Source organism: Micromonospora craniellae (assembly GCF_014764405.1).
Classification (GTDB): Bacteria; Actinomycetota; Actinomycetes; order Mycobacteriales; family Micromonosporaceae; genus Micromonospora; species Micromonospora craniellae.
In genome coordinates, this window is record NZ_CP061725.1 from 4,820,540 (window position 1) to 4,876,538 (window position 55,999).

At 71.9% G+C, this 55,999-nt stretch carries 56 protein-coding genes, 11 pseudogenes and 1 riboswitch (2 of these 68 cut by a window edge); of the genes and pseudogenes, 45 read left to right on the plus strand and 22 right to left on the minus strand.

The genetic code is table 11. The features are described from left to right. From pepN to ID554_RS21935, 6 genes are all read left to right on the plus strand, one after another. A protein-coding gene (pepN, locus tag ID554_RS21910) for an aminopeptidase N (protein ID WP_117229525.1) crosses the window boundary here: on the plus strand, positions 1–540 show its 3' end. Its footprint begins 1,974 nt before the window's first position; the window shows 540 of its 2,514 coding nt (coding positions 1,975–2,514); the start codon falls outside the window, past its left edge; the stop codon is at positions 538–540. A 74-nt stretch (positions 541–614) separates the two neighbouring features. After that, a complete protein-coding gene (gene nadD / locus ID554_RS21915; protein WP_117229524.1) occupies positions 615–1,211 on the plus strand; it encodes a nicotinate-nucleotide adenylyltransferase in 597 nt (198 codons plus the stop codon). A 99-nt stretch (positions 1,212–1,310) separates the two neighbouring features. Further along, entirely contained in the window at positions 1,311–1,715 is a 405-nt protein-coding gene (gene rsfS / locus ID554_RS21920; RefSeq protein WP_117229523.1) for a ribosome silencing factor, read from the plus strand. After that, the gene (locus ID554_RS21925; protein WP_117229522.1) at positions 1,712–2,377 is read left to right on the plus strand and encodes a histidine phosphatase family protein; all 666 of its coding nucleotides are present in this window, start codon (positions 1,712–1,714) and stop codon (positions 2,375–2,377) included. Before rsfS ends, ID554_RS21925 begins: the two co-directional genes overlap by 4 nt. A gap of 34 nt (positions 2,378–2,411) precedes the next feature. Continuing rightward, on the plus strand, positions 2,412–3,260 hold the full coding sequence (locus ID554_RS21930) for a DegV family protein (RefSeq protein WP_117229521.1): 849 nt from the start codon (positions 2,412–2,414) through the stop codon (positions 3,258–3,260). A gap of 192 nt (positions 3,261–3,452) precedes the next feature. After that, complete coding sequence (locus ID554_RS21935; protein WP_117229520.1) at positions 3,453–4,220, plus strand: SDR family NAD(P)-dependent oxidoreductase; 768 nt, start codon at positions 3,453–3,455, stop codon at positions 4,218–4,220. Between the two features lie 333 nt (positions 4,221–4,553). On the opposite strand, the gene ID554_RS21940 is transcribed toward ID554_RS21935, so the two are convergent. The 3 genes and pseudogenes from ID554_RS21940 to ID554_RS21945 all read right to left on the minus strand — a co-directional run bounded on the left by ID554_RS21940 (position 4,554) and on the right by ID554_RS21945 (position 5,267). After that, entirely contained in the window at positions 4,554–4,748 is a 195-nt protein-coding gene (locus ID554_RS21940; protein ID WP_117229548.1) for a DUF397 domain-containing protein, read from the minus strand. After that, positions 4,745–4,855, minus strand: a pseudogene (locus ID554_RS32810) (XRE family transcriptional regulator); the annotation flags it as partial. The gene ID554_RS21940 and the pseudogene ID554_RS32810, both read right to left, overlap by 4 nt. Positions 4,856–5,024: 169 nt before the next feature. Beyond that, positions 5,025–5,267, minus strand: coding sequence for a hypothetical protein (locus ID554_RS21945; RefSeq protein WP_117229519.1), 243 nt, complete (start codon positions 5,265–5,267; stop codon positions 5,025–5,027). A gap of 454 nt (positions 5,268–5,721) precedes the next feature. On the opposite strand from ID554_RS21945, the pseudogene ID554_RS21950 reads away from it, so the two are divergent. The 6 genes and pseudogenes from ID554_RS21950 to ID554_RS32815 form a co-directional block, all read left to right on the plus strand. Next, positions 5,722–6,495: pseudogene (locus tag ID554_RS21950) on the plus strand (DUF5753 domain-containing protein). Beyond that, on the plus strand, positions 6,486–6,686 hold the full coding sequence (locus ID554_RS21955) for a DUF397 domain-containing protein (protein WP_117229518.1): 201 nt from the start codon (positions 6,486–6,488) through the stop codon (positions 6,684–6,686). Before ID554_RS21950 ends, ID554_RS21955 begins: the two are co-directional and overlap by 10 nt. Positions 6,687–7,041: 355 nt before the next feature. Then, positions 7,042–8,061 (plus strand): helix-hairpin-helix domain-containing protein, encoded by a 1,020-nt coding sequence (locus ID554_RS21960; protein ID WP_396888560.1) that lies wholly within the window; start codon positions 7,042–7,044, stop codon positions 8,059–8,061. Continuing rightward, positions 8,058–10,433 carry a ComEC/Rec2 family competence protein gene (locus tag ID554_RS21965; protein WP_117229517.1) on the plus strand — a complete coding sequence of 792 codons (2,376 nt, stop codon included), beginning with the start codon at positions 8,058–8,060 and terminating at the stop codon, positions 10,431–10,433. The genes ID554_RS21960 and ID554_RS21965 overlap by 4 nt, the downstream gene beginning before the upstream one ends. Before the next feature lie 120 nt (positions 10,434–10,553). Then, entirely contained in the window at positions 10,554–11,537 is a 984-nt protein-coding gene (holA, locus tag ID554_RS21970; RefSeq protein ID WP_117229516.1) for a DNA polymerase III subunit delta, read from the plus strand. Beyond that, positions 11,534–11,998, plus strand: a pseudogene (locus ID554_RS32815) (hypothetical protein); the annotation flags it as partial. The gene holA and the pseudogene ID554_RS32815, both read left to right, overlap by 4 nt. Positions 11,999–12,216: 218 nt before the next feature. Here the strand turns inward: ID554_RS32815 and rpsT are convergent. Then, complete coding sequence (rpsT, locus tag ID554_RS21980) at positions 12,217–12,483, minus strand: 30S ribosomal protein S20 (protein WP_117229515.1); 267 nt, start codon at positions 12,481–12,483, stop codon at positions 12,217–12,219. Between the two features lie 147 nt (positions 12,484–12,630). Next, complete coding sequence (locus ID554_RS21985) at positions 12,631–13,608, minus strand: phosphotransferase (protein WP_223884185.1); 978 nt, start codon at positions 13,606–13,608, stop codon at positions 12,631–12,633. Between the two features lie 96 nt (positions 13,609–13,704). On the opposite strand from ID554_RS21985, the gene ID554_RS21990 reads away from it, so the two are divergent. The 8 genes and pseudogenes from ID554_RS21990 (at position 13,705) to ID554_RS22025 (ending at position 20,053) form a co-directional block, all read left to right on the plus strand. Then, complete coding sequence (locus ID554_RS21990) at positions 13,705–14,238, plus strand: DUF4240 domain-containing protein (protein WP_117229514.1); 534 nt, start codon at positions 13,705–13,707, stop codon at positions 14,236–14,238. A 103-nt stretch (positions 14,239–14,341) separates the two neighbouring features. Next, positions 14,342–16,219, plus strand: coding sequence for a translation elongation factor 4 (gene lepA, locus ID554_RS21995; protein ID WP_117229513.1), 1,878 nt, complete (start codon positions 14,342–14,344; stop codon positions 16,217–16,219). A 192-nt stretch (positions 16,220–16,411) separates the two neighbouring features. Beyond that, positions 16,412–16,702, plus strand: a complete 291-nt coding sequence (locus ID554_RS22000) for a GlsB/YeaQ/YmgE family stress response membrane protein (protein WP_117229512.1) — start codon at positions 16,412–16,414, stop codon at positions 16,700–16,702. Positions 16,703–16,958: 256 nt separating this feature from the next. Continuing rightward, entirely contained in the window at positions 16,959–17,246 is a 288-nt protein-coding gene (locus ID554_RS22005) for a GlsB/YeaQ/YmgE family stress response membrane protein (protein WP_117229511.1), read from the plus strand. A 154-nt stretch (positions 17,247–17,400) separates the two neighbouring features. Further along, on the plus strand, positions 17,401–18,036 hold the full coding sequence (locus ID554_RS22010) for an extracellular solute-binding protein (RefSeq protein WP_223884186.1): 636 nt from the start codon (positions 17,401–17,403) through the stop codon (positions 18,034–18,036). Between the two features lie 46 nt (positions 18,037–18,082). Continuing rightward, complete coding sequence (locus ID554_RS22015) at positions 18,083–18,385, plus strand: sugar ABC transporter permease (RefSeq protein ID WP_191088600.1); 303 nt, start codon at positions 18,083–18,085, stop codon at positions 18,383–18,385. Between the two features lie 181 nt (positions 18,386–18,566). Continuing rightward, positions 18,567–19,387: pseudogene (locus ID554_RS22020) on the plus strand (carbohydrate ABC transporter permease). A 21-nt stretch (positions 19,388–19,408) separates the two neighbouring features. Next, positions 19,409–20,053, plus strand: a complete 645-nt coding sequence (locus tag ID554_RS22025; protein WP_117229510.1) for an MOSC domain-containing protein — start codon at positions 19,409–19,411, stop codon at positions 20,051–20,053. Between the two features lie 165 nt (positions 20,054–20,218). Here the strand turns inward: ID554_RS22025 and ID554_RS22030 are convergent, their stop codons facing one another. From ID554_RS22030 to ID554_RS22040, 3 genes are all read right to left on the minus strand, one after another. Then, on the minus strand, positions 20,219–21,124 hold the full coding sequence (locus ID554_RS22030; RefSeq protein ID WP_117229509.1) for a phytanoyl-CoA dioxygenase family protein: 906 nt from the start codon (positions 21,122–21,124) through the stop codon (positions 20,219–20,221). Positions 21,125–21,343: 219 nt separating this feature from the next. After that, a complete protein-coding gene (locus ID554_RS22035) occupies positions 21,344–22,300 on the minus strand; it encodes a hypothetical protein (protein ID WP_223884187.1) in 957 nt (318 codons plus the stop codon). Positions 22,301–22,410: 110 nt separating this feature from the next. Beyond that, entirely contained in the window at positions 22,411–23,199 is a 789-nt protein-coding gene (locus ID554_RS22040; RefSeq protein WP_117229508.1) for an enoyl-CoA hydratase-related protein, read from the minus strand. Positions 23,200–23,219: 20 nt separating this feature from the next. Here ID554_RS22040 and hemW point away from each other — a divergent pair, with 20 nt between their 5' ends. Then, complete coding sequence (hemW, locus tag ID554_RS22045; RefSeq protein ID WP_117229544.1) at positions 23,220–24,440, plus strand: radical SAM family heme chaperone HemW; 1,221 nt, start codon at positions 23,220–23,222, stop codon at positions 24,438–24,440. 15 nt (positions 24,441–24,455) lie between these two features. On the opposite strand, the gene ID554_RS22050 is transcribed toward hemW, so the two are convergent. Further along, complete coding sequence (locus tag ID554_RS22050) at positions 24,456–25,073, minus strand: DUF4870 domain-containing protein (RefSeq protein ID WP_117229507.1); 618 nt, start codon at positions 25,071–25,073, stop codon at positions 24,456–24,458. Between the two features lie 210 nt (positions 25,074–25,283). On the opposite strand from ID554_RS22050, the gene hrcA reads away from it, so the two are divergent. The 3 genes from hrcA to ID554_RS22065 all read left to right on the plus strand — a co-directional run bounded on the left by hrcA (position 25,284) and on the right by ID554_RS22065 (position 28,261). Continuing rightward, positions 25,284–26,306, plus strand: a complete 1,023-nt coding sequence (hrcA, locus tag ID554_RS22055) for a heat-inducible transcriptional repressor HrcA (RefSeq protein ID WP_117229506.1) — start codon at positions 25,284–25,286, stop codon at positions 26,304–26,306. Between the two features lie 73 nt (positions 26,307–26,379). Further along, positions 26,380–27,525, plus strand: coding sequence for a molecular chaperone DnaJ (dnaJ, locus tag ID554_RS22060; protein WP_117229505.1), 1,146 nt, complete (start codon positions 26,380–26,382; stop codon positions 27,523–27,525). Position 27,526: 1 nt separating this feature from the next. Next, a complete protein-coding gene (locus ID554_RS22065; protein WP_117229504.1) occupies positions 27,527–28,261 on the plus strand; it encodes a 16S rRNA (uracil(1498)-N(3))-methyltransferase in 735 nt (244 codons plus the stop codon). Positions 28,262–28,272: 11 nt separating this feature from the next. Here the strand turns inward: ID554_RS22065 and ID554_RS33175 are convergent. Beyond that, positions 28,273–28,518 (minus strand): annotated as a pseudogene (locus tag ID554_RS33175) (SDR family oxidoreductase); the annotation flags it as partial. Between the two features lie 296 nt (positions 28,519–28,814). Between ID554_RS33175 and ID554_RS22075 the strand changes: the two are divergent. The 10 genes and pseudogenes from ID554_RS22075 (at position 28,815) to ID554_RS22110 (ending at position 37,383) form a co-directional block, all read left to right on the plus strand. Beyond that, positions 28,815–29,177, plus strand: coding sequence for a histidine triad nucleotide-binding protein (locus ID554_RS22075; protein ID WP_117229503.1), 363 nt, complete (start codon positions 28,815–28,817; stop codon positions 29,175–29,177). Between the two features lie 29 nt (positions 29,178–29,206). After that, positions 29,207–30,553 (plus strand): serine hydrolase domain-containing protein, encoded by a 1,347-nt coding sequence (locus ID554_RS22080; RefSeq protein WP_117229543.1) that lies wholly within the window; start codon positions 29,207–29,209, stop codon positions 30,551–30,553. A 225-nt stretch (positions 30,554–30,778) separates the two neighbouring features. Further along, a pseudogene (locus ID554_RS31835) lies at positions 30,779–31,525 on the plus strand (PhoH family protein); the annotation flags it as partial. 207 nt (positions 31,526–31,732) lie between these two features. Beyond that, positions 31,733–32,251, plus strand: a pseudogene (locus ID554_RS31840) (LAGLIDADG family homing endonuclease); the annotation flags it as partial. A gap of 288 nt (positions 32,252–32,539) precedes the next feature. After that, positions 32,540–32,902, plus strand: a pseudogene (locus tag ID554_RS31845) (PhoH family protein); the annotation flags it as partial. Positions 32,903–32,917: 15 nt separating this feature from the next. After that, positions 32,918–33,391 carry an rRNA maturation RNase YbeY gene (gene ybeY, locus ID554_RS22090; RefSeq protein ID WP_117229501.1) on the plus strand — a complete coding sequence of 158 codons (474 nt, stop codon included), beginning with the start codon at positions 32,918–32,920 and terminating at the stop codon, positions 33,389–33,391. Then, positions 33,367–34,773, plus strand: coding sequence for a hemolysin family protein (locus tag ID554_RS22095; protein WP_191088601.1), 1,407 nt, complete (start codon positions 33,367–33,369; stop codon positions 34,771–34,773). Before ybeY ends, ID554_RS22095 begins: the two co-directional genes overlap by 25 nt. After that, complete coding sequence (locus ID554_RS22100; RefSeq protein ID WP_117229500.1) at positions 34,766–35,143, plus strand: cytidine deaminase; 378 nt, start codon at positions 34,766–34,768, stop codon at positions 35,141–35,143. The genes ID554_RS22095 and ID554_RS22100 overlap by 8 nt, the downstream gene beginning before the upstream one ends. Continuing rightward, complete coding sequence (gene era / locus ID554_RS22105; RefSeq protein WP_117229499.1) at positions 35,140–36,069, plus strand: GTPase Era; 930 nt, start codon at positions 35,140–35,142, stop codon at positions 36,067–36,069. Before ID554_RS22100 ends, era begins: the two co-directional genes overlap by 4 nt. 171 nt (positions 36,070–36,240) lie before the next feature. Next, positions 36,241–37,383 (plus strand): acyltransferase family protein, encoded by a 1,143-nt coding sequence (locus ID554_RS22110; RefSeq protein ID WP_117229498.1) that lies wholly within the window; start codon positions 36,241–36,243, stop codon positions 37,381–37,383. Here ID554_RS22110 and ID554_RS31850 read toward each other — a convergent pair. Continuing rightward, a pseudogene (locus ID554_RS31850) lies at positions 37,332–38,114 on the minus strand (DUF4097 family beta strand repeat-containing protein); the annotation flags it as partial. The gene ID554_RS22110 and the pseudogene ID554_RS31850 sit on opposite strands and share 52 nt — an antisense overlap. Between ID554_RS31850 and recO the strand changes: the two are divergent. The 3 genes from recO (at position 38,010) to ID554_RS22125 (ending at position 39,956) form a co-directional block, all read left to right on the plus strand. Then, entirely contained in the window at positions 38,010–38,852 is an 843-nt protein-coding gene (gene recO / locus ID554_RS22115; RefSeq protein WP_117229496.1) for a DNA repair protein RecO, read from the plus strand. The pseudogene ID554_RS31850 and the gene recO sit on opposite strands and share 105 nt — an antisense overlap. Positions 38,853–38,929: 77 nt before the next feature. Beyond that, positions 38,930–39,706: an isoprenyl transferase gene (locus ID554_RS22120; protein WP_191088916.1), complete on the plus strand. Its 777-nt coding sequence runs from the start codon at positions 38,930–38,932 to the stop codon at positions 39,704–39,706. Positions 39,707–39,770: 64 nt separating this feature from the next. Further along, the gene (locus ID554_RS22125) at positions 39,771–39,956 is read left to right on the plus strand and encodes a hypothetical protein (RefSeq protein ID WP_117229494.1); all 186 of its coding nucleotides are present in this window, start codon (positions 39,771–39,773) and stop codon (positions 39,954–39,956) included. A 120-nt stretch (positions 39,957–40,076) separates the two neighbouring features. Here the strand turns inward: ID554_RS22125 and gndA are convergent, their stop codons facing one another. After that, positions 40,077–41,522, minus strand: a complete 1,446-nt coding sequence (gene gndA / locus ID554_RS22130) for an NADP-dependent phosphogluconate dehydrogenase (RefSeq protein ID WP_117229493.1) — start codon at positions 41,520–41,522, stop codon at positions 40,077–40,079. 134 nt (positions 41,523–41,656) lie between these two features. Between gndA and ID554_RS22135 the strand changes: the two genes are divergently transcribed. Continuing rightward, entirely contained in the window at positions 41,657–41,968 is a 312-nt protein-coding gene (locus ID554_RS22135; protein WP_117229492.1) for a hypothetical protein, read from the plus strand. Positions 41,969–42,044: 76 nt separating this feature from the next. Here the strand turns inward: ID554_RS22135 and ID554_RS22140 are convergent, their stop codons facing one another. The 3 genes from ID554_RS22140 to ID554_RS22150 all read right to left on the minus strand — a co-directional run bounded on the left by ID554_RS22140 (position 42,045) and on the right by ID554_RS22150 (position 44,965). Next, positions 42,045–42,845 (minus strand): energy-coupling factor transporter transmembrane component T family protein, encoded by an 801-nt coding sequence (locus tag ID554_RS22140; protein ID WP_117229491.1) that lies wholly within the window; start codon positions 42,843–42,845, stop codon positions 42,045–42,047. After that, the gene (locus ID554_RS22145; RefSeq protein WP_117229541.1) at positions 42,842–44,302 is read right to left on the minus strand and encodes an ABC transporter ATP-binding protein; all 1,461 of its coding nucleotides are present in this window, start codon (positions 44,300–44,302) and stop codon (positions 42,842–42,844) included. The genes ID554_RS22140 and ID554_RS22145 overlap by 4 nt, the downstream gene beginning before the upstream one ends. Positions 44,303–44,374: 72 nt before the next feature. Next, entirely contained in the window at positions 44,375–44,965 is a 591-nt protein-coding gene (locus ID554_RS22150) for an ECF transporter S component (protein WP_117229490.1), read from the minus strand. 71 nt (positions 44,966–45,036) lie between these two features. Beyond that, positions 45,037–45,142: riboswitch (TPP riboswitch) on the minus strand. 201 nt (positions 45,143–45,343) lie between these two features. Between ID554_RS22150 and ID554_RS22155 the strand changes: the two genes are divergently transcribed. The 6 genes from ID554_RS22155 (at position 45,344) to ID554_RS22180 (ending at position 51,550) form a co-directional block, all read left to right on the plus strand. Continuing rightward, positions 45,344–46,414: a permease gene (locus ID554_RS22155; RefSeq protein ID WP_396888399.1), complete on the plus strand. Its 1,071-nt coding sequence runs from the start codon at positions 45,344–45,346 to the stop codon at positions 46,412–46,414. Beyond that, positions 46,411–47,181 (plus strand): TIGR03943 family putative permease subunit, encoded by a 771-nt coding sequence (locus ID554_RS22160; protein WP_117229489.1) that lies wholly within the window; start codon positions 46,411–46,413, stop codon positions 47,179–47,181. Before ID554_RS22155 ends, ID554_RS22160 begins: the two co-directional genes overlap by 4 nt. A 10-nt stretch (positions 47,182–47,191) precedes the next feature. Further along, positions 47,192–48,022 (plus strand): alpha/beta fold hydrolase, encoded by an 831-nt coding sequence (locus ID554_RS22165; RefSeq protein WP_117229488.1) that lies wholly within the window; start codon positions 47,192–47,194, stop codon positions 48,020–48,022. Between the two features lie 70 nt (positions 48,023–48,092). Then, a complete protein-coding gene (locus tag ID554_RS22170; RefSeq protein ID WP_117229487.1) occupies positions 48,093–48,842 on the plus strand; it encodes a sugar isomerase domain-containing protein in 750 nt (249 codons plus the stop codon). 89 nt (positions 48,843–48,931) lie between these two features. Next, positions 48,932–49,432 carry a DUF6328 family protein gene (locus ID554_RS22175; protein ID WP_117229486.1) on the plus strand — a complete coding sequence of 167 codons (501 nt, stop codon included), beginning with the start codon at positions 48,932–48,934 and terminating at the stop codon, positions 49,430–49,432. A gap of 93 nt (positions 49,433–49,525) precedes the next feature. Beyond that, the gene (locus ID554_RS22180) at positions 49,526–51,550 is read left to right on the plus strand and encodes an acyl-CoA dehydrogenase family protein (RefSeq protein ID WP_117229485.1); all 2,025 of its coding nucleotides are present in this window, start codon (positions 49,526–49,528) and stop codon (positions 51,548–51,550) included. A 221-nt stretch (positions 51,551–51,771) separates the two neighbouring features. On the opposite strand, the gene ID554_RS22185 is transcribed toward ID554_RS22180, so the two are convergent. The 7 genes and pseudogenes from ID554_RS22185 to ID554_RS22215 form a co-directional block, all read right to left on the minus strand. Further along, positions 51,772–52,380 carry a hypothetical protein gene (locus ID554_RS22185; RefSeq protein WP_117229484.1) on the minus strand — a complete coding sequence of 203 codons (609 nt, stop codon included), beginning with the start codon at positions 52,378–52,380 and terminating at the stop codon, positions 51,772–51,774. A gap of 68 nt (positions 52,381–52,448) precedes the next feature. After that, positions 52,449–52,844, minus strand: a complete 396-nt coding sequence (locus ID554_RS22190; protein ID WP_117229483.1) for a Fur family transcriptional regulator — start codon at positions 52,842–52,844, stop codon at positions 52,449–52,451. Positions 52,845–52,982: 138 nt separating this feature from the next. Beyond that, positions 52,983–53,282 carry an ArsR/SmtB family transcription factor gene (locus ID554_RS22195; RefSeq protein ID WP_117229482.1) on the minus strand — a complete coding sequence of 100 codons (300 nt, stop codon included), beginning with the start codon at positions 53,280–53,282 and terminating at the stop codon, positions 52,983–52,985. A gap of 37 nt (positions 53,283–53,319) precedes the next feature. After that, positions 53,320–54,190: pseudogene (locus ID554_RS22200) on the minus strand (metal ABC transporter permease). Then, a complete protein-coding gene (locus tag ID554_RS22205; protein WP_117229481.1) occupies positions 54,187–54,642 on the minus strand; it encodes an ATP-binding cassette domain-containing protein in 456 nt (151 codons plus the stop codon). The pseudogene ID554_RS22200 and the gene ID554_RS22205 overlap by 4 nt, the downstream one beginning before the upstream one ends. After that, positions 54,639–55,649, minus strand: a pseudogene (locus ID554_RS22210) (metal ABC transporter substrate-binding protein). Before ID554_RS22210 ends, ID554_RS22205 begins: the two are co-directional and overlap by 4 nt. A 54-nt stretch (positions 55,650–55,703) precedes the next feature. After that, positions 55,704–55,961, minus strand: a complete 258-nt coding sequence (locus tag ID554_RS22215; protein ID WP_117229480.1) for a hypothetical protein — start codon at positions 55,959–55,961, stop codon at positions 55,704–55,706. 29 nt (positions 55,962–55,990) lie between these two features. Between ID554_RS22215 and ID554_RS22220 the strand changes: the two genes are divergently transcribed. Continuing rightward, on the plus strand, positions 55,991–55,999 hold the beginning of the coding sequence (locus ID554_RS22220) for an antibiotic biosynthesis monooxygenase family protein (protein WP_117229479.1). Its footprint extends 333 nt past the window's final position; 9 of the gene's 342 nt are visible here — the first part of the coding sequence; the start codon lies at positions 55,991–55,993; the stop codon falls past the right edge of the window.

Here is a 55,999-nt window from a genome sequence, read left to right on the forward strand (position 1 = left end):
GGTCGGGAGGTGCCGGCCGGGCTGCCCATCGACACCGAGCTGCGGTGGTCCGTCCTGGCTCGGCTGGTGGTGCTGGGCGCCGCCGGCGAGGACGAGATCGCGGCGGAGTCGGCCGCCGACCCGAGCGCCACCGGCGCGGAGCGGGCCGCCACCTGCCGGGCCGCCCTGCCCGACCCGGCCGCCAAGCGGGCCGCGTGGGAGATCATCGTGTCGAACACCGAGCTGTCCAACCGGCTGGTCGAGGCGACGGCCGCCGGTTTCTGGCGACCCGAACAGGCGGAACTGACCGCCGACTACGTGACCCGGTACTTCGCCGACATGCCGGCCGCCGCGCGGCTGCGTACGCCCTGGGTGGCCGACGGGGTGGCCAAGCTGGCCTTCCCCCGGTACGCGGTCGTGTCGTCCACCCGGGAGGCGGCCGCGGCCCTGCTGGCCCGCGACGACCTGACTCCGGGACTGCGGCGGGTGGTCACCGACGCCGACGCCGACCTGCGCCGGGCGCTCGTGGCGCGAACGGCGGTGGCGGCGATGACGGCCTGACCTGGTGTCGCCGGGGCGGTGCCGTGGGTCACGGCCCGGCCCGGCGTGAACCGGATTCGGCATAGGATCATGACGTGCAGGAGGACATCCGGCGGATCGGGATCATGGGCGGCACGTTCGATCCGATCCATCACGGGCACCTCGTGGCGGCGAGCGAGGTGGCGGACCGGTTCGGCCTGGACGAGGTGGTCTTCGTGCCCAGCGGGCGGCCCTGGCAGAAGGAGGACGTCCCGGTCAGCCCGGCCGAGGACCGGTACCTGATGACGGTGATCGCGACCGCGTCGAACCCCCGTTTCCAGGTCAGTCGGGTCGACATCGACCGGGGCGGCCCCACCTACACCGTCGACACCCTGCGTGACCTGCGTGCCGAGTACGGTCCGAAGGCGCAACTGTTCTTCATCACCGGCGCGGACGCCCTGGAACGCATCCTGAGCTGGAAGGACCTGGACGAGATTTTCGAGCTGGCCCACTTCATCGGGGTGACCCGGCCGGGCTTCGAACTCACCGACGCCCACCTGCCCGCCGACACGGTCACCCTGGTGCAGGTGCCGGCGATGGCGATCTCGTCCACCGACTGCCGGACGCGGGTGTCGCGGGGCGTACCGGTCTGGTATCTCGTGCCGGACGGTGTGGTGCAATACATCGCGAAACGGCGGCTCTACCAGGAGTGATTGGCCTGTTTCATCCCGGTTGCTGGATGAAACGACCGAGTTGGGTATCCGCCGTGTGTGAGAGGCTGGAAGCATCGCACGTGTGATCGAGGGAGAACGGTGACAGTTTCCGAACGCGCTCACGAGCTGGCGATCGCCGCCGCCCAGGCCGCGGCCGACAAGAAGGCTCAGGACATCGTCATCATCGACGTGGGCGACCAGCTCGCCATCACCGACGCGTTCCTGCTCGCCGCGGCCCCGAACGAGCGTCAGGTGCTCGCCATCGTCGACGCCATCGAGGAAGCCCTGCTCGAACTGCCCGAGAAGGCCAAGCCGGTGCGGCGCGAGGGCGAGCGCGGCGGCCGGTGGGTGCTGCTCGACTACGTCGACATCGTGGTCCACGTCCAGCACACCGAGGAGCGCGAGTTCTACGCCCTCGACCGGCTCTGGAAGGACTGCCCCACCATCCCCTTCGTCGACCGGGACCTGGCCAGCGCCGAGGCCGCCAGCGGATCCGGCGAGTGACCCGGCTGATCATCTGGCGGCACGGCAACACCGACTGGAACGCCGCCGGCAGGGTGCAGGGGCAGACCGACGTACCCCTCAACGACCTCGGCCGGGAGCAGGCGCGTCAGGCCGCGCCGCTGCTGGCGGCGCTGCGACCGGACGCCATCGTCGCCAGCGACCTGGGTCGCGCGGCGGACACCGCCGCCGCGCTGTCCGCGTTGACCGGTCTGCCGGTACGCTCCGACGCCCGGCTGCGCGAACGCCACTTCGGCCGTTGGCAGGGGCTCCTGCTCACCGAGGCGTCGGCGCAGTTCCCGGCGGAGTTCGCCCGCTGGCGGGCCGGTGACCCGGACCCGGGCGCGGAGATCGAGCCGCTGGCCGAGCTGGGCAAGCGGATCGGCACCGCGCTGCAGGAGCTCGCCGACGAACTCGCCGGCCGGACGATCGTCGTGACCACCCACGGCGGTGCCGCCCGCCAGGGCTGCGGCCATCTGCTCGGCTGGGCGCCGAGCGTGCTGCGGGCCGTCGGCTCGCTGCGCAACTGCCACTGGACGGAGCTGCGGCACGACGCCGACCGGGGATGGCAGATGCGGACGCACAACGTCGGCCCGGTCAGCGTGCCGCCACCCGCACCCGGCGGCACCGCACCCGTCCGGCAGGGCTCCGCCGAAGCGGTCTGACGCTCCACCGCACCGATCGGCTACCGTGCCGGGCATGCCCGTCGCGGTCGTGACCGACTCCACCGCCTACCTGCCGCCCGAGCTGGTGCCCGCCCATCAGCTCACCGTGGTGCCGCTGACCGTGGTGCTCAACGGTGTCGAAGGGCTGGAAGGGGTCCAGACCTTGCCGGCGGACGCCACCCGTGCGCTGAGCGCCCGGCGGGTCTCGGTGAGTACGTCCCGCCCCTCCCCGGAACAGTTCGCCCGGACGTACCGGCGGCTACTGGACGCCGGGACCGACGGCATCGTATCGGTGCACCTGTCGGCGGGACTCTCCGGCACCGTGGAGGCCGCCGAACTGGCCGCCGCCCAGTTCGGTGACCGGGTCACGGTGGTCGACAGCCGCTCCTGCGGCATGGGCCTCGGCTTCCCGGTGCTCGCCGCCGCCCGGGCCGCCCACAACGGTGCCGACCTCGCCGACGTACGCACCGAGGCCGTCGCCGCGATCGACCGGACCACCATCTACTTCTACGTCGACACGCTGGAGTTCCTGCGCCGGGGCGGCCGGATCAACGCGGCCGAGGCACTGCTCGGCACGGCGCTCTCGGTCAAACCGATCCTGTACATGCCGGACGGCGCCATCGTGTTGTGCGACAAGGTACGGACGGCCAGCCGCGGCCTGGCCCGACTGGTCGACCTGGCCGTCGAGGCGGCCGGTGACGCACAGGTCGACCTGGCCGTACACCACCTGGCCGCCCCCCAGCGCGCCGAGACGCTGCTGAGCGCGCTCACGGCCCGGCTGGGCGCGCGCCTGCACGAGACGTACGTCTCCGAGGCCGGCGCCGCCGTCGCCGCCCACGCCGGCCCCGGCCTGGCCTGCGTCGTCACCCACCGCCACCCCTGACTCCCTGCCTCCCGTCCCGCGTCCCCGCCGGGCGTTGCGCTCGTCGATCATGGACTTGTGGTGATTGGTCTATGTTGGTTTGCCCTGTTATGGCGGTGACACAACTCCATGATCGACGGAGGGTGCCGCGTGGGTGTGGGGTGGGTGGGTGCGGGGGTGCGGGAAGATGGGTGGGGGTGGGAGGAGGGGCGGATGTCCTGTGTGGTGACCGGTGGTGGGCGTGGGGTCGGGCGGGGGATCGTGGAGCGGCTGCTCGCCGGAGGTGAGGCGGTCGTGGTCATCGAGCGGGATGCTGATGCGGTGTCCTGGGTGGAGCGTCATGCGGAGAAGGGGCGGCTGGCCGCGGTGGTCGGGGACGCGGCTGACGAAGGTGTCGCCGGTCGTGCCGCTGACCTGGCCGAACGGGCCGGGCCGCTCACCGGCTGGGTGAACAACGCGGCGGTGTTCCGGGACGCCTCGGTGCACGACTCCCCGGTCGGCGAGGTGGTCGACCTGATCACCCGCAACCTGCGTCCCGCCGTCGTCGGCGCGGCCACCGCAGTACGCCGATTCCTGGCCGCCGGCACCGACGGCGCCATCGTGAACGTCTCCTCCCACCAGGCCGCTCGGCCGGTGCCCGGCTGCCTGCCGTACGTCGCGGCGAAAGCCGCCATCGAGGGCCTGACCCGCGCGCTCGCGGTCGAGTACGGCCCGCGCGGCATCCGGGCGAACACGGTCGCCCTCGGCTCGGTGACCACCGAACGGCACGAGGCGTTCCTGGCCACTCAGACGCCGGAGCAGGCGGGACGGGTCGAGGCGGAACTGCACCGTCTGCATCCGGTGGGCCGGATCGGCTGTCCCCAGGACGTCGCCGAGGTGGTGGCGTTCCTGCTGTCCCCGGCGGCCGGCTTCGTCACCGGCGTCACCCTGCCGGTCGACGGCGGACGCGCGGCCCTCGGCCTCGACCCGGAATCCCGCTGACCCGGGCCGGGGCGCGGCAGCGCCTGCCTCGCGGGTGCATGACAAGGCCCCGAGCACCGGGCGGGGGGCTTTGGTGACCGGCGTCGAGTTCGGTCTGCGTCCGGCGGCTCGCCGCCTGGTGTAGCGGCGATCCGAGTCGGTGACGTTGCGGGCGGGGTGATGCTCATCCCATCCGCTCCCTCGACGCGCGGATTCAGAGCGACCGGCAATAGGACTGGCGTGGCTGCGGCGAGCCCTGGCACGTCGGCTGGCGGCGTTGTCGTCGGCGTCACCTGAGCCACGTGCAGAACGAAGCCCTCAGCACCTGGCCGGGGGCTTTCGGTGGTTCGGGGCTCAGGCCACCGAGCCGATCCGCTTCGCCAGGTCGACGAAGCCCTGCCAGGCGGACGGCTCGACGTGCAGGGTGCCGCCGTCACGGTCCTTGGTGTCGCGGACCAGGACGACGCCGGGGAGGTTGTCGGCGACCTCAACACAGTCGCCGCCATTGCCGCTGCTCCGGGTGCTCTTACGCCAGGTAGCGCCGCTCAGGTCCATGTCTCCGCCACTTCCCTAATGAAGTCGATCGACTGACGGTGGGACATCGCCCCCACCCGGACGTCTTCCCACGCTGCCAGTATGGCCGCCACCTCATCGGGTGCCCCTACCCCGGAGGCCGGACGGGACGGTACCGGTGGAGGTACTAGATACCGGTTCGGACCGGCCGCCCCGCCTGCTCGACGCCCTGATGCTCCGCGAACCGCAGGTACCGGTACCCGCGTAAGGGAGAAGGCGCCTCCCGCCGGAGGGGCCTTTCCCTGTTGGCGGCTACAGCCCCTTGCGGCGATGGGCTGCCCACTCGCCGGTCCAGGCCGCGAGGTCGTGGACCCACCCGGCAGCAGTGCGCCGAGACTTGGCCGACCACTTCGCGGCGTTCTTCAACGCGAACTCGTCCAGGACCGCGCCGTCAATGTTGGCCCATGCGGGGACCTGCGCCAGCCACTCCTCCGCCTGGTCCGGAGTGTGGCCGGCGCCGATGAGCCACCGACTGGGAATGTGTTCGCGGCTCACGATGCACCCCCGAGGCCGCGAAGCGTCTGGCCGAGGGTCCGCAGATCCCCGGCCTGGCCCCAGATGATCTGTGTCGAGTCGTCTCCTGGCCGCAGCGTGAGCCGAGTGGCCAGGCCGGGTACACGACTCGGCGTCAGAGCCGGGCCGGGGACCGTGCTGTGGGGCCGCTGCCGCACGCGCGTCGGCTTGCACCTGTCGCAGATGCAGGCGTGCCCGCGTCTGCGCCGATGGCGTCCCGACATCCCGCCCCCTCGATTGGTTGGGGGAGGGGCGCGCACCCCTGTCCATGATCACCGTGTTGGTGCGCGCCCCTCAGCAGACGCGACCGCCGGGGTTGTGGGTGTGCCCTCCACCGGCCGCGCCGTCCTGCAACCAACCTGCCACCGAGTGAGGGGACGGCAACACCCCGTGTGTATATGGTGGACGGATATCTAAAGCGTCCAAGGGGGTCCGGATGAATGACGCTCTGCGCGTCGCGCTCCAGCGCTCAGGCCACACAACGGAATCACTGGCAACCGCAATAGGCGTAGACCCCAAGACCACGGACCGATGGCTCAGGCAAGGCCGCGTGCCGCATCCCGGACATCGGGCCAACGCCGCCGCTGCACTCGGCTTAGACGAATCGGACGTATGGCCAGACACTTCTAGACGGCGAAGCCGTGACCTTGTGTGGTTCCGTCCCTGGCAAGAGATCGAACGCGAGGCGACCGAACTCCGTTGGTTCGAGCAGTCCCTTGTGCCGGGACTGCTATAGACGGAGGCGTACGCGCGAGCGGTGCTCGGGTCCAGTGGCCGGCGAACGTCGGACGAAGTGGAAACCCTGGTAGCAGCCCGACTCTCCCGTCAGGGCATTCTGAGGCGGGAGAACCCGCCGTGGTTCTGCGCCGTCTTGGACGAGTACGCGCTATGTCGCCGGATCGGCGGCCCCGAGGCGATGCGTGAGCAGCTACAGGCGCTCATCGCGTGGTGCGAGCTTCCCCACGTCCACGTGCACATCGTTCCGCAGGCGGCGGGGGCCTACGCCGGACTTGACGGTCCATTCGTCATCGCCACCAGCGCTGACCACCGGACCGCCGCGTATCTCGATACCCAGTTGCAGGGGCAAGTGGTTAGCGACCCAGACGACCTGGCAGTCATACTGGCGGCGTGGGAGTCCGTGCGTGGCGAGGCACTGTCCCATCGACAGTCAGTGGAACTCATGAGGGATGTGGCAGAGACATGGACCTGAGCGGCGCCCGGTGGCGCAAGAGCACCCGCAGTAGCGGCAACGGCGGCGCGTGCGTCGAGGTCGCCGACAACCTCCCCGGCGTCGTCCTGGTCCGTGACACCAAGGATCGCGACGGCGGCACCCTCCACTTCAACCCCGAGAACTGGCAGGGCTTCGTCAACCTGGCGAAGCAGATCGGCCCCGTGGGCTGACCCAACGCCAAAGAGCCCCCGGGCGCGATGCTGGGGGGGGCTTCTTCGTGCGTCCGAAGAGTGGACGACATTGCGGCGCTCGTCCTCACGCCCGACCTCGGGGCGCTGAACGGCCGGTTCATCCGGTGGATCAATCGACCGATCGACGTCGATGGCAGGTCAGCGCGAAAGCAACCTCGGTCCGGCGAGTCCTGCCATAGCACGAACGATGCTTGATCAGGTCGTTGTCCACAGCCGACCGGTTGTCCACAGCCGAGGCTGACTACGGCGGCGCGGATCGGGCTCGCCGTCCTAGCCTCGCGCCGTGTCCAACGACGACGAGGAGACGGCGGTCCGGGATCGCCTGTGGCGGCTGATGCCCGGCGCGGTGACCCGCGCTGCCGACATGCCGGTCGGTCGCGCGTCACCGGCAGGTCCCGACGTCGGCCTGATGTCCCCGGACGTCACCAGCCCGGACCCCCACAACGTCCCACCCGCATCGTCGTCCCGCTGGCGCGGACCGGTGGAGTGGCCGACCGTTTCGCTGCCCGTACACACCACCGCTGCCCCCGAGTCTTCGTCGGACACCGGGACCTACGCCACCGGCCCGCAGCCGTCGCCCTCGACACCTACCGCCACCGTGGACGCCGGTCCGTACTCCGCTCCGGAGCGAACCGGTCGGCCGAGTGCCACAGCGCAGGCGGACACCGACGCGACGCCTGCTCCGTCCCGGCTGCCGGGTCCCGGGGCGTTCGACCCGGGGCGGCGGGGGGTTCGGGTGCTCGCCGTGGTCGCCGTCCTGGTCGTTGTCGTCGCCGCCGTCTGGGCGTGGCGGTCCCGACCGCAGGTCGAGCCGGTCGTCACCGTCACCGGTCCCAGCGGCACCACCGGCACGACCGGCACGGAGGACCCGTCCGGTCCGGCCGGTGTCGACCCGATGACCGAATCGTCGGCCGTGCCCGCCGGTGAGGTGGTGGTCGCCGTGGCGGGCAAGGTGCGCCGGCCGGGTCTGGTGCGGCTCCCGGCCGGGGCGCGGGTGGCCGACGCCGTGGAGGCGGCCGGTGGGGCACTGCCCGGAGTGGACGTGGCGATGCTGAATCCGGCCCGCAAGGTGACCGACGGCGAGTTGATCGTGGTCGGCGTACCGGCACCGACACCGGCGGCTCCGGCGCCGGGTGCCGCCGCGCCCGGGGCCGTGCCCGGCGGACGGGTGAACCTGAACACCGCCACGCTCGCGCAGCTCGACGCGCTGCCCGGGGTGGGACCGGTGCTCGCGCAGCGGATCATCGAGCACCGCGACCAGCGCGGCGGCTTCCGCGCCGTCAGCGACCTGCGCCAGGTCAACGGCATCGGCGACGCCCGGTACGAGGAGCTGAAGGACCTGGTGACGGTGTGACCGTCGACGCGAAGGTGCCGGATTTCCGGCTGGCCGGGCTGGCCGTGGCGGCCTGGCTCACCGCCCTGGCGGGCCTGCACCTCACCGCTGCGCGGACACTCCTGGTGGCCGTGGTGGCGGCGGTCGTGGCCCTGTTGGTCGCGGTGCACCTGCTCGGGCTCGCCGGGCGGCAGGGTGTGGTCGTCCGACGCTACGGCTGGATCGTGGTGGCGGCGTTGATCGGGATCGTCTGCGGCGGCGCGGCGACCTCGGCCCGCCTGGTGGTGCGCGACGCCGAGCCGTTGCGTGCCCTCGTCGAGGACGGCGCACAGGTCACCGTGGAACTGATCGTCCGGGACGATCCCCGGGCGGTACGCGGCGGCGTCGTCGGCCGCCCACCGACGTTGCTGGTGCCGGCCCGGCTGGTGGCCGTCACCGGTCCGGCGGGGCAACGGGTCACCGCGCCGGCCCGGGTGCTGGTGCTCGCCGACGAACCCGCCTGGCGCGGACTGCTGCCCGGGCAGCGCATCACGGCCGAGGGCCGCCTGACCGAGCCGCGCGGCGGTGACCTGACCGGCGCGGTGCTGCTGGCCGACGGCGAACCCGTCCGGCTCGGATCGGCGTCGGTGCTGCAACGGGCCGCCGGGCTGCTGCGGGCCGGTCTGCAACGTGCCTGCGCGCCGCTGCCCGACGACCCGGGGGGTCTGCTGCCCGGTCTGGTCGTCGGCGACACCAGCGAACTGCCCGACACGGTCGAGGAGGACTTCCGGGCCACCGGCATGACGCACCTCAACGCGGTCTCCGGCTCCAACGTGGCGATCGTCGTGGGGGCGGTGCTGTTGGCGGCACGCTGGGCCCGCGCCGGTCCGAACCTGGCCGTCGTGCTCTGCGGGCTCGCCCTGGTGGGCTTCGTCATCCTGGTCCGGCCCTCGCCGAGCGTGGTGCGCGCGGCGACCATGGGGGCGATCGGGCTCGCCGCGCTGGCCACCGGCCGACCTCGGGCAGCGGTACCGGCTCTGGCCGCCGGGGTGGCGGTGCTCGTGCTCATCGACCCCGATCTGGCCGGGGACGCCGGCTTCGCGCTGTCGGTGCTGGCCACCGGCGGGCTGTTGCTGCTCGCGCCACGGTGGCGGGACGGGTTGCGTCGGCGGGGCGTACCGGCGGGGGCGGCCGAGGCGCTGGCGGTGCCGGCCGCCGCGCAGTTGGCGTGCTCCCCGGTGATCGCTGGCCTGTCGGGCACGGTCAGCTTGGTCGCGGTCCCGGCGAACCTGCTGGTCGTGCCCGCGATCGCCCCGGCCACGGTGCTCGGGGTGCTGGCCGCGACGATCTCGCCGGTCTGGCCGGCCGGCGCGCAGGCCGTCGCCTGGCTGGCGCACTGGCCGGCGTGGTGGCTGGTGCTGGTGGCCCGTCACGGGGCCCGGGTACCGGCCGGCAACCTGCCCTGGCCGGGCGGGGTGTCCGGGGCGCTGCTGCTGGCGGCGCTGACCGTGGCCCTGCTGGTCGCCGCGCGGCGGCCGGTGGTGCGCCGCCTGGTGGCGGTGCTCACCGTCGCCGTCATGGTGGGCACCCTGCCGGTGCGGGTGGCGGCTCCGGGGTGGCCGCCGAAGGGGTGGGTGATCGTCGCCTGTGCGGTCGGCCAGGGCGACGTCGTGCTGCTGCCGGTGGCAGCGGGACGCGCCGTCGTGGTCGACGCTGGTCCCGATCCGGCGACGACCGACGCCTGTCTGCGACGGCTCGGCGTACGGCGGGTGCCGCTCCTGGTGGTCAGTCACTTCCACGTCGACCACACCGGGGGAGTGGCCGGGGTCTTCCGGGACCGTCGGGTGGACACGGTGGTGACCCCCCGATGGCCGGAGCCGGCGATCGGGCGGGACCTGGTGCATGACACGGCCGCCGCGAACGGCACGCCTGTGGTGGCCGCCCCGGCCGGGTGGCGGTACCGGGCGGGCGCGGTCGACCTGGTGGTTCTCGGTCCGCCCTATCCGATGCGGGGGACCAGGTCCGACCCGAACAACAACTCCCTGGTGCTGCGGGCCACCGTGGACGGGGTGCGGATCCTGCTCGCCGGGGACGCGGAGACCGAGGAGCAGCAGGCGCTACGGGAACACCTGCCGCCGCAGGGGCTGCGTGCCGACGTGCTGAAGGTCGCCCACCACGGCAGCGCGTACCAGGATCCGGCCTTTCTGGACGCGATCGCTCCGGCGGTCGCGGTGGTGCCGGTGGGCGCGGGCAACACCTACGGGCACCCCAACGAGGCCGTGCTGGCCCGGCTGAGCCGGGGTGGGGCGCGGGTGCTGCGGACCGACCTCGACGGGGACGTGGCCGTGGTGTTCGGGCCGTCCGGGCTCGCCGTGGTGTCGGGCGGAGTGGACCTGACCAGGGCCAACCGGTGAGCGGATCCGACTTATGAAGAAAAGAAGCTAATAGTATATATGTCTGGATTTGCGCTGAGTGCAGGGTCTGCCAGCGGAGTCCTGACGAGCAGACTGGACCTCGCCGCCGGGCGTGCGAGTATGGGCGGCGTGACCGCCGCCGATGCCGCTCCCATTGTGCTCGTCCTCGGCGACGAGGAGCTGCTCGCCACGCGTGCGGTGGCCGAAACCGTTGCCGCCGCCCGCGCCGCCGACCCGGGTGCGGACGTGCGCGAGTACCAGGCGGGGCAGCTCACGGTGGGCGAGATCGACGAGATGCTGAGCCCCTCCCTGTTCGGCGGGCGACGGGTGCTGGTGCTGCGGTCCGGTCAGGACGCTCGCAAGGATCTGATAGCCGCCCTGCTGGCGTACGCGAAGAATCCCGACCCCGAGGTGCAGCTCGTCGTGCAGCATCTCGGCGCGGCCAAGGGCAAGGCGTTCGCCGACGGGTTGAAGGCGGCCGGTGCCCAGGTGGTGCCCGCCACCAGGCTCAAGGGACACCGCGAACGGGTGGCCTTCGTCCGGGGCGAGTTCCGCCGGGCCGGTGGGCGGTGCACCGACGACGCCGCCGAGGCACTGATCGCGGCGGTCGGCAACGACCTGCGGGAACTCGCCGCAGCCTGCTCGCAACTGATCGCGGACACCGGCGGCAAGATCGACGCCGACACGGTGTCCCGCTACTACCGTGGCCGGGTCGAGGTGAGCGGGTTCACCGTCGCCGACGCCACCATGGTCGGTGACCTGCCCGCCGCACTGGAGGCGTTGCGGTGGGCGCTGCACGTCGGGGTCGACCCGGTGCCGATCGCCGACGCCCTCGCTGACGGGATCCGCACCGTGGCCCGGGTGGCCTCGGCGGGGCGAGGCAGTCCGTACCAACTCGCCAGCAGCCTGGGCATGCCGCCGTGGAAGGTCGAGCGGGCCCAACGGCAGGCGCGGGGCTGGACGCCGGACGGACTGGTTCAGGCCATGCGGGCGGCGGCGGAATGCAACGCGGCGGTTAAGGGCGGCTCCGACGACCGGGCGTACGCGCTCGAGAAGGCCGTCTTCTTGGTGGCTGCCGCGCGGCAGCAGGGCGGCGCCAGGTGAGCGGAGCCCTCCGTGGCTCCTGGGCCACGATTCCGGCCGACGAGGAGCGGTACCGACCGCTCTACGCCCGAGTGCTCAGGCTGCGTGTCGTCAACCCGGGCGGGGTGCTCTGTTTCGTCTTCTTCGAGGGGGCGATCGCGCTGGCCGCCCTGCTCGCGCTCGCCGAGTTGGTGGACTGGTGGTCGGTGCTGGTGCTCCCGGCGGTGGTGGCCGTCATGGTCAAGCTCAACGACCTGGTGGCGGCCGTGGTGGTCCGCACCGCGGCAGCCGTGCCCGAGCAGGAACGCGACCGGTTCCGGCGGCAGATGGAACCCGTCGTCGGGCGGGCCCGGGTCGACTGGCTACCGCACACCGTGCCGGGTGTCGTGCTCCGGTCGGAGCCGCTGCCCGCCCTGGACCCGTCGTCACCGACACGTGCGCCCGGGCTGGCCGCGCCCACCCTGCGGCCGGCCCGCCCCGGCGGCACGGACACCGTGCCGGCCCGTCCCGGCGCTTCGGACACCGTGTGGGCCGGTCCCGGCGCGATCGGATCGCCGCCGGCCCCGGACTTGCCGAAGGCGCCCGGACGTCGCCGCCGTACCGCCGAACCCGGTTCCTGATCCACCGGCGTACGGCCCGGGGACATGCGGAAGCCCCGAGGCAGTGCCCCGGGGCTTCCGTCAGGTCTGAGGTCGCTGTCTCAGGCAGCGAGCGACGTGACGCGCTTGGCGATCGCCGACTTGCGGTTGGCAGCCTGGTTGGCGTGGATGACGCCCTTGCTGGCAGCCTTGTCCAGCTTGCGCGAGGCGTCCTGCATGAGGGTGGTGGCCTTCTCGACGTCACCGGCCTCAGCGGCCTCGTGGAACTTGCGGATGGCGGTCTTCAGCGACGACTTGACCGACTTGTTACGCAGCCGGCGCTTCTCGTTCTGCCGGTTGCGCTTGATCTGGGACTTGATGTTCGCCACGCGACAGCCTCGTCTTGATAGCTCGGGTTGGTCAGCTTGTGCGCGCGACGAGCATGCGTCATCGCTGCGCGAAAAGCCAGGCTACCAGGTCGGCCGGCACGGGCCAAAACAGCCCTCGTGGTCAGGTTGCCGCGCGACCGGGCGCGGTCAGGTCCAGCCCTGCCGGCGGGCCAGCCAGCCGAGTGCCTGTTCGCCGGTCCACCGCTGGTGCGCCGGTAGGTGGGTCGACGCGGTCGGGGGCACCGACGCGGCGGCGGTGAGGTGGTAGCCGGACAGGGCGGCCAGGGTCACGTCGAGCGCGTCGTCGGGGGCGTCGGCGACGGTCGGGTGGGCGGCGAAGAGGGTGTCGGCGTCGAGGCCGGCGGCGTACCCGGTGATCAGCAGGTTGGCCAGGTCGAACCAGGCCGGCCCGTGGCAGAGCCAGGTCCAGTCGCAGAACCAGGCGGTGCCCGTCGCGTCGATCAGGACGTTGTCCGCCCGCAGGTCACCGTGGGTCAGTCCGGTCGTCGCTTCGGCGTACCCGGGGAGCCGGGACTCCAGCGCGGCCAGGTCGGCGATCCGCCCTCGCAACGGGTCGGGCAGCGGAGGCGCCGGTTCCCGGCCGGCGGCGACCTCGTCCCACCAGAGGATGTCGTCGCGGGCGAGGTCGGCGAGCCGGGGCAGCCCGAGGGCGACCAGGTCGTCGGGCGGGTCGGCGAGCGCGGCGGCGAGGTCGGCGTACCCGGCGAGGGTGTCGGCCAGTTCGGCGGGGTCCCAGGGCAACCGGGGGAGGCGGCCGTGGACCGGCTCCAGGCAGAGCGCGTACCAGTCGGCCTCGTAGAGCGTCCAGCGCAGGCGGGGGGCGGGGAGACCGGCGGGCAGGCGGCTGAGGATGGCCGCCTCGCGGGCGTACCAGTCGACCAGATGCGGCTGCTCGGCGCGGGACGCGGCCTTGACGAAAGCGCTGCCGCCGTCGGCGGTGCGCAGCACCGCGGCGAAACCCCGGGTGAAGCCGGCCCCGGCGGTCTCGGCGGCGACGACCGGGGCGCCGAGCCGGGTCGACAGCGCGGAGCGGACCGCACCCGGCAGCGTGTGCCACGGCGGGCGTTGGGCGGTCGCGTGGTACGGCACGGGCGGGTTGCTCACCCGACCATGCTGCCCGCTACGGCGTCGCCGGTCTGCTCCGCGTGCCGGATCCGTCGCGTCCGCCGCTGTCACGGGTGTCTGCGAGACTGCCGGGTCATGAGGACCGACGAGTTCTGGCAGTTGATCGACCGGGCCCGCGCCGGTGGCGGAGAGCCGGACGCCATCGCCGCCCGCGTCGTCGCGCTGCTCGCCGCCCGCGACCCGGAGGAGATCGTCGGGTACGCCCACCACCAGCGGCGGGTGCTCGCCGCCTTCTATCGGGTCGACCTGTGGGGCGCCGCGTACACGATCAACTACGGTGCCTCGGACGACGGCTTCGAGTACTTTCGGGGTTGGCTGATGACGCGGGGCCGAGAGGTCTTCGCCCGCGCGGTCGCCGACCCGGACTCGCTGGCCGAGTTGCCGGAGGTCCGGGCAGCCTCGCTCAGCGGCGAGGAGTTCGAGTGCGAGGACATGCTCGCTGTGCCGTGGGAGGCGTACCGCAAGGCGACCGCCTCCGATATGCCGGTGTTGCGTGAGGCGGCGCGGACGCCGGACCTGAACGACTTCTGGGACTTCGACAACTCCGACGAGGCCCGGCGGCGGCTGCCCCGGCTGGCCGCCCTCTTCGTGGAACCGCCGCCGGAGTGAGTCCGGGCTCGCCCGCGCGGCGGTCGTCCGCCGGGGACGTGGGAGCATAGAGCGGGCCGGCGGTGCCGGCCCGCTCACGTCAGCCGACCAGAAACGGACCGCTGTGCCACCGACGCTCGATCCCGGCGCGAACGCTCCTGGTGCCACCGACCCGGCGCGGATCAGGAACTTCTGCATCATCGCCCACATCGACCACGGAAAGTCGACCCTGGCCGACCGGATGTTGCAGCTCACCGGTGTGGTCGACCCGCGGCAGATGCGCGCGCAGTACCTCGACCGGATGGACATCGAGCGCGAACGCGGCATCACCATCAAGAGCCAGGCCGTCCGCATGCCGTGGACGATCCGGGAGGGTGGGCGGGCCGGTGAGCAGGCCGTGCTCAACATGATCGACACGCCGGGCCACGTGGACTTCACCTACGAGGTGTCCCGGTCGCTGGCCGCCTGCGAGGGCGCCGTCCTGCTGGTCGACGCGGCCCAGGGCATCGAGGCGCAGACGCTGGCCAACCTCTACCTGGCGCTTGAGAACGACCTGCACATCATCCCGGTGCTCAACAAGATCGACCTGCCGGCCGCACAGCCGGAGAAGTACGCCGAGGAACTGGCGCACCTGATCGGTGGCGACCCGGCGGACTGCATCAAGGTCTCCGGCAAGACCGGCGAGGGCGTGCCGCACCTGCTCGACGAGATCGTCCGGCAGTTCGTCCCGCCGGTCGGTGACGCCGAGGCGCCGGCCCGCGCGATGATCTTCGACTCGGTGTACGACGTCTACCGGGGCGTGGTCACCTACGTCCGGGTGGTGGACGGGCGGATCAGCGCCCGGGACCGGATCAAGATGATGTCCACCGGTGCCGTCCACGAGCTGCTGGAGATCGGCGTCATCTCGCCGGAGATGGTGAAGTCCGACGCGCTCGGGGTCGGCGAGGTCGGCTACCTGATCACCGGGGTGAAGGACGTCCGTCAGTCCCGGGTCGGTGACACGGTCACCATCAACGGCCGTCCGGCCGCCGAGGCGCTCGGCGGCTACAAGGACCCGAAGCCGATGGTCTACTCGGGCCTGTACCCGATCGACGGGTCGGACTACCCGGCGCTGCGGGACGCGCTGGACAAGCTCAAGCTCAACGACGCCGCGCTCACCTACGAGCCGGAGACCTCCGGTGCGCTCGGCTTCGGGTTCCGCTGCGGTTTCCTCGGCCTGCTGCACCTGGAGATCATCGGGGAGCGGTTGGAGCGGGAGTTCAACCTGGACCTGATCTCGACCGCGCCGAACGTGGTCTACCGGGCCATCCAGGAGGACGGCGCGGAGATCATCGTCACCAACCCGAGCGAGTACCCGACGGGCAAGATCGCCGAGGTGTACGAGCCGACGGTGCGGGCCAGCGTGCTGACCCCGAACGACTACGTCGGGGCGGTGATGGAGCTCTGCCAGGGCCGCCGGGGCAACCTGCTCGGCATGGAGTACCTCTCCGCCGACCGGGTGGAGCTGCGCTACACGCTGCCGCTCGCCGAGATCATCTTCGACTTCTTCGACCAGCTCAAGAGCCGTACCAAGGGCTACGCCTCGTTGGATTACGAGCCCACCGACGAACAGGCGTCCGACCTGGTGAAGGTGGACATCCTGCTGCACGGCGAGCCGGTGGACGCGTTCAGTGCGATCGTGCACAAGGACAAGGCGTACGCGTACGGCACCACGATCGCCGCGAAGCTGCGCAACCTGATCCCGCGCCAGCAGTTCGAGGTGCCGATCCAGGCAGCGATCGGCAGCCGGGTGATCGCCCGGGAGACCATCCGGGCGATCCGCAAGGACGTGCTCGCCAAGTGCTACGGCGGTGACATCAGCCGCAAGCGCAAGCTGCTGGAGAAGCAGAAGGAAGGCAAGAAGCGGATGAAGATGGTGGGCCGGGTCGAGGTCCCCCAGGAGGCCTTCATCGCGGCGCTCTCCTCCGATTCCGGTGACGGGAAGTCGGCGGGCAAGAAGTAGTCGGCGGCCGGGTGCCGGGCCGGTGGGCCCGGCACCCGGCCACGGCGTGGGCGAATGGTGACGGCATCGACAGGCGACATGGCCGGATGTCGGCCGGAGGTGCTCCGATCGGTTTGGGAATTCGGCGAAGAGGGAACTGAGTCGCCCGACAGAAACCCGCCGAATGACATCTTCTGCTTGAGGAGGGCCACCATGGAGCTCACCGTCTGGGGCATCATCACCGCGCTGTTCGTGGGTCTGATCATCGGCGCGCTGGGCCGCCTCGTGGTCCCGGGCCGGCAGGACATGCCGATCTGGCTACACATGGTCATCGGTGTCGGCGCGGCACTGCTGGGTACCGTTCTCGCCCGGGCCGTGGGCATCGCCACGGTGACCGCCGGAATCGACTGGGCGGAGCTCCTGGTGCAGGTCGCGCTGGCTGCGGTCGCGGTAGCGCTGGTCGCCGGGTTCGGCAGCCGTCGACGTGGCGTCACCCACCGGTAACACACCCCACACGTCTTCGCGGGCGCCCGGCCACCGGCCGGGCGCCCGCTGGCGTCTGCCGCCGCCGAGCCGACCCTCGCCGCTGGCGCCGCTCCGGCGGACCTCCCATCGCGAACTGCGCGAACGGCACTACTGGGCGATCTCGTGCCGTCTGGGTCGGGAATTCGGTTTGGGGTCTTCCGGGGTCGGGAATTAGTCCGGTCGACGACAGAAAACCACGACAACCGTGGGAAGTCTTTTGTAAAGGAGAACGACCATGGAGTTCACCGTCTGGGGCATCATCACCGCGCTGATCGTCGGTCTGATCATCGGCGCGCTGGGCCGGCTGGTGGTGCCGGGCCGCCAGCCCATGCCGATCTGGCTGCACATGCTGATCGGTGTCGGCGCCGCTCTGCTCGGTACGGTCATCGCCCGCGCTTCGGGCTTCGCCGAGACCGCCGGCATCGACTGGCGGGAGCTCATGCTCCAGGTCCTGCTGGCCGCCGTCGCGGTGGCGCTGGTCTCCGGCGTGGGCCGCAGCCGCCGGGGAGTCACCCACCGGTAACAGCTGAATCTCGAAAGGCGCCCGACCGTCGAGGTCGGGCGCCTTTCTGTCGTCGTACGCCTGGCTCTGCCGGTGGCGCAGCCCGGTCCTCGACGGTCTGCGCCGCGACACCGTCGGGCCCGCCCACTGTCTGTGAAGGAATTCTCGTACTAGGGTGCCATGCTGGAAGTCCGGCCTCACCTCGCCGCAGGCGCAGCAGGCGGTGAAGTTCTGGACCGACCTGGTGACCGTGCACAAGGTCGCCCCGCCGGCAGCCGCCGGGTGGAACGAGATCGACGCGCGGACCCAGTTCGCCACGGGCAAGGCGGCGATGGCCTTCGCCGGGAGCTGGCAACAGGGCGCGATCGCCAAGGACAACCCGGAGATCGAGAAGGTCTGGGGCACCTTCCCCAACCCGAGCCCGGACGGCCGGCCCGCGCCCGCCTTCGCCGGTGGCTCCGACCTGGCGGTCTGGCAGGACAGCCAGCGGCAGGACCTGGCCTGGGACTACCTCACCGTCCTGCTGAACAAGAAGAACGCCCAGGAGTTCGCGGACAGTCTCGGCTTCTTCCCGGTCTACTCCGACCTGGTCGGAGGTGACCGGTACGCGAATGACAAGATCATGGCGGCGTTCGCGAGCACGATGCAGAACACCAAGCTCACGCCGCTCACCCCCAGGTGGGTCGAGGTCAGCCGGACCAAGACGGTGACCCAGGCGATGAACAGCTCGGTCATGAAGGGTCAGAAGACGGTCGAACAGGCCACCGCCGACGCGGCCGCGGAGATGGAAAGCATCCTCAACGCCAAGTGACCACGCTGACCGAGATGCCGGCGGCGCTGCCGCACGGGAGACCCCCGTGCGGCAGCGCCGCCGGGTGCACCGCCTGCTGTACCTGCTGTTGCTGCCCTGCCTGGTGGCCATCGGGGTGTTGCTGCTCTGGCCGCTCGGCCAGGTGGTGGTGATGTCCTTCCACCGGCTGGACAACGTCCGCCAGTTGCGCGGCGACCGGGACTGGCCCTGGGTCGGGCTGGACAACTACGCCCAGATCCTCAGCGACCCGTTCTTCTGGACCGTGCTGCGGAACACGGTCCTCTTCGCCGTGGCCAACGTGGCGCGGCCGGTCTCCGGAATCCTGGTGGTGCTCTCCACCATCTGGTGATCCTCACCCTGATCCTGCTGGTCGTCACCGGGGTGTACGTGCGGATGGTGCTCAAGCAGGAGGAGGAGGCGTGACGGCCGACGCGGCAGAAGCCACCGGGCGCACCCCGGAGGGCGCCGAGGCGCGTCCCACCGGGCGGCGGACGAGAGGCGGCGGGCGGCGCAGCCGTACCGCCCGGCGGATCGCCCTCAACGGCGCCGGCCTGCTGGTGGCGCTCTTCGCCGCCTTCCCGGTCTACTGGATGATCACCACCTCGCTCAAGCCGAGCAGTGAGATCTTCGCCAGCACCCCGCGCCCGCTACCGGCCGAGCCGACGCTGGCGCACTACCGCCAGATCCTCACCGGGAACCTGATTCCCGGGGTCAGCTACACCGACGTCTTCCTCAACAGTCTGCTGGTCGCGGTCACCACGGTGCTGCTGAGTGGCCTGGTGGCCCCGCTCGCCGCCACCGCCGTGGCCCGGTTCCGCTTCACCCTCCGGACCAGCTTCCTGATCATGCTGCTGGTGGTACAGATGATCCCGCTGGAGGCGCTGGTCATCCCGCTGTTCCTGATGATCCAGCGGCTCGGTCTCTACAACACCCTGCCCAGCCTGATCCTCACCTATCTCGGCTTCTCGTTGCCGTTCGCGGTCTGGATGCTGCGCGGCTTCGTCGCGGCGGTGCCCAAGGAGCTGGAGGAGGCCGCCGCGATCGACGGCGCCAACCGGGCGCAGATCTTCCGGCGGATCCTGTTCCCGCTGGTGGCTCCGGTTCTGGTCGCGACCAGCATCTTCTCCTTCATCGTCGCCTGGAACGAGCTGATCTTCGCGCTGACCTTCATCAACCGGCAGGACCGGTACACGTTGCCGGTGGCGATGACCTTCTTCTTCAGGCGCGACGAGACCGCCTGGGGCCGGTGATGGCCGCCTCCACCCTGTTCACCCTGCCGGTGATCATCTTCTTCCTGCTGGTGCAGCGGCGTATGGTCGCCGGCCTGGTGGCGGGCGCGGTCACGGGCTGAGGCGGCCGTAGGCTGGCCGGCATGACGGGGAAAGTGATCTCGGTGAACCTCGCGGTGGTCACCGAGGCGGCCTGGGCCGGTGACGCCAGCGGACGCAGTGGCATCGACAAGAGACTGGCAGCCGGACGGGTGACGGTGCGGACCGACGGAGTGGTTGGTGACTTCATCGGCGAACGAGCCCACCACGGCGGCCCCGACCAGGCGGTGTACGCGTACGCCACGGAGGACGCGCAGTGGTGGGCGGCGGTACTGGGGCGGGCCGTGCCGCCAGGTCACCTCGGCGAGAACCTGACCACGACCGGCGTGGACGTGACCGGAGCGGTGATCGGAGAGCAGTGGGTGATCGGATCCGCGCTCCTGCAGGTGACCAAGCCGCGAAGTCCGTGCCGGACGTTCGCCGGGTTCTGGGGCGTACCGGATCTGATCAAGCGGTTCACCGTACGCGCGACGCCCGGGGCGTACCTGCGGGTGCTGCGGGAGGGGACGGTGGGTGCCGACGACCCGGTCGAGGTCGTCCACCGGCCCGCGCACGGGGTGACCATCGGTGAGGTGTTCCGGGCGCTGACTCTGGAGCCCGCCCTGCTGCCCCGGCTGCTGGACGCGGACGACCTGCCCGAGTCGACCCGCGAGAAGATGCGCCGACGGCTGCGCACACCCACCGGCTGACCGCCGCCGGTCGCGCTGACCGCCGAACGTGCCCAGCGCCGCCGCCTGTGCTCCGCGCCGCCGCCTGTGCTCCGCGCCGCCGGAGGTGCTGTGCGCTGGAGGGTGTTAGGAAGGGTCCCCTGCTATGCACCAGGCGTTAGCAGGGGACCCTTCCTTACATCAAGGTCAGCGGAGCCAGGGGATGTTGCGGTTGAGCTGGCCGCGCTCCTTGAGCTCCTTGCGCAGCGGGATCTCGTCGTCGATGTAGCCGTCCCAGTTGATGCCCCAGTAGTTCGCGGTGTGGGTGCCCTCACCGCAGAGCTGGCGCTGCACCGGCGTGCGGTTGTTCCACCACTCGCCGTCGGAGTCGATGTGCAGCTCGTCCAGCGGGCGGATCCACCGGTAGGTGTAGCCGACGAAGAGCATCTTGCGGGTGATGGTCGACAGGTTCGTCGACCGGGAGTGCCACTGGCGACGGTCGAAGATGAAGGCGTCACCGGGATTGGCGGTGATCTCGACGGTGCCCTCCGGGTCCGGGTTGTGCACCGTGGTGTCCGCCGGGCGGGGCAGCGAGTTCCACAGGTGGCTGCCCGGGATCACCTTGGTCGCGCCGCGACCGTTCTCCGACAGGTCGGAGAGCACGTAGGCGACCTTCAGCGAGAACATCGGCCGAGGCAGGTTCGGGTCCATCGTCTCCGGGTCGGAGTTCTGCCGGTACCCGTCCTGGTGCCACCCCCAGTACGGCCTCTCCGGCTCCAGCGCCGGCGGGGTGACGTCGAGGTGGTTGTGGTGCGAGTAGATGTTCCACCCGGCCAGGCCCCACATGTACGGGAAGGCGATCGGATGGGTCAGCAGCTCGCCGAAGAGCTCGTCGCGCTCAAGGAAGCCCAGCAGGTGCAGGGTGCCGTCCTTGGTGGTCTTGCCCTTGGCCTTCTCCTCCTCGTACACCCGGTCGACCGCGGCCTCGAGAGCGGCCCGGTGATCCTCGGTCAGGACGTTGCGCAGCAGGAGAAAGCCCTGCTCGTGGAACTCCTTGCGATCGACGTCGCTGATCGGTTCGTAGCCGGTCCGGTCGCCGTAGTCGTATGCCACGTCGTACCCCTCCCCAAGAGGTGAAACCAATTCTGGGCACAGGCCGCCGATCGTAACTCGCGTGCACACACCCCGGAGAATGCCCCGGCGCCATCTCGACGAGACTGCGACTGAGGGCGCTGGATCAACTACACGGCGCTACGGAGAGTGGTTTCGCTGGGGGGGTATGGGGTGATAGCCGGATTTCGCGGTGACTGCGGGTAAGGAGATCAGGGTCGGTCAGACATCGGCGTGCACCTCGGCGAGGACCTCCGTGTCGCCCCGGTCGCTGTCCGGGAGGCGCTTCCAGTCGCCGCGCCTGGCGCTCCACTCCCGGCCGTGGTAGGTCACCCGCTTCACCCCGTGCTGCTTGGCGTGGGCGACCAGCCAGTGCGCGTACCGCCAGCCGGACCGCACGCCCTCGGCGGAGGTCATCAGGCTGCCGCCGGGGCTCCGCTCGAAGTCGTTGATCCCCACCTTCAGATAGATCGGGTTGCCGTCGTCGTCGACAGCCGAGCTGAAGTAGCCCCGCCCTGACGGCCGGTCGTCGGGGGCAAGGGCCACCAGGCCCCAGTCGAGCGCCAGTCCCTCGGCCAGCGCGTCGATCGCCGCCGCGCCGCGCAGCACCGGGTCGCCACCCACCGTGCAGGTGACCGCCGTGGTGGCGTGCCCGAGCAGCGCCCGGGTCAGCACCTCCGACTCGTCGGCCCACTTCTCGTACGCCTCTGGGAAGGCGGAGCGCTGCACCTTCTGTGCGGCGTCGGTGACCCGCATGTCCTCCCAGCCGCGTACCTTCTTCAGCGCCGCGTAGAACTTCTTGGACGCGTACCGGGGGTCGCGAATCTCCTCCGGTGTGCCCCAACCCTGGCTCGGCCGCTGCTGGAACAGCCCCACCGAGTCGCGGTCGCCACCGGCCAGGTTGCGCAGCCCGGACTCCTGGTAGGCGGTGGCCAGCGCCACCACCACCGCCCGCTCGGGCATCTTGCGCTGGGCGCCGATGGCCGCGATCGTCGCCGCGTTGGCCATCTGCTGCGAGTCCAGCGTCACCTCACCGTCGGCCTGCACCGTGCACGCCCGGCCGGCGAACGGCAGCCGCAACTGTTCGCCCGCCTGCCGCAGGCCGAGGACGATCCCGATCACGACGATCAACACGAGGACCACGAAACCGGTCACGACTGCCCGAGCCCGCACCCACACCTCCCGTTGCCAAGGTCCGCCAAGCGTACGTCCGGCGTCGGCCCGTACGGGTCGTCCGCCCGGTTTCCCCCGTCGCCGGTGCCCTCAGGGTTCCCCGGGGCGGCCCGTCCTCACCTGTCGAGTTCGGCGACCCAACGGGGCGGGCGCTTCTCGCGGAACGCGGTGACGCCCTCCATGCCGTCGCCGGACAGGAAGTAGCCGGTGGACAGCGCGGACAGCTCCGCCAGTTCGGCGCGCAGGTCGGTGCCGACCGGGCGGCGCAGCAGCTCCTTCGCGCCGGCCAGCGCCGCCGGGGCGCCACGTACCAGCGAGTCGAGGTAGCGCCGCACCGTGCCGTCCAGCTCGTCGGCGGGCACCGCCGTGGTCACCAGGCCGATCTCGGCCGCTCGCCGGCCGTCGAAGGTGTCGCCGGTCAGGTACAACGCGGCGGCGGCCCGAGGAAGCAGCCGGGGCAGCACCGTCGCCGAGATCACCGCCGGGATCACCCCGATCCGTACCTCGGTGAAGGCGAACGTGGCCTCCGCCGCGCAGACCGCCAGGTCGGCCGCGGCGATCAGGCCCAGGCCGCCGGCCCGCGCGGGACCGGCCACCCGCGCCAACACCGGCTTCGGGCACTCCCGGACCGCCGCGAGCACGTCACCCAGCATCCCGGCGGGCACCGTCCCGCTGGCGTACGCCGCCGCCGTCTCCTTCAGGTCCGCCCCGGAACAGAAGACCGGGCCGGTGTGGTCCAGCACGATCACCCGGACCGTGTCGTCGTCGACCGCGGCGGCCAGCCCGGCCAACAGTTCGGTCATCAACGGCGTGGAGAGCGCGTTGCGGTTGTGTGGGCTGTCCAGGGTGAGGGTGGTCACCCCGCGGGCCGTGGCGACCTGCACGAGCGCGTCGGGAGAGGTCATGTGAGGGCACACTAGTGGCCATGCCCGGCCTCCTTCCAGCAGGCGAACCCGTACCCACCGACGGATCGCTGCCCGCGTCCGCCCGCGCCCGCGTCGGGCACCGGGGCTTCGGGGTGTACGTGCACGTGCCCTTCTGCGCCAGCCGCTGCGGCTACTGCGACTTCAACACGTACACCGCCGAGGAACTGGGCGGCGCGAGCCGGGAGGGGTACGCCGACACGGTGCTCGCCGAGCTGGCCCTCGCCGCGCGGGTGCTGGGCGAGACGCCGCCGGGCCGGGTGGAGACCGTCTTCGTCGGCGGCGGCACCCCCACCCTGCTGCCCGCCGACGATCTGGCCCGCATCCTCGACGCGATCGACCGCACCTGGGGGCTGGACGCCGACGCCGAGGTGACCACCGAGGCCAACCCGGAGTCGGTCGACCCGGTCTCGCTCAAGGAACTGCGGGCGGCCGGCTACACCCGGATCTCGCTCGGCATGCAGTCGGCCACGCCCGGGGTGCTCGCCGTGCTCGACCGCAAGCACCGGGCCGGTCGCGCACCGGCCGCCGCACTGGAGGCGCGCGACGCCGGGTTCGCGCACGTCAACCTGGACCTGATCTACGGGACGCCGGGGGAGCGGGCGGAGGACTTCGCCGAGTCGCTGGCCCAGGTGGTGGCGGCGGGCGTCGACCACGTCAGCGCGTACGCCCTGATCGTCGAGGCCGGCACCCGGTTGGCCGCGCGGATGCGTCGCGGCGAGCTGCCGTACCCGGACGACGACGTCGCCGCGGAGCGTTACCTGGCCGCCGAGGCTGCCCTCGACGCCGCCGGTTTCTCCTGGTACGAGGTGTCCAACTGGGCGCGGACGCCGGCCGCCCGGTGCCGGCACAACCTGCTCTACTGGACCGGCGGCGACTGGTGGGGCCTCGGCCCCGGCGCGCACAGTCACATCGGTGGTGTGCGCTGGTGGAACGTCAAGCACCCCCGCGAGTACGCCGGCCGGCTGGCCGCCGGTGAGTCTCCCGGGCTGGCCCGGGAGGTGCTCACCGGCGGCGAGGCACACATGGAGGACGTCATGCTGCGGCTACGGCTCGCGTCCGGGCTGCCGCTGGACGTCCTCGACGACGCCGGTCGCGCGGCCGCCGCGCGGGCGGTGGGGCAGGGCCTGCTCGCCGCGTCCGCCCACGCGGCCGGCCACGCCGTCCTGACGGTGCGTGGCCGGCTGCTTGCCGACGCCGTGGTGCGGGACCTGCTGCCCTGACCGGCGTCCCCGAGGTCAGCGCTTCACGAAGGAGTAGGTCATCGGGTAGCGGTAGAGGGCGCCCTCGTTGGCCTTGACCCCGGCGATGATGCCGAAGATCACCGGCACGATCCAGACCAGGAACGGCACGAAGAACAGCAGCCCGCAGGTGATCGCGGTGAGCACCCAGCTGAGCAACCCGGCGATGGCCCAGGTGATCTGGAAGTTCAGGGCGGCCACCGCGTGGGCCCGGACCACCGGGCTCTGCTGCCCGCGCGTCATCATCGCGATCAGCGGCGCCACCCAGCCGAGCAGACCACCACCCACGAACACCCCGAGCGGGCCGCCGAAGTGGGCGATCAGGGTCCAGGTCTTGTCCTCGTTGTTGGCGTAGCCGCCACCCGGAGGGCCGTATCCGCCCGTCGGGTACCCGACACCGGGCTCCCCGCCAGGCGGGGGATAGCCGCCGGGGGGCGGGTAGCCACCGGGCGGGGGGTAGTCACCCGGAGTGCCGTAGCCGCCGGGCGGCGGGGGCTGGTCGCCGGCGGGAGGCGGATAGCCCCCGGGCGGGGGATAGCCGGGCTGGCCCGACGAGCCCGACAGTGGAGTCGTGGGTTCGTCGCCGGACCCTGGAGGACGAGGTGGTTCAGTCATACGAGTCACGGTAGGGGCCAGCGGCAACGGCGCACCATAGCGACACCGGCGAGTGTCAACCCGCCGATCGGCCCCCGTACACCCGGGAGGTCTTGATCATCGCGTCCACGGGAACCCCGACGTAGACTGGCACTCGCTACATTCGAGTGCCAGAGTGTTCCTCTGACACTCGGGCCGCTCCGGGCTGACCTGCGACAGGAGGTGGGAAGGATGGGTCTCGACGACCGGAAACTCGCCGTACTCCGGGCGATCGTCGAGGACTACGTCGCCACCCAGGAGCCGGTCGGCAGCAAGTCACTCGTCGAACGGCACCAACTCGGCGTGTCCCCGGCCACCGTGCGCAACGACATGGCCGTGCTGGAGGAGGAGGGCTACATCCGCCAGCCGCACACCAGCGCCGGGCGGGTGCCCACCGATCGCGGCTACCGCCTCTTCGTCGACCGGCTCAGTCGGATCAAGCCGCTCAGCCCGGCCGAACGCCGGGCGATCGAGCGGTTCCTGGTCGGCGCGGTGGACCTCGACGACGTGGTGTACCGCACCGTACGCCTGCTCGCGCAACTGACCCGCCAGGTCGCCGTGGTGCAGTATCCGAGCCTGGCCCGCTCCACGGTCCGGCACCTGGAACTCGTGCCGATCTCCACCACCCGGCTGACGCTGGTGATGATCGCCGACACCGGTCGGGTGGAACAGCGGCTGGTCGAACTGCCCGCGCCCGTCCCCGCCGACGACGTCCTCGACCTGCGCCGGCTGGTCAACGAGAAGCTGGTCGGTACCCGCCTGTCCGACACACCACCGCTGGTGCAGTCGCTCATCGACGAGTCCGCGCCGCACCTGCGCCCGGCCATGACCACCCTCTCCACCGTCCTGCTGGAGACCCTTGTCGAACGGCACGAGGAGCGGATCGCCCTGGCCGGCACCGCCAACCTGGCCCGTGGCGGCCTGCTCGACTTCCAGGGGTCGCTGCGCCCCATCCTCGAAGCGCTCGAGGAGGAGGTGGTCCTGCTCAAACTCATCGGCGAGGCCGAACCGAGCACGCTACGGGTACGCATCGGCGACGAGAACCAGATCGACAACCTACGGGCGGCATCCGTGGTCAGCACCGGTTACGGCCCGGGCGCGACCATCGTCGGGGGGATGGGCGTGCTGGGACCGACCCGGATGGACTACCCCGGAACAATCGCCACGGTGAGGGCCGTGGCACGCTACGTGGGCGAGCTGCTGGCCCAGAACTGACCAGTCAGGGCCGACGGCAGGCTGCCGCCACCGACCGGCGTAACGCGAGACGAACACGAGGACACGGAACCCAGTGGCCAGGGACTACTACGGCATTCTCGGCGTGAGCCGAGGGGCCTCCGACGACGAGATCAAGCGCGCCTACCGCAAGCTGGCGCGCCAGTTCCACCCGGACGTGAATCCGGACCCGGAGGCCCAGGAGAAGTTCAAGGACATCAACGCCGCGTACGAGGTGTTGTCCGACGACCGGAAACGGCAGATCGTCGACCTCGGTGGCGATCCGCTCGCACCGGGCGGCGGCGGTGCCGGTGGGCCGGGCGGCCCCGGCGGCGCCGGACCCTTCGTCGGCTTCCAGGACATCATGGACGCCTTCTTCGGCGGGGCCACCGGCGCCGGGCGTGGCCCGCGCCCGCGTACCCGGCCCGGGGCCGACGCGATCCTGCGGCTGGAACTGGACCTGCACGAGACCGCCTTCGGGGTCGAGGCCCCGATCACGGTCGACACCGCGGTGCTCTGCACCACCTGCACCGGGGCCGGCACGGCCGCCGGCACCCACCTGGCCACCTGCGAGGCGTGCGGCGGCCGGGGCGAGGTGCAGTCGGTGCAGCGCACCTTCCTCGGCCAGGTGGTCTCCGCCCGGCCGTGCACGGTCTGCCAGGGTTACGGCACCACCGTCCCGCACCCCTGCCCCACCTGCGCCGGTGACGGCCGGGTCCGGACCCGCCGCTCGCTGACCGTGAAGATCCCGGCCGGCGTGGAGGACGGGATGCGGATCCGTCTCGCGCAGCAGGGCGAGGTCGGCCCGGGCGGCGGCACCGCCGGTGACCTCTACGTGGAGATCCACGAGCGGCCGCACGACGTCTTCTCCCGCAAGGGCGACGACCTGCACTGCCGGGTGACGGTGCCGATGACCGCCGCCGCGCTCGGCACCCGGCTGACCATCAAGGCGCTGGACAGCGAGGAGCCGGTCGACGTCAAGCCGGGCACCCAACCGGGCAGCACGCTGCGGCTACGGGCCCGGGGCGTGCCGCACCTGCGTGGCACCGGCCGGGGCGACCTCTACGTCCACCTCGACGTCCGTACCCCGACGAAGCTCGACGCCGAGCAGGAGCGGATGCTGCGCGAGTTCGCCAAGACCCGGGGCGAGGAGGTCGCCGAGCTCAGCAAGCAGGGCGGCTTCTTCTCCCGGATGCGCGATGCCTTCAACGGCCACGCCTGAGGTGTCCGCGCCGCTCTTCCTGGTCGAGTCGCTGCCCACCGCCGACTCGACGGTGCTCGACGGGCCGGAGGGCCACCACGCCGCCACCGTGCAGCGGCTCCGGGTCGGCGAGGAACTGTTGCTCGCCGACGGTCGGGGCGGCACGGCCCAGGCCGTGGTCACCGCGGTCGGTCGGGGCACCCTCGACCTGGACATCACCGCCCGCGGGTACGTCGACGCGGCGAACCCGCGGCTGGTGGTGGTGCAGGGCATCGCCAAGGGCGACCGGGGCGAACTGGCCGTGCAGGCGATGACCGAGGCGGGCGTGGACGAGATCGTCCCCTGGGCGGCGGCCCGCTCGGTGGTGCAGTGGCGCGGTGACCGGGGCGAACGGGCCCGGGGCAAGTGGGTGGCGACCGCCCGGGAGGCGGCGAAGCAGGCCCGCCGGGCATGGCTGCCGGTGGTGGCGGGCGCCCCGGACGAGTCCGGCCCGGCGGTGGCCCGCCGGATCGCCGGTGCCGCCGCCGGCTTCGTGCTGCACGAGGAGGCGAGCGACCGGCTGACCACCGTCGGGTTGCCCGACCGTGGCGAGATCGTGCTCCTGGTCGGCCCCGAAGGCGGCATCAGTCCGGCCGAGCTGACGGCCTTCCAGGAGGCCGGCGCGCAGCCGGTCCGGCTCGGGCCGTCGGTGCTGCGTACCTCCACGGCCGGGGTGGCCGCCCTGGCCGTGCTCGCCACCCGCCTGCTGCGCTGGTGACCGCCACGGGTCATGTCGGTCGCCACGAAAGCGGGCGCGACCGTGGCCACCGCGATGCCGTACGGCGCCAGGGACACCGCCAGTGACTGGGCCGTCGCGTTGAGTCCGGCCTTGCTGGCGCCGTACGCCGGGTTGGCGGGCTCGCCCCGGAACGCGCCGCGCGACGAGACGTTGACGATGCGCCCGCCGCCCGCGCGCATGTGCTGGGCGGCGCACCAGGCGGCGTTGGCCGCACCGAGCAGGTTGGTGTCCAGGATCTCGCGCCACCGTCGCTGCCACTGCTCGTAGCTGCTCTCGAAGACCGGGTGCGGTGGGTCGGCCGGGCCGACCCCCCCCGGCGTTGTTGACGAGTACGTCGAGCCCGCCGAGCCGTCGTGCGGCCTTGTCCACCATCGCCCGTACCGCGTCGGGGTCGGCCAGGTCGGCGCGGACCACCAGGTGGCCGTCGCCGCCCTGCCATGCGCGCCATCCTCCCGCACCCGGCCCGGATGTGAGGAAGGGACCCTTCCTATGCACGAGGCGTTAGTAGGGGGCCCTTCCTTACACTGCCCCGGTGAGTACTGCTGACTGCCTGTTCTGCCGGATCGTCGCCGGGGAGATCCCGGCCACCGTGGTCCGTGAGACCCCCACCACGCTCGCCTTCCGCGACATCGACCCGAAGGCGCCGGTGCACGTCCTGGTCATCCCCAAGGAGCACTACGCCGACGTGGCCACCCTCGCCGGCGGCGACCCGGCGCTGGCCGGTGAGGTGCTGGGCACGGCCGCCGCGGTGGCCGAGGACGAGGGCCTGCTCGGGGACGGCTTCCGGCTGATGTTCAACACCGGGGCGTACGGCGGCCAGGAGGTCTTCCACGTGCACGCGCACCTGCTGGGCGGTGCGCCGCTCGGGCCGATGCTGGCCCGGAGCGTGGCGTGACCACAGCCGCCACCGGTCGGCTCGACCGGATGGTGCGGCAGGTCCAGGCGCGGGGACGGGTGCCGGCCGTGGCGGCGGCGGTGCACCGTGCCGACCGCCCGCTGTGGACGGGCGTGGTCGGCGGCACCGGCAACGACACCGCGCTGGACGCGGACACCCGGTTCCGGATCGGCTCGGTGACCAAGACGTTCACCGCCGTGCTGACCCTGCAGTGCCGCGACGACGGCCTGCTCGACCTCGACGATCCGCTGGACCGGCATCTGGACCTGCCGGCACACGGCGAGTTGACCGTGCGGCGGTTGCTGTCGCACACCGCCGGCCTGCAACGGGAGCCGTACGGCGACGTCTGGGACACGTTACGGGCACCGGACGCCGACCGGCTGGTCGCCGAGTTGGCCCGAGCGGAGCGGGTGCTGCCTTCGGGCCGCCGCTACCACTACTCGAACCTGGGGATGGCGCTGCTCGGCCGGCTCGTCGGGCAGGTGCGGGGCGGGACCTGGGTCGAGGTGCTGGCCGACCGGGTGCTCGCCCCGCTCGGGCTGACCGCGACCACGGTCGACCCGGGTCCCCGCGCGGCGACCGGCTTCCTGGTGGACGCGTACTCCGACGAGGCGCGCCCGGAGCCGCCGACCGACTTCGGCGCGGTCGGCCCCGCCGCGCAGTTGTGGAGCACCGCCGGTGACATGGCCCGCTGGGCCGCCTTCCTGGCCGACCCGGCGGCGCTGGACCCGACCGGCGCGGTGCTCGCCCCGGCCACCCTGGAGGAGATGCGCTGGCCGGTGACGGTCACCGACGAGACATCGTGGTCGGCCGGCTTCGGCCTCGGCCTGATCCTGGTGCCGCAGGGGCAGCGGGTGGTGCACGTCGGGCACGACGGCGCGATGCCCGGGTTCCTGGCCGGGGTGTACGGCCGGCGGGGCGGTGAGGGCACTCCCGCCGCGTTCGGCGCCGCCGTGCTCGGTTCCTCCGGTACCGCCGTGGAACTGCTGGATCTGCCGCACCGGCTGCTCGCCGCTTCGGTCGAGCACGACCCGGCCGACATCACGCCCTGGCGGCCGGGCGAACCGGCCCCGGAACATCTGCGCGGCCTGCTCGGCCGCTGGTGGGGCGAGGGTTTCGAGTACGTCTTCGGCTGGCACGACGGCACCCTGCAGGCCCGGGCCGCCGGTGACCCGTCGGAGAAGCCCCCGGCGGTCTTCGCGCCGGTGCCGGAGCGGCCGGACGTGTTCCGGACGGTCTCCGGGCGGGAGGTCGGCGAACTGCTCCGGCTGACCCGGGACGCCACCGGGGAGGTGGTCCGGATGCACTGGGCGACCTACCGGTTCACCCGGCGGCAGGAGACCTTCGACAGGTACGACTTCCGGACCGGCGACTGAGGAGTTTTGTCTACTTGTGCGCCAGTCGTCGTTTGGCGTGACGACCGCCCGCCCACCCCGGCGTGAGCAGGCGCGCCAGCGGGTCGCGGCCGATCCTTCCCGAGGTAAATGGGCGGCGTGTCCACGCCGTCCAACCGATACGATGGGGGCAACGTCCGCACGCCGTGGCAGCAGGCCCGGCACCGAGATCGAGAGCAGGTGGCGCAGGGCCCCTCGGCCCGACCTATGACCGGCACCCCACCTCCCGGCCCGCCCCGGGTGCAGACCAGGATCACGGTCCCCGACTCGAAGATCATGGTCAACCTGCTCGGCGCGGGTGACGAGATCCTGCGACTGGTCGAGCGCTCCGTGAACAGTGACGTGCACGTACGCGGCAACGAGATCACGATCACCGGTGCCCCCGCCGACAACGCCCTCGCCGAGCGGATCTTCAGCGAACTCCTCGAACTGATCGAGAAAGGCGAGACCCTGACCACAGACGCCGTCCGGCGTACCGTCGGCATGCTCGAACAGGGCGGCGCGGAGCGGCCCGCAGAGGTCCTGACGCTCAACATCCTGTCCCGGCGCGGGCGCACCATCCGCCCCAAGACGCTCGGGCAGAAGCGCTACGTCGACGCGATCGACACGCACACCATCGTCTTCGGCATCGGCCCGGCCGGCACCGGCAAGACCTATCTCGCCATGGCGAAGGCGGTCCAGGCGTTGCAGGCCAAGCAGGTCAACCGGATCATCCTGACCCGGCCGGCGGTCGAGGCGGGGGAGCGGCTGGGCTTCCTGCCCGGCACGCTCAACGAGAAGATCGACCCCTACCTGCGCCCGCTCTACGACGCGCTGCACGACATGCTGGACCCGGAGACCATCCCGAAGCTGATGGCGGCGGGCACCATCGAGGTCGCCCCGCTGGCGTACATGCGGGGTAGGGCGCAGCCGTACGACGCGCGGGTCCTGACGCCGGAGGGCTTCAAGCCGTTCGGATCGCTCCAGGTCGGCGACCTGGTCATCGGGTCGAACGGAACGCCCACGCCGGTGATCGGCATATATCCGCAGGGGCCCAAGAAGGTCTACCGGGTCACCACCCAGGACGGGGCGTCCACCCTGTGCTGCGGCGAACACCTCTGGACCGTCGCCACGGCGGAGGACAAGCGACGCGGCCGTCGGCGCACGCTCGAGACCCGGGAGATGATCGGGCAGGAGTGGCGGGGGCACACCCGCCGCTACGAACTCCCGGTCGTCGCGCCCGTGTACCTGGAGCCGCAGGACGTTCCGCTAGATCCGTACGTGCTCGGTCTGCTGCTCGGGGACGGCGCCATCTCGTCCCGAACGACGCCGGGCTTCTGCACCGCGGACCCGGAACTCGCCCACGCGATCGAGGACGCGCTCACCGACATCGAACTCGTCCGCAAGAGTGACTACGTGCTCCGGCACGTGCACGGGCACCGCGGCGGGGTGATCGTGGCCAATCCGGTGACCGTCGCGCTCCGGGAGTTGGGTCTGACCGGAGCCAGGTCGGGGGCCACGTTCGTGCCCGACGTCTACAAGCACAACAGCGTCGACGTCCGACTGGCCGTCCTGCAGGGGCTGCTGGACATGGACGGGGGGCCGTCCACGCAGGCGGGACGCACCTGCCGCGTGCAGTACTCGACGACCTCTTCCCGACTGCGGGACGATGTCGTCTACCTCGTCCAGTCGTTGGGCGGTGTCGCGACGTGGGGCGTCCGAGCGGCGGAGGGCCGGAAACCCGGTCTGGCGAACGGCCGTCCGGACGCCCATCGGGCCGACGCCTACGTGGTGGAGATCCGTCTACCCGAGGGTGTCCCGCCCTTCCAGCTGGCCCGCAAGCGTCAGCGGTACGAGGAGCGCGGTGGCGGCCGTCCGATGCGTTTCATCGACTCGATCATCCCGGCCGGGGTGCAGGAGACGATGTGCATCCAGGTGGCGGCGGAGGACTCGTTGTACGTCACCGACGAGTTCCTGGTCACGCACAACACGCTCAACGACGCGTTCATCATCCTCGACGAGGCGCAGAACACCACGCCCGAGCAGATGAAGATGTTCCTCACCCGGCTCGGGTTCGGCTCCAAGATCGTGGTCACCGGTGACGTCACCCAGGTGGACCTGCCCGGTGGGACGACCAGTGGGCTGCGCGTGGTCCGGGAGATCCTGGAAGGCGTGGAGGATGTGCACTTCGCGCAGCTCTCCAGCGCCGACGTGGTGCGGCACCGACTGGTCGGTCAGATCGTCGACGCGTACGCCCGGTGGGACGCAGAGCGGGAGAATCAGCAGGCCCAGGGCGTGCACGCGGTGGCCGGGCGCACTGCCCAGGGCAACCGCGCCGGCCGGCGCCGCTAGACCGAGGGAAGACAGTTGTCCATCGAGATCGCCAACGAGTCCGGTGTCGAGGTCGACACCGACGCCGTGCTCGCCGTCGCCCGGCACGCGCTCGACGAGATGGGGGTCAACCCCCTCGCCGAACTCTCCGTGCTGCTGGTCGACATCGACTACATGACCGAGCTGAACCATCGCTGGATGGGCGGCGACGGTCCCACCGACGTGCTCGCGTTCCCCATGGACGAGGGCAGCGTCGACCACGGGCCGGGGGAGAACTCCGCCGCCGGTGGCGAGCCGGCCCTGCTCGGTGACATCGTGCTCTGCCCGGAGGTGGCGGCGAAGCAGGCCGCGACCGCCGGGCACAGCCCCGCCGACGAGTTGCACCTGCTCACCGTGCACGGCGTGCTGCACCTGCTCGGCTACGACCACGCGGAGCCGGAGGAGGAGCGGGAGATGTTCGGGCTCCAGGCCCGGCTGCTGTCCAGTTGGCGGTCGACCCGCTCCCGGTGATGGACACTGTGCTGGCCGCTCCCGCCACCGGCCTACCCGACCTGCAACTGCTCGTCTTCGCGGCCGGGCTGGTGGTGCTCGCCGGCCTGATCGCGATGACCGAGGCCGCCCTGGCCGCGGTCTCCCCGGCCCGCGCCGCCGAACTGGCCCGCGACGGTGCCCGGGGCGCCCGTACCCTCCAGACGGTCGCCGGTGACGTGGTCCGTCACCTCAACCTCCTGCTGCTGCTCCGGTTGCTCGCCGAGCTGACCGCCACCACGCTGGTGGCGCTGGTAGCGGTGGACACCTTCGGGGCGGGCTGGCGGGCGGCACTGGTCACCGCCGGGGCGATGACCGTGGTGAGCTTCGTGGTGGTCGGCGTCGGCCCGCGTACCCTCGGCCGGCAGCACGCGTACGCGGTGGGCCGCTCGGCCGCGCCGCTGGTGCGCTGGCTGGGCCGGGTGCTCAACCCGCTGGCGTCGCTGCTGATCCTGATCGGCAACGCGGTCACGCCGGGGCGCGGCTTCCGGGAGGGGCCGTTCGCCACCCAGGTCGAGTTGCGTGAACTGCTCGACCTCGCCGAGCAGCGGGGCGTGGTGGAGCACGGCGAACGGCAGATGATCCATTCGGTCTTCGCCCTCGGCGACACGATTGCCCGTGAGGTGATGGTGCCGCGTACCGAGATGGTGTGGATCGAGTCGGGCAAGAACCTCTCCCAGGCGCTCGCGCTGTTCCTGCGCTCCGGTTTCTCCCGGATCCCGGTGATCGGCGAGAGCGTCGACGACGTGCTCGGCATCCTCTACCTCAAGGACCTGATCCGGCGTACCCAGGGCGGGGCCGCCGAGGACCGGCAGCTTCCGGTGGCCGAGCTGATGCGCCCGGCGACCTTCGTGCCGGAGTCCAAGCCCGTCGACGACCTGCTCTCGGAGATGCAGGCCGCCCGCAACCACCTGGTCATCGTGGTCGACGAGTACGGCGGCACCGGTGGTCTGGTCACCATCGAGGACATCCTCGAAGAGATCGTCGGGGAGATCACCGACGAGTACGACGTCGAGCGCCCGCCGATCGAGCAGTTGCCGGACGGCGCGGTGCGGGTCACCGCCCGGCTGCCGGTGGAGGCGCTCGGCGAGCTGTTCGACACCGAGCTGCCGCATGACGAGGTCGAGACGGTGGGTGGCCTGCTCGCCCAGTCCCTCGGCCGGGTGCCGATCCCGGGCGCCGAGGCGGAGGTGTCCGGCCTCCGGCTGATCGCCGAGGGCACCACCGGCCGCCGCAACCGGATCGACACGGTGCTGGTGTACCGGGTCGAGCCGTCCGACACACAGGAGAACCCGGGTGGCGAGGCGACGGCCTCCCGGGGCGACACCGACCGATCCGAGGAGAGGCTGCCCGCCGATGCCTGAGTCACCCGCCGTACCGACCGCCCTGCCCGCCGACGCCGAGTTGAGCGCCGAGGACGGCAAGCTGGTCATCCTCGCCCGGGGTGCCCGGGGGCGGGTGGGTGCCGTGGAGGGAGCGGCCGTACGGGACCAGGACGGTCGCACGTACGCGGCGGCAAGCGTGTCGCTGCCCTCGCTGACGATCACCGCGCTCCAGTTGGCGGTCGCTTCGGCGGCTGCGGCGGGCGCCACCCGGCTGGAGGCCGCTGTGGTGGTGACCGAGGCGTCCACCCTGGACGGCGCCGGCTACGCGGCCGTACGCGACCTGGCCACCGAAGCCCCGGTCCACCTCGCCGCCCCCGACGGCACGGTCCTCGGCACGGTCACCGCATGAGCGAGCGGAGTGCCGGCCCGGGTGAGCGGAGTGCTGGCCCGGGTGAGCGGGCCTACCGGGCCGGGTTCGCCTGTTTCGTGGGGCGGCCGAACGCGGGCAAGTCCACGCTGACCAACGCGATCGTCGGCCAGAAGATCGCCATCACCTCGAACAAGCCGCAGACCACCCGGCACGTCATCCGCGCGGTGCTGCACCGGACGGACTCGCAGTTGGTGCTGGTCGACACGCCGGGCCTGCACCGGCCGCGGACGTTGCTGGGAGAGCGGCTCAACGACCTGGTGCGGCAGACCTGGAGCGAGGTCGACGTGATCGGCCTGTGTATCCCGGCGGACGAGCCGGTCGGTCGTGGTGACCGGTTCATCACCGGGGAGCTGGCCGAGTTGAAGGCGACCGTGCTGGCGGTGGTCACCAAGACCGACCTGGTCGACAAGAAGCGGCTGGCCGAGCAGTTGCTGGCCGTCAGTGAGCTGGGCGAGTTCGCGGAGGTGGTGCCGGTCAGCGCGGTCTCCGGGCACCAGGTGGACACCCTGGTCGAGGTGATGACGGGTTATCTCCCCGAGTCCCCGCAGCTCTATCCGGACGACATGCTCACCGACGACCCGGAGCAGGTGCTGGTCGCCGAGCTGATCCGGGAGGCGGCGCTGGAGGGCGTACGCGACGAACTGCCGCACTCCATCGCCGTGGTGGTGGAGGAAATGATCCCCGAGGGCCGTCTGATGAAGATCTACGCCGATGTGTACGTCGAGCGGTCGAGCCAGAAGGCGATCGTGATCGGGCACCGGGGCGCTCGGCTCAAGGCGGTGGGCACCGCCGCCCGGCGGCAGATCGAGGAGCTGTTGGGTACCAAGATCTATCTCGACCTGCATGTCCGGGTGGCCAAGGACTGGCAGCGCGATCCGAAGCAGTTGCGCAAGCTCGGGTTCTGACCTGTCCCGATCAGGGCGGGGCGAAATGGACGACGGGCACCGGAGAGGCTGATCGGTACCGGTCAGGCATATGGGAAGTTTCACTATCCCGGTGGGTCGTTGGTCGTTTCCGTGACGCGCCCCGGAGGGTAGGGAGGGTATGCCTCCGCCCCCGGACATAGATGAAGGCTGATGCGAAACCGTTACCTTGACCTGTTGCGTGCACTGGCCATCGTGCGGGTCGTCGTCTACCACGTCACCGGCTGGGCCTCGCTGACCGTGCTGTTCCCGGCGATGTCGGTGATGTTCGCGATGGCCGGATCGCTGATGGCCGCCACGTTGTACCGGGTCGGGCCGTCGGCGGTGGGGCGACGGCTACGGCGGCTGCTGCCGTCGCTCTGGGTGGTCGCGGCGATCTTCGTGCCGGCGATGCTGTTCACCGGGCTGCCGTTGACCCCGAAGGTGCTGCTCTGGCTGTTCCCGGTCGCCGACCCGCCGGCGAACTACTGGGGCGCGCTCGCGCTGAGCCCGATCTGGTACCTGCGCGACTACCTCTGGTTCGTGCTCGCCTCGCCGATCGCCATCTGGCTGTTCCGGCGGTTCCCGCTGCCCACCCTGCTCGCCCCCTACTGCCTGCTGATCTCCATCGAGCTCGGCATCTACGAGAACCCGCACGGCGTGCTGCGCGAGTTCGGCCTCTACTTCGGGGCCTGGCTGCTGGGCTTCGCCCACCAGGCGGGCATGCTGCGCCGGATGGCGAACCGGGTGCTGGTGCCGGTCGTCCTGCTGCTCGCGGCGACCGGCGGCGCCTGGATCCTGGCCAACCCCGGGCCGCGCGGTTACGACCTGAACGACATCCCACTCGGCAACGCCCTCTGGTCGGCCGCGTTCATCCTGGTGGCGCTCGGTCGGGCCCCGTCGGGCGCGGCCTGGGTGGACCGCAACGAGCTGGTCGGTCGCGCGGTCACCGTGCTGAACCGCCGGGCGTTGACGGTGTACCTGTGGCACATGGCCTTCGTGGTCGCGCTCACGCCGCTGGTGGACGTGGTGGGCTGGTCGCACCAGAACCTGTTGGGTCAGGCCATCCGGGTGGCGTTGGTCTTCGTCCTTGTGGGCGTGGTGACCGCTGCGTTCGGCTGGGTCGAGGACGTGGCGGCGCAGCGCCCGCCCGAGCTGATCCCCGGTGGGCGCCCCACGCCGCCCGCCGGGGGTCAGCGGGACGTGACGGCGAGGTCGCCGCTACCGGTCGCGACGTCGAGCACGACCGTGGCGGACGGGTCGTGCGGTACGCCCACGTCGGCCGTGCCGGAGCCGACCGTCGAGCGCACCTGGTAGGCGCCGTCCGGCACGGTCAGGTCGACGTTGCCGCTGGACGCGTGCGCGCGGACGGAGGCGGGTCGGTCCAGCTCGACGGTGACGTTGCCGGACCGGGCCTCCGCGTCCACCTCGCCTTCGAGCCGGTTCGCGGTGATGTCGCCCGATCCGCTGCGCAGCACGACCGGCTCCGTCACGTCGTACACCTCGATGTTGCCGGAGCCGGACTCCACCCGGACGCCTCCGGCGGCGCCGGCCACCCGGACGTCGCCGGCGCCGACCGTGACCTCCACCGGGCCGACCCGGCTCAGATCGACCTCGCCGGAGCCGGTCTCGCCTCGCACGCTGCCCCCCTCACCGGCGGTGACCTCGTAGGAGACGCTGCACCGGTTGCCACAGGAGGTGTCCAGCACCAGTTCCGTGCCGGTGATCTCGTACGTCGTCTGCGGCTGGTTGCCCTGGTAGCGCACCACGCGCTTGATGCGGACGCCGTCCACCCCACCGTCGGCCCGGACCGTCACGTCACCGGCACCGGGCAGGAGCCGGATCGCGGTGATCTGGACGGACTCGGCTCGCTGACCCCGAGCGGACCCTGAGATCCGACCCGGGTGCAGACCCGAACTCCGGCGGGGAGGGAGAATGACGCGATGCCCGGGTACCGCCGACAGCTCTACCGCGACGACGCGGTGGTGCTGCGTGTGCAGAAACTCGGCGAGTCGGACCGGATCATCACCCTGCTCACCCGGCGACACGGCCGGCTGCGCGCGGTCGCCCGGGGGGTACGCCGGACCACCTCGAAGTTCGGCGCCCGGCTGGAACCCTTCGGTCACGTCGACCTGCAACTCGCCGGTGACCCCAAGGGCGAGCTGGGCAGTTCGCTGCACAGCGTCAGCCAGGTCGAGGGGATCGACCTGTACGGCAAGCGGTTCCTCGGTGACTATCCCCGCTACACCGCGGCCAGCGCCATCGCCGAGACCGCCGAACGACTCACCCCGGTGGAGCGGGAGCCGTCGCTGCGGCTGTTCCAGCTCACCCTGGGCGCGTTGAAGGCACTGGCCGAGGGCGCTCACGCGACGACCCTGGTGCTCGACGCGTACCTGCTGCGCGGCATGGCGCTGGCCGGCTGGGCGCCGGCGCTCACCGCCTGCGCGGTCTGCGGCACCCCTGGGCGGCACCGGGCCTTCTCCGTGCCGGCCGGTGGCGCGGTCTGCCCGGACTGCCGCCCGCCCGGCGCGGCCCATCCCGCCCCGGCCACCATCGACCTGATGTCGGCCCTGACCACCGGTGACTGGCGGGTCGCCGATGCCACCGACACCGGCGTACGCCGGGAATGCAGTGGCCTGGTCGCGGCGCACCTGCAGTGGCACCTGGAGCGCGCGTTACGCTCGCTGCCGCTGGTCGACCGGGGCGGCCCGGTCACCGGCACGGTCCGGCCCGGTGGCGGGCGCGCCGGGGCGGCCCCGCCGCGCGACGCGGCCGGCGAGGGCTGACGCCCGACCAGGCGTCGATGGAGTCGAGCAGGGAGAGCTGAGTGATCCGATCCACCAGGGCCGTCCGGCGCGCGCCGGTGCCGCCGACGCCGCACCCGTCGGGCGCCCGACCTCCGGCGCTCCCGCCGGAGGCGGTGCCCCGGCACGTCGCCGTGGTGATGGACGGCAACGGTCGCTGGGCCAAGGAGCGCGGACTGCCCCGCACCAAGGGCCACGAGGCGGGGGAGTACTCCCTCTTCGACACCGTCGAGGGCGCCATCGAGATGGGCATCCCCTACCTGTCGGCGTACGCGTTCTCCACCGAGAACTGGCGGCGCTCGCCCGACGAGGTGCGTTTCCTGATGGGCTTCAACCGGGACGTCATCCGTCGCCGCCGCGACCAGCTCGTCGACCTCGGGGTGCGGGTGGTGTGGTCCGGTCGGGCCGGACGGCTGTGGAAGAGCGTCATCTCCGAGTTGCAGACTGCCGAGGAGATGTCCCGGGGCAACTCGACGCTGACTCTGCAGTTCTGCGTCAACTACGGCGGGCAGGCGGAGATCGCCGACGCCGCCGCCGCGATCGCCCGGGACGTGGCCGCCGGCCGGTTGGACCCGGGCAAGGTCAACGAGAAGACCGTCGAGCGGTACCTGTACCACCCGGAGGTGCCCGAGGTGGACCTGTTCCTGCGGCCCTCCGGCGAGCAGCGCACCTCGAACTTCATGCTCTGGCAGAGCGCGTACGCGGAGCTGGTCTTCCTGGACACGCTCTGGCCCGACTTCGACCGCCGCCACCTGTGGTACGCCTGCGAACTGTACGCCCAGCGGGACCGACGTTTCGGCGGCGCGCTGCCCAACCCGGTGGCCCCGACCGTGTGACGCTTAGCGGCCGACCGGACTGGGTATCAGTGTCGTCAGCAGCCACTGACGGAGGTGAACCCACATGATGCGCAAGCGCGTTGCCCAGTGGGCGGTGATGGCCGTTGCGGTTCCGTTGGCGGCCGCCGGTGCCCGCCGGCTCAGCCACTCGATGGAATCCCGGCGGGGCCCGTCCCGGGCCAGTCGCCTGCTCACGCAGGGAGCCGACATGATCCGCCCACAGAAGGCCCGGCGTCGCCGCTTCTTCTGACGTACACTGCGCCGCCCCCGCCTCTCGGAGGCGGGGGCGGCGACGTGTAAGGAAGGGCCCCCTACTAACGCCTGGTGTATAGCAGGGGACCCCTCCTAACACACAAGACGGCGGGGTGGGTCAGGCCGGGGTCTCGGCGCGGTCCGGGGTGGCCCACAGGGTGTGGAAGGAACCGTCGCGGTCGACACGGCGGTAGGTGTGCGCCCCGAAGTTGTCCCGCAGGCCCTGGATGAGCGCGGCCGGGAGGCGCTGCGCGCGCAGCGCGTCGAAGTAGGCCAGCGACGAGGCGAACGCGGGCGCCGGCACGCCGACCCGGGCCGACTCGGCCACCACCCGCCGCCAGCTCGGCACACCGTCGCGCACGGTGTCGGCGAACCATGGTGCCACCAGCAGGGTGGGCAGGTCCGGCTGCTCGTCGTAGGCCTGCTTGATCCGGTCCAGGAAGCGGGCGCGGATGATGCAGCCGCCACGCCAGATGGTCGCCGTGCCGCCCAGGTCGATGCCCCAGTCGTACTCGGCGCTGCCGGCGCGGATCTGGTCGAAGCCCTGTGCGTACGCCACGATCTTGGAGGCGAGCAGCGCCCGGCGTACGTCCTCGATGAACGCCTCGCGGTCGGCGACCTGCCACTTCTCCCCGGAGTCCGGGAACGCCCGCACGGCGGCCTCGCGCTGGTCGACGTGCCCGGACAGCGACCGGGCGAAGGTCGCCTCGGCGATGCCGGTGATCGGGATGCCCAGGTCGAGGGCGATCTGGACGGTCCACCGGCCGGTGCCCTTCTGCTCGGCCCGGTCCTGCACCACGTCCACGAACGCCTCGCCGGTGGCGGCGTCGGTGTGCGCCAGCACGTCGGCGGTGATCTCGATCAGGAAGGACTCCAGCTCACCGGAGTTCCACTCCCGGAAGATCTCCGCGAGTTCCGACGGGGTCGCGCCCAGTCCGGCCCGCAGCAGGTCGTACGCCTCGGCGATGAGCTGCATGTCGGCGTACTCGATGCCGTTGTGGACCATCTTGACGAAGTGCCCGGCACCGTCCGGTCCCACGTGCTGGCAGCAGGGCTCACCGTCGACCTGCGCGGCGATCTTCTCGAAGATCGGCCCGAGCTTGCGGTACGACTCGGCCGACCCGCCCGGCATGATGCTCGGCCCCCACAGGGCGCCCTCCTCGCCGCCGGAGACGCCGGTGCCGACGAAGTGCAGGCCCTTGGTCCGCAGCGCCTCCTCCCGGCGGCGGGTGTCGGCGAAGTGCGCGTTGCCGCAGTCGATGATGATGTCGCCCTCTTCGAGCAGCGGCACCAACTCGTCGATCACCGCGTCGGTGGGGCCGCCCGCCTTGACCATGATGATCACCGCGCGGGGGCGCTCCAGCGCGGCGACGAAGTCCGCCAGCGACTCCGTCGGGACGAAGGTGCCCTCGTCGCCGTGCTCGGCCACCAGCGACCGGGTCCGTTCCGGCGAGCGGTTGTGCAACGCCACGGTGAACCCGTTGCGAGCCAGGTTCCGGGCCAGGTTGCGGCCCATCACCGCCAGCCCGGTCACACCGATCTGTGCCGTAGCCCGATCCGCCATCCTCGTCGCCACCTTCCGCCGTCTACCTGTAGTGCTGCGACGGTATCGCGGTCGGACCCGGGACCGCGCCGTCCCCCCACCGCTGGTCATCAGGTGGTCGCGTAGCGCATGCCGCCGAGGTCGACGGGCCGTCGGTGAATCGGGGTGCGGAGCGCCCGCCGGCCGGTCTCGACGCACTGGCCGACCGGGCTGCGCCGCCGATCGGCTCTCCTGCGCAGGCCGGCGGGGTTGCCGCACCGTTGGGGCTCACCGCCCCGGCGGCGCTGGCCCCGCTGCGTGATCCGGTCGAACCGTCCACGCCGGATCGCCCGGACGACCGTGAGTCGCCGCGAGCACAGGTCGCGCGGACGACCGGCCCGGCGGTCTCCGGCCGGGGCAAGGGGTACAGCGCCGGCCGTTCGCAGCGTGCCGGGGCGACCCGGCAGTACGCCTTCCGGCGCAGCTGACCGTCCGGTACGCCGTGAGAAGTGGGCGGGTCTGTTCGTTCCCGCGACAACAGACCTACCCACCACCGCGGCGCGCTCAGCCGATCAGCGGGCGGAAGGTGCCGAGCACGACGCTGACGCCCAACGCGGTGAAGGCCAGCGCCATCGCGACGACGACCAGCAGCCAGTCGGCCGCACCGAAATGCTGCCGGCGGGCGACGGTACGCGGAACCCCGGCGTCGAAGCCGCGCGCGTCCATCGCGACCGCCAGCCGGGTGCCCCGGCGGATAGCACCGACCAGCAGCGTGAACGCGGTGGACACGAACAACCGCAGCTTCGCCACCGGGTTGCGCCCCGCCTCCACCCCGCGTGCGCGACGGGCCATGACGATCATCTGCCACTCCTGCCCGAGCAGCGGCAACAGCCGGAACGCCGCCAGCGCGCCGATCGCGAACCGGGCCGGTGCGCGGGCGTTCTGCACCAGCGCGTCGGCCAGGTCGGTGGGATCGGTGGTGGCGAAGACGATCACGCCGGGCAGGGCCACCGCGAACAGGCGCAGCACCAGGCCGAGCGCGGTGAGCAGCACCGCCGAGGTGACCACGACCGGTCCGGCGTCGAGCAGTACCCGTCCCGACCGGTCCGCGGCGAAGAGCACCAGGGTGACCAGGACGCCACCGGCGGCGGCCAGCAACGGCCACACCCGGCGGAACAGCACCCGGTAGCGCACGCCGAACAGCGGCAGGACCGCCAACTCGATCGCGATCGCGATCGCCGGTGCGACCGGGTCCAGCGTCGCCAGCAGCGGAAACGCGAACAACAGCGCCGCCGCCAGCTTGGCCACCGGATTGCGTCGGGCCAGCGGCGCATCCGGCCGGGCGACCGGTTCGAGGTCGATCATCGGTAGCCCGCCGGAGCCGCCGATGGCGGGACTCCCGGGTCCGGTGAACGCGTCAGCGTCAGGGTCTGGTCGGCCAGCGCGGCGACGAAGTCGGCGTCGTGGGTGACCGTCACCAGGGCATGACCGGCGTCGCGTAGCTCCGCGAACAGGTCCACCAGTTCCCGCCAGGTGCGCCGGTCCTGGCCGAAGGTGGGCTCGTCGCAGATCAGCAGCCGGGGCGCGGTGGCCAGGGCGGTCGCCACGCTCAGCCGCCGCGCCTCGCCCCCGGAGAGGGTGTACGGGTTCGCGCCGGCCAGCCGGTCCAACCGCAGCCGGTGCAGCAGCTCGTCGACGCGCCGCCGGACCTCCGTCTCGGTGGCACCGGTACGCCGGGGGCCGAGCGCCAGTTCGTCGAAGACCGTGCCGGTGACGAACTGGTGCTCCGGGTCCTGGAACACCGAGCCGATCCGGCGTGCCAGTGCGGGCGCACGCCATCGGTGCGGTGGTGTGCGAGCGTCTGCGCCGGCCAGGCCGGCACCGGCGACCAGGTGCCCGGTGCCCGGTCTGCGTAGCCCGCCGAGTAGCCCGGCGAGGGTGGACTTGCCGGCGCCGTTGGGGCCGAGCACGGCGAGCGCGGCACCGGCGCGTACCGCCAGGTCGGTGGCGGCCAGCCGGGGCGGCTGGCCGAGCCGGTCGGCGGTGAGCAGCACCTCGCCGGGTCCGGTGGTGGCCCGGCGGGGCGGGATCTGGCGGCCGGGCACCCAGACGCCGTCGGTGGCCAGGGCGTCGCCGTGGGCGGTGAAGACGGCCTCCGGCGGGCCGTCGACGCGGACGCCGCCGCCGGCGTCGAGCACCACCACCCGGTCGACCAGCGAAAGGGCGTCGGCCACCCGGTGCTCGACCAGGATCAGGGTGGTGTCGCCGTCCACCGCGCGGGCCACGGCGGCGCGGACCAGGTCGGCCCCGGCCGGGTCGAGGTTGGCGGTGGGCTCGTCGAGCAGCAGCAGGGCGGGACGCAACGCGAGCACCCCGGCCAGGGCGAGCCGCTGCTGCTCGCCGCCGGAGAGCGCCGCGGTGGGGCGGTCCCGCTGGTACGGGAAGCCGACCCGATGCAGCGCCTCGTCCACCCGGGGCCAGATCTGTCCGGCGGGTACGCCCCGGTTCTCCAGCCCGAACGCCACGTCGTCGCCGCTGCGGGCCATGACGAGCTGGGACTGCGGATCCTGGAACACGATGCCGACCCGCTCGCGGACCTCGGCCGGTGCTCGGCCGTCGATCTCGATGGTGCCCTCCTGCTCACCGGAGTCCTCCGGCAACAGCCCGGCCAGCGCGGCGAGCAGAGTGCTCTTGCCGGCGCCGGAGGGCCCGAGCAGCAGTACCCGCTCGCCGCGTCGTACCCGCAGGTCCACGCCGCGTACCGCCCAGGCCCGTCGCCCGGCGTGGCGCCAGCCGAAGCCGCGCAGCCGCACCTCGCCCACCTGCCACCCCCGCTTCTCGCACCCGCCCCATTGCTGGCCCAGAGCCAGCCGTACCGGCTCCATCGGGCGAGGTCAGACCAGGTTCCGGTCCCGGCCGGCGGGGAAGCGGTCCAGGACGCCGGTGCCGGCGAGCGCCTTGGTGAGCGCGTAGCCGCCGGCACCGGCGATCACGGTGGCACTGAGCACGGTGAGCAGCGCGTACGGGATGCGGTAGGTGCCCAGTTCGTACGCGGCGTTCCAGACGAAGAAGTCGAACAGCGCGGCGCCGAGGCCGGTCAGCGCACCGGCGAGCAGCGCCGTCGGCAGTCGGAACGAGCGGTACCGGAAGGCGGCGAAGGCCATCTCCGCGCCGAGGCCCTGGATCAGGCCCTGGACGATGGTGATGCCGCCCCACTCGGAGCCCAGCAGCGCGGAGATCGTCGCCGCGACCGCCTCGCAGAACAGCGCGGCACCCGGCTTGCGGATCACCAGCCCGCCGAGCACCGCCGGCACCAGCCAGACGCCGTACATGACGGCCTGGCTGGCTGGGAAGAAGGCGAAGGCCGGGTCGGCCGCCCGCCAGAGCAGGCCCCAGGCCCAGAATATGACACCGAAGCCGACGGCGATCACCGCGGCCACGACGATGTCGACGGTGCGCCACCGGGTGGTGGTCGGTTGGCTCATGAGTTGCTCCCCAGTCCAGTGTCGAACCAGGCAAGACGCACGCCGCGCCCGGCGTGGCCGGGCCGTGGCGGGCTGGAGGTGGACCGAACTCCCTGCGCTGGCATTACCCAGATCAGGTACGGAGGGTCTGCGGGCGGACCCGCACTCTCAGCGCTGTGCGCTCCCCTGTCGGAGGTGGTGTTGTCCCGCCGACGCTAACACCTTCGAAGATTGACGGACAATGTGATCTACGCAGGTCATGCCGGGTGTCGACGGCCGGTGCGCCCGGCGGTGGCCGCCGGGGGCGGGAACCCGCCCGGTTTTGTGACATTCATCGACGCCATCGGTGCCGGACGGTAATCTCAGGCCGCCGATCCACGAGGGCCGAGAGGCGACAGGGTGAGCACAGACACGGACCATGCCGCGTCGGCCGGTGAACCGGAGAGCCGCCCGACGGGCGTGGCCACCGAGGAGCGCCCGACCCGCCCGGCCGGTGGCGAGCCGCCCCGGCGCTGGCTCGGCGACCGGATCGGCTCGGTGGAGATCCTGGCGGGCCTGCTGGTCCTGCTGATCATCTTCCGTGACCCGCTGGCCGAAGCGCTGGACGATCCCCGCATCCAGACGTGGACCACCGTGTTCGTCTCGATCATGGTGCAGGCGGCGCCGTTCCTGGTCTTCGGTGTCCTGCTCTCCGCCGTGATCGCGGTCTTCGTACCCCGGTCGTTCTGGGCCAGGGCGCTGCCCCGGCACCCGGCGCTCGCGGTGCCGGCGGCCAGCGCGGCCGGCGTGGTGCTGCCGGGCTGCGAGTGCGGGTCGGTGCCGATCGCGGGGTCGCTGATCCGCCGGGGCGTCACCCCGGCGGCGGCGCTGGCGTTCCTGCTGGCCGCCCCGGCGGTCAACCCGATCGTGCTCGTCGCCACGGCGGTCGCCTTCCCCGACAATCCCGAGATGGTCCTCGCCCGGGGAGTCGCCAGCCTGGTCGTGGCCATGATCATGGGTTGGCTCTGGCTGCGGCTCGGTCGGACCGAGTGGATCAAGATGCCACGCCGCCCGGAGCTGGACGACCCGCGTCGGGGCCGGGCCTTCTGGGCCGCCGTGCGGCACGACGTCACCCACGCCGGTGGCTTCCTGGTGCTCGGTGCGATGGCCGCCGCCAGCATCAACGTGCTGGTGCCGGAGCGCTGGCTCCAGACCCTCGCGGACAACGCCTGGCTGTCGATCCTGGCGCTGGCGCTGCTCGCCGTCCTGCTCTCGCTCTGCTCCGAGGCGGATGCCTTCGTCGCGGCCTCGCTGTCGCAGTTCTCCCTCACGTCCCGACTGGTATTCCTGGTGGTGGGGCCGATGGTCGACCTCAAGCTGATCTCGATGCAGGCCGGTGTCTTCGGCCGGCGGTTCGCCTTCCGGTTCGCGCCGGCCACGTTCGCGGTCGCCCTGCTGGTGGCCACCGGAGCCGGGATGGTGCTGCTGTGAACCGGCAGGCGCAGGCGGTGATCCTGCTGCTGCTCGGCGGGGCGGTGATCCGGGCCAGCGTCACCGACCTCTACCTGCGGTACGTCAAGGAGGGGCTGCGCCCCTTCCTGATCGCCGCCGGTCTGCTGCTGGTGGTCGCCGCGGTGATGACCCTCTGGTACGAACTGCGTCCCTCCGCGCCCCGCGCGGCGACCCCGACCGGCGGCGGGCCCACCGGCCCGGCGAGCGGTCCCGCCACCGTGGCGACCGACCACGACGGCCACGGTCACCACGAGCCCCGGGTCGGCTGGCTGCTCATCCTGCCCGTCCTCGGGCTGCTGCTGGTCGCCCCGCCGGCCCTCGGGTCGTACGCGGCGGAGCAGGCCGGCACCGCGCTGAACGCCCCCCGGGAGTCCGACTACCCGCCCCTGCCCGACGGCGACCCGGTGCAGGTCAGCGTGCTCGACTACGCCTCCCGGGCGCTGTTCGACCGGGGCGCCTCGATCGGCGACCGGCGGGTGGTTCTCACCGGTTTCCTGGCCACCGGCGCCGGTGGCGAGCCAATCCTGGCCCGGATGGTGCTGTCCTGCTGCGCCGCCGACGGACGGCCGATCAAACTCGGGCTCACCGGCGACGTACCGGTCGGGCTGCCCAACGACAGTTGGGTCGAGGTGGTCGGCCGCTACAGCGACCGGCTCGGCCGGGACCCGGTCAACGACGCCGAGATCCCCTATCTGGAGATCGAATCGTGGCGGCAGGTGCCGGTGCCCAAGCGCCAGTACGAGTAGCCTGCCGGACATGCACGTCGACGCCCGAGGTCTGCGGTTCGAGATCCGTCCCGGCGGCCCCGAGTCGGGTGAGCCGGTGCTGCTGCTGCACGGCTTCCCGCAGCACTCCGGCGAGTGGGACGCGGTGGTGCCCACCCTGCACGGTGCGGGCCTGCGCACGTACGCGCTCGACCAGCGGGGCTACTCGCCGCAGGCGCGGCCGACGGAGGTGGCGGCGTACCGGCTGGGGGAGTTGGTCGCCGACGCGGTGGCGGTGCTCGACGCCCTCGGTGTGACGCAGGCGCACGTGGTCGGCCACGACTGGGGCGCGATCGTCGCCTGGGCGCTCGCCGCCGGCCACCCCGACCGGGTACGCACGCTGACCGCCGTCTCCGTGCCGCACCCGGCCGCCATGGCGCACGCGCTGGCCAACGACCCGCAGCAGAAGGCGCGCTCGGCGTACATGCTGCTGTTCCGGCAGGCGGGCGTGGCCGAGAAGACGCTGCTGGCCCTCGACGCGCTCGGGCTGCGGCGGCTGCTGCGCGAGGTCGGCGACGACGCGCGGGTGGCCGCGTACGCCGACCCGCTGCGCGAGCCGGGCGCGCTTACCGCGGCGCTGAACTGGTACCGGGCGATGTCCCGCACCGAACTGGCGGCGGTCGGCCCGGTGTCGGTGCCGACCACCTTCGTCTGGAGCGACCGCGACGTCGCCATCGGACGGACCGCCGCCGAAGCCTGTGCCGCACACGTGAGCGGCGACTACCATCTCGTCGAACTGCCCGGAGTCAGCCACTGGATCCCGGACGAGGCGCCCGCTCCGCTGGCCGAGGCGATCCTGGCCCGAGCCCGCCCGACCGCCTGAGAACAGTCCGCGCGGAAAGCTGAGTGAGGTCGTCGGGTGGCGGCGATCCGTGAGAGGCGGGGGAGAGAGCATGACGCTGAGTGCCGAGGGCTACCTGGCCGAGGTGACCGCGACGATGACCCGGGTGGCGGGCAGCCAGCGGGAGCAGGTGGCCCGGGCGGCCGACCTGGTCGCCGAGGCGATCCGCGCCGACGGGGTGGTGCACGCCTTCGGCACCGGTCACTCGGAGGCCCTGGCGATGGAGATCGCCGGCCGGGCCGGCGGGCTGGTGCCGACCAACCGGATCGCCCTGCGGGACGTGGTGCTGCACGGCGGGGAGCCGGCCGACGTGCTGGGCCCGAAGCTGGAGCGGGACCCGTCGGTCGCGCACCGGCTCTACGACCTCGCTCCGGTCGGCCCGCGTGACGTCTTCGTGCTCGCCTCGAACTCGGGTGTGAACGGGGCGATGGTGGAGTTCGCCTCGCTGGTCGTCGACCGGGGGCACCCGCTGGTGGCGATCACCTCCGCTGCGCACTCGGCCCGGATGGAGTCCCGGCACCCGTCCGGGCGCAAGCTCGCCGACTTCGCCGACGTGGTGCTGGACAACGGCGCCCCGTACGGCGACGCGACCCTGCCGCTGCCGTCCGGCGGCGCGGTGGGCGCGGTCTCCTCGATCACGGCGGCGTTGCTGGCCCAGCAGATCGTGGTCGAGGTGGTGGCCCGGCTGCTGACTGCCGACGAGCAGCCGCCGGTCTATCTGTCGGCCAACATCGCCGGCGGCGACGCGCACAACGACGCCCTGGAGGCCCGCTACGCAGGGCGGATCCGACGCGGTTCCTGAGCCGGTTTCGGGTGGTGCGCGGCGGGGCATCTGCGTTCCGCCGGTCGGGCCATCCGGCCGGGTGGAGCGTGTTCCCTCGGAGGTTCGCGGTGTCCAAGGAGACCGAGAAGCAGCGATGGCAGCGAAACTTCGCTGACCTGCTTCAGGAGTTACGGGTCGCGCAGACCGGCGTGCAGATCCTCTTCGCCTTCCTGCTCACCCTGCCGTTCAGCAACGGCTTCACGCGTACCACACCGTTCCAGCGGGACGTGTACGTCGTCGCGCTGATCGCGGCGGCTGGCGCCACCGCGATGATCATCTCGCCGGTGGCGTTCCACCGGGCGTTGTTCCGGCAGGGTCGCAAGCCGGAACTCGTGCAGTTCGCGCACAGGATGGCCAGCGCCGGTCTCGCCTTCATGCTGGTCGCGATGGTCAGCTCGGTGCTGCTGATCACCGACTTCGTGCTCGCCCGGCCGGTCGCCTTCCTGCTCAGCGCGGTCACCGGCCTGTGGTTCCTCACGTTCTGGGTGATCCTGCCATTCGTCCGTCGAAACTGGGGTGACGACGACATCGACGACGAGGAGGACCCGAGCGGGCTCTCCCCGGCCTGAACCGCAGGAGCGGGGCCGGCCAGGCGATGGATAACCGTGACTACCTCTGGGTAACAGACGCGGGTAGCCTGCTGAACAGGCGGAACAGTCCGAATGCCGGATCCAGCCCCGGGGGTTGCCGTGGCCATCGCCGAGTACCAGCGTCCACCCGTAAGCGCCAGCCAGCACACCGACCCGCCGCCCGACGCGGCGGGTCGGGCGTCCGAGAAGCAGGTGTCCGAGAAGGAGGCCCGCCAGGTAGCCGAGGCGGCCCGGCAGAGCACGTGGGATCGGCCGAGCTTCGGCAAGGAACTCTTCCTGGGCCGGCTCCGGCTCGACCTGATCGACCCGTGGCCCCGGCCCGACCCGGCGGAGGACGAACGGGCCGGTGAGTTCCTCGCCCGGCTGCGCGCGTACGTCGCCTCCGAGGTGGACGGTGCCGCCATCGAGCGGGACGCCCGCATCCCCGACGAGGTGTTCCAGGGCCTGGCCGGGCTCGGCGCGTTCGGCATGAAGATCAGCCGGGAGTACGGCGGGCTCGGGCTGAGCAACCTGCACTACTGCCGGGCGTTGATGCTGGCCGGCTCGGTCAGCCCGGCGATCGGCGCGCTGCTCTCCGCACACCAGTCGATCGGCGTGCCGCAACCGTTGAAGATGTTCGGCACCGACGAGCAGAAGCAGCGGTTCCTGCCCCGGCTGGCGGCCGGCGAAGTATCCGCGTTCCTGCTCACCGAGCCGGACGTCGGCTCCGACCCGGCCCGGTTGGGCACCACCGCCGAACCGACCCCGGACGGCACCGGCTACCGGATCAACGGCGTCAAACTGTGGGCCACCAACGGCACCGTGGCCACCCAACTCGTGGTGATGGCCCGGGTGCCCAGGACCGACGGCCGCAAGGGCGGCATCACCGCGTTCGTGGTCGACGGCGACGCCGAGGGCATCACCGTCGAGCGCCGCAACGAGTTCCTCGGCCTGCGCGGCCTGGAGAACAGCCTGACCCGCTTCCACGACGTGTTCGTGCCCACCGAGAACGTCATCGGCGGCGAGGGCAAGGGGATGCGGATCGCGCTGAGCACCCTGACCACCGGCCGGCTGTCGCTGCCGGCGATGTGTGTGGGCGCCGGCAAGTGGGCGCTGAACGTGGCCCGCGAGTGGTCCGCCGAGCGGGTCCAGTGGGGCCGTCCGGTCGGCGAACACGAGGCGGTCGCGCAGAGGCTCTCCTTCATCGCCGCGACCGCGTACGGCATGGAGACCATGCTTGACCTCTGCTGCCTGCTCGCCGACGACGACCGCAATGACATCCGGATCGAGGCGGCGCTGGTGAAGCTCTACGCCAGCGAGATGGCGTGGCGGATCGCCGACGAGCTGATCCAGATCAGGGGCGGCCGGGGGTACGAGACCGCCGACTCGCTGGCAGCCCGGGGCGAACGGCCGGCCGCCGTCGAGCAGATGCTGCGGGACCTGCGGATCAACCGGATCTTCGAGGGCTCCACCGAGATCATGCACCTGCTCATCGCCCGCGAGGCGGTGGACGCGCACCTCTCCGTGGCCGGGGACATCATCGACCCCGACGCCGACTGGGGACGCAAGGCCAGGGCCGGCGCGCGAGCGGGCGCCTTCTACGCCCGGTGGCTGCCGACGCTCGCGGTCGGCAAGGGCCAGCAACCCACCGCGTACGCCGAGTACGGCCCGCTCGCCGGGCACCTGCGGCACGTCGAACGCGCCTTGCGGAAGCTGGCCCGGTCCACCTTCTACGCGATGTCCCGCTGGCAGGGCAGGATGGAACGCAAGCAGGCGTTCCTGGGCCGGGTGGTGGACATCGGTGCCGAACTGTTCGCGATGAGCGCGGTCTGCGTACGGGCCCACGCCGAGCGCGCGGAGCGACCGGAGAACGTCGAACTGGCAGACCTCTTCTGCCGCCAGGCCCGGATCCGGATCGGCGCCCTGTTCACCGCCCTGTGGGAGAACACCGACTCGGTCGACGTGGTGGCCGCCAAGCGCATCCTCGCCGGTCGCTACACCGCCCTGGAGGACGGCGTCATCCCCCCACCCGCCGATCACCCCTGGGTGGCTCCCTGGGCCCCCGGCCCCTCCACCGTCCCCACCGACGCCCGCCGCCGCCTCCCCCCACCCGCCTGACCACCCACCCCTCACCCCGCCGCCCCACCGCCCCACCGCCTCCCCCCACCCTCGCCAGCCGGCCCTTCCCGCCCTCGGTATGCCGCATGTCGCACTCTCCTCCGTCGATCATGGAGTTGTGGCTGACTTATTGACCACATTCTCACCCTTTTGCGCTAACCATAAGTCCATGATCGACGGCGTGGGGTGACGGGGTCACGGTGGGGAGGGAGGGGGAGAGGTCAGCGGTGGGGGTCGCGGAGGCCGAGGCGGCGGAGTTCGAGGGCGGCCAGGGCGTTGACGGTGGTGTCGTCGCCGCGTCGCCAGGCCTCGGCGACGTCGGGAGAGATCCGGGTGAGCGTGCGCAACGGCTGACCGGCCAGGGCGCGCAGAGCCAGCAGGTCCCGGCCCGCAGGCGCGGAGGCCAGGGCCGCCGCCGACCCGGCCCGCCGCATCCAGCGTACCCGTAGCGGCAGCCAGCCGAACAACACCAGGCCGAGCGGGACGATGAGCAGCCCGACGGCCAGCGCCAGCGCCAACTGGTCGACCAACTCCTGCTGGTCACGCCCGGCCTCGGCGAGCGAGCGTGCCGCACCGGCCGCCCGCTCGAACGGGCCGGTCAGCTCGTCGCCCACCAGCGGCACCCGGCCGACCTTGCCGCCCGCGTCGGCCAGGTTGTCGGCCAGCCCACCGCCGGCCCCCTCCAGCTTCTGTCCGGGTACGGCCAGCTTCTGCACCAGATCGTGCAGCCAGAGCGCACCCCGGATCGCCGCGTACACCCAGGCGACGACGAGCAGATCGGTGAGTAACTGTCGCAGCGCGGTCGGAAAGCGATCAGCGTAGATTTTCACGCCGGACAGCGTGCCACGCCTTGCCTGATCGGGCACCCCACGGGCACCCGATCAAGCGGTACGCGGGATCAGCGGGCGCAGTTCGGGCAGGTACCGAAGATCTCCAGAGTGTGGCTGACATCGGTGAAGCCGTGCTGGGCGGCCACCCGTTTGGCCCAGTTCTCCACCGTAGGCCCGGCCACCTCCACCGTCCGCCCACAGGCCCGGCAGACCAGATGGTGGTGATGCCCCTCGCTGCACCTGCGGTAGAGGTGCTCGCCACCGGGCGGGCGCATCACGTCGATCTCGCCCGCGTCGGCCAGGCCCTGCAACGTCCGGTAGACCGTGGTCAACCCGACCCGCTCGCCGCGTTCCCGCAGCATCGCATGCAGGTCCTGGGCGCTGTGGAAGCCCTCCAGCTCGGCCAGCAGCGCACTCACCGCCGACCGCTGGCGGGTGTTGCGTACCACCGCACTCTCGCTCATGCCGGCCCTCCGCTTCGCTGCGTGCCGACATGAGGCTCCGCCGCACTGCACCTGATGATTCGCTCGCGTCGCTCGCTCATGCCGGCCCTCCGCTTCGCTGCGTGCCGACATACGTGCTGAACCCGATGAAGCGCTCGCTCATGATTCCTCCCCGGCATGGCTGACCGCGTCGGCGACGATGTGCGCGACATGCTCGTCGACCAGGGCGTACGCGATCTCCCGGCCCCGCCGGGAGCCGCGTACCACGCCGGCCCCGCGCAGCACCCGCAGGTGCTGGGAGACCAGCGGTTGCCCGACGCCGAGTTTATCCACCAGTTCGTGCACGCACCGCTCACCGCCGGCCAGCTCGCTGACGATGGCGAGCCGGATCGGCGCCGAGAGGGCGCGCAGGAGCTCGCTGGCACCCTCGTAGGCGTCATAGCCGGATCCGCTGGTCACCCTGTAACGGTAACCAATACGGAAGCGGAACCCGTGATCAGGACCGGCCGAGCACCACCTCGTGCGGTTCCGGCTCGGATACGGGTTCGGGCCGGGCGTGGCGGATCCGCCGCCAGGCGGCGGCCAGCAGGGTGACCACCACGAACGAGGCGATCGCGAGGACCACCACCGAGGCGCCCGGCGCGGTGTCGGCGAGCGCCGCCATCCAGATGCCCGCACCGGCGGCGAACAGGCCCAGGGCCATGGCCGCCGTCATGGTGCTGCGGAAGCCCCGGGTGACCTGCTGGGCGGTGGCCACCGGGACGACCATCAACGCGCTGATCAGCAGGACACCGACGGCCCGCATGGCGATCGTGACGGTGATCGCGGTGGTGATCGCGAGCAGCAGGTTCAGCGCACGGACCGGAAGCCCGGAGACCCGGGCGTACTCCTCGTTCGTGGCAGACCGCGAACAGTGCGGGCCGCAGGGCCAGCATCGCGGCCAGCACCGCCACGCCGAGCACCGCGATGGTGACCAGGTCCTCGCGGGAGGGCGTGGTCAAGGCACCGAACAGGTACGCGTTGAGGTTGGCGCTGGTGCTGTCGGAGAGCCCCACCAGGACCACGCCACCGGCGATGCCGCCGTAGAACAGCAGGGCCAGCGCCAGGTCGCCGGAGGTGCGACCGCGTTCGCGGATCAGCTCGATGGCGATCGCCCCGACGGTGGCCGCGATCACCGCCATGATCACCGGGGAGGTCTGGAACAGCAGGCCGGCACCGACGCCGGTGAGCGCCACGTGCCCGATGCCGTCGCCGACCAGCGCGAGTCGCCGCTGCACCAGGTAGATGCCGAGCGCCGGGGCGGCCAGCCCGATGATCAGCGCGCCGATCAGGGCGCGCAGCATGAACTCGTACTGGAAGAGACTCACCTTGTGCTCCACATCCCGGCGGGCTCCTCGGGGCCGTGCGGATGCACGTGGTCGTGGTCCGGCTCCGCGTGGTGCCCGGCCGGGTCCGGCACCGCGCCGTCGTGCGCGCTCTGCCCCTGGTGTACGACGATCGCGCGGTTGATCAGCGGCCGGAGCGGACCCAACTCGTGCGCGACGAGCAGCACGGTGCCGCCGTCGTCGACGAAACCGCGCAGGGCCCCGGCGAACGCCTCCTGGCTGGCGGCGTCCACCCCCGCCGTCGGCTCGTCGAGCACCAGCAGTTCCGGGCGTCCGGCCAGGGCCCGGGCGATCAGGGTGGACTTGCCGGAGCCGTTGGCGCCGAGGACCGCGACCACCTCGCCGGTGGTCACGGTCAGGGACACGTCGCGGAGCACGGGGCGGCCGTCGTAGCCGACCACCCCGTGCTCCACGGTGATGACGTCAGCGATCACGAGCAGCTCAGCGCCGTCCTCAAGGTCTGCAGGTTGGTACGAATCACCGAAAGGTAGTCCCCGCCGTTGTCCGCGGACAGACCCTCGATCGGATCGAGCACCGCGGTCTGGGCACCGACCTCCTTGGCGATGGTCTCGGCGACCTTCGGGCTGACCAGCGTCTCGAAGAAGATCGTGGTGGCGCCGTGCTCCCGCGCCTCCTCGGTGACCGCGGCAAGCCGCTGCGGCTACCGCTCGTCCTCGGGGGAGAGCCCGGTGATGCCGATCTGCTCCAGCTCGTACTTCTGCGCCAGGTACCCGAACGCGGTGTGGCTGACCACGATCTCGCGCCGCTGGCAGGTCTTCAGGCCCTCGGTGAACTCGGTGTCCAGCTTCTCCAGCTCGGTACGCAGGGTGGCCGCCCGCTGGCTGAACTCGCCGGCCCGGTCCGGGGCGACGGCGCCGAGCCGCTCGGCCAGCTTGTCGCCGATGGTGGCCAGGCGGGTCGGGTCCAGCCAGACGTGCGGGTCCTTGGTGCCGTCCGACGTCTCCTCGGCGGGCTTCTCCTCGTCGGCGTGGTCGTGACCGTGGTCGTCGTCCTCGTGGCCATGGTCGTCGTCGCCGTGGCTGTGGGTGTGACCACCGGCGGCGGCGTCGAGCAGGGGCTCCACGGTCGCCACGTCGAAGGCGCGGTCACCGGCGTTCTGGTCGACCGCCTCGTCCACCGCGGGCTGGAAGCCGTGCAGGAAGATGACCAGCCCGGCCTCGCTGATCTGACCGACCTGTCCCGGGTTCAGCTCCAGGTCGTGTGGGTGTGCGCCGGGGCGGGCCAGGTTGGTCACGGTCACCGCGTCGCCGCCGACCTGCTCGGCGAGGAACTGCAACGGGTAGAACCCGGCGACCACGTCGATCCGATCCGGCTCGGGAGCGGCCGGGCTGTCGTCGGTCGAGCAGGCGGTGACGCCACCCAGGGCGAGCAGTGCGGCCGTGGCGGTGGCCAGAGCGCGCGGAGCGGTGCGGTACGTCATGACACCGAACTCTCCGCACCGACGACAATGTTTGTCAAAACGCATGAGTGCATGTCAGAACAGCTTCACCAGGCCGACGGTGACCAGCAGGGTGAGTGCCACCAGTCGAATCGCCCGCGTCGGCGGGGTCTGCACCTGCCAGGTCGTCACCAGCAGCGTGGCCAGCACGGCGGCGATCGCCAACGTCAACAGCCCGCCGATCACGCCGGGCGCGAAGAACGCGACCAGCATCAGGAGCAGGGTGATCAGGAACACCGTCGTGGGGTTGGCCCGGGCCAGCCGGTCGGCGATCCCGCGCTGCGTACGCTGCATTCCACAGACTCTACGAGGAGGGGGCGCCGGTGCTGGTG

Coding starts and splice junctions, on each gene's coding strand:
- ID554_RS22190 (WP_117229483.1), bottom strand. CDS start 52,844: ATGAGCGAGAGTGCGGTGGTACGCAACACCCGCCAGCGGTCGGCGGTG.
- ID554_RS22110 (WP_117229498.1), top strand. CDS start 36,241: ATGCGAAACCGTTACCTTGACCTGTTGCGTGCACTGGCCATCGTGCGG.
- ID554_RS21955 (WP_117229518.1), top strand. CDS start 6,486: ATGGACCTGAGCGGCGCCCGGTGGCGCAAGAGCACCCGCAGTAGCGGC.
- recO (WP_117229496.1), top strand. CDS start 38,010: ATGCCCGGGTACCGCCGACAGCTCTACCGCGACGACGCGGTGGTGCTG.
- ID554_RS22180 (WP_117229485.1), top strand. CDS start 49,526: ATGCCGGATCCAGCCCCGGGGGTTGCCGTGGCCATCGCCGAGTACCAG.
- ID554_RS21930 (WP_117229521.1), top strand. CDS start 2,412: ATGCCCGTCGCGGTCGTGACCGACTCCACCGCCTACCTGCCGCCCGAG.
- hrcA (WP_117229506.1), top strand. CDS start 25,284: ATGGGTCTCGACGACCGGAAACTCGCCGTACTCCGGGCGATCGTCGAG.
- hemW (WP_117229544.1), top strand. CDS start 23,220: ATGCCCGGCCTCCTTCCAGCAGGCGAACCCGTACCCACCGACGGATCG.
- ID554_RS21935 (WP_117229520.1), top strand. CDS start 3,453: ATGTCCTGTGTGGTGACCGGTGGTGGGCGTGGGGTCGGGCGGGGGATC.
- ID554_RS22100 (WP_117229500.1), top strand. CDS start 34,766: ATGCCTGAGTCACCCGCCGTACCGACCGCCCTGCCCGCCGACGCCGAG.
- gndA (WP_117229493.1), bottom strand. CDS start 41,522: ATGGCGGATCGGGCTACGGCACAGATCGGTGTGACCGGGCTGGCGGTG.
- ID554_RS22215 (WP_117229480.1), bottom strand. CDS start 55,961: ATGCAGCGTACGCAGCGCGGGATCGCCGACCGGCTGGCCCGGGCCAAC.
- ID554_RS22050 (WP_117229507.1), bottom strand. CDS start 25,073: ATGACTGAACCACCTCGTCCTCCAGGGTCCGGCGACGAACCCACGACT.
- ID554_RS21960 (WP_396888560.1), top strand. CDS start 7,042: ATGCCCGGCGCGGTGACCCGCGCTGCCGACATGCCGGTCGGTCGCGCG.
- ID554_RS22165 (WP_117229488.1), top strand. CDS start 47,192: ATGCACGTCGACGCCCGAGGTCTGCGGTTCGAGATCCGTCCCGGCGGC.
- ID554_RS22140 (WP_117229491.1), bottom strand. CDS start 42,845: ATGATCGACCTCGAACCGGTCGCCCGGCCGGATGCGCCGCTGGCCCGA.
- holA (WP_117229516.1), top strand. CDS start 10,554: ATGGGCGGCGTGACCGCCGCCGATGCCGCTCCCATTGTGCTCGTCCTC.
- ID554_RS22150 (WP_117229490.1), bottom strand. CDS start 44,965: ATGAGCCAACCGACCACCACCCGGTGGCGCACCGTCGACATCGTCGTG.
- ID554_RS22080 (WP_117229543.1), top strand. CDS start 29,207: ATGGTGCGGCAGGTCCAGGCGCGGGGACGGGTGCCGGCCGTGGCGGCG.
- ID554_RS22040 (WP_117229508.1), bottom strand. CDS start 23,199: ATGACCTCTCCCGACGCGCTCGTGCAGGTCGCCACGGCCCGCGGGGTG.
- ID554_RS22000 (WP_117229512.1), top strand. CDS start 16,412: ATGGAGCTCACCGTCTGGGGCATCATCACCGCGCTGTTCGTGGGTCTG.
- ID554_RS22005 (WP_117229511.1), top strand. CDS start 16,959: ATGGAGTTCACCGTCTGGGGCATCATCACCGCGCTGATCGTCGGTCTG.
- ID554_RS22025 (WP_117229510.1), top strand. CDS start 19,409: ATGACGGGGAAAGTGATCTCGGTGAACCTCGCGGTGGTCACCGAGGCG.
- ID554_RS22170 (WP_117229487.1), top strand. CDS start 48,093: ATGACGCTGAGTGCCGAGGGCTACCTGGCCGAGGTGACCGCGACGATG.
- era (WP_117229499.1), top strand. CDS start 35,140: ATGAGCGAGCGGAGTGCCGGCCCGGGTGAGCGGAGTGCTGGCCCGGGT.
- ID554_RS21990 (WP_117229514.1), top strand. CDS start 13,705: ATGAGGACCGACGAGTTCTGGCAGTTGATCGACCGGGCCCGCGCCGGT.
- ID554_RS22125 (WP_117229494.1), top strand. CDS start 39,771: ATGATGCGCAAGCGCGTTGCCCAGTGGGCGGTGATGGCCGTTGCGGTT.